Source organism: Streptomyces sp. NPDC004284 (genome assembly GCF_042874035.1).
Taxonomy (GTDB): domain Bacteria; phylum Actinomycetota; class Actinomycetes; order Streptomycetales; family Streptomycetaceae; genus Streptomyces.
The window spans coordinates 793207-850572 of the sequence record NZ_JBIAMJ010000002.1 but is presented as its reverse complement, the minus strand read 5'-3'; the positions used below and the strand labels follow the sequence as shown (position 1 = coordinate 850572).

The 57366-nt window shown below is 73.2% G+C and carries 42 protein-coding genes and 3 pseudogenes (1 of these 45 only partly in view); 16 read left to right on the top strand and 29 right to left on the bottom strand.

The window, feature by feature from the left end; all coding sequences use genetic code 11:
* A protein-coding gene (locus ACFYUS_RS08920) for an acyl-CoA dehydrogenase family protein (protein WP_388847432.1) crosses the window boundary here: on the top strand, window positions 1–241 show its 3' portion. The gene continues 833 nt to the left of window position 1, outside the view; only the last 241 of its 1074 coding nucleotides appear in the window; the start codon falls outside the window, past its left edge; it ends in the stop codon at window positions 239–241.
* Between the two features lie 60 nt (window positions 242–301).
* Window positions 302–943, top strand: a pseudogene (locus ACFYUS_RS08915) (Kelch repeat-containing protein); the annotation flags it as partial.
* Window positions 944–1070: 127 nt separating this feature from the next.
* On the opposite strand, the pseudogene ACFYUS_RS08910 reads toward ACFYUS_RS08915, so the two are convergent.
* The 4 genes and pseudogenes from ACFYUS_RS08910 to ACFYUS_RS08895 form a co-directional block, all read right to left on the bottom strand.
* Window positions 1071–1277 (bottom strand): annotated as a pseudogene (locus ACFYUS_RS08910) (FG-GAP repeat domain-containing protein); the annotation flags it as partial.
* On the bottom strand, window positions 1274–1525 hold the full coding sequence (locus ACFYUS_RS08905) for a hypothetical protein (RefSeq protein ID WP_388847430.1): 252 nt from the start codon (window positions 1523–1525) through the stop codon (window positions 1274–1276). The gene ACFYUS_RS08905 and the pseudogene ACFYUS_RS08910, both read right to left, overlap by 4 nt.
* 153 nt (window positions 1526–1678) lie before the next feature.
* A complete protein-coding gene (locus tag ACFYUS_RS08900; protein WP_388847428.1) occupies window positions 1679–2878 on the bottom strand; it encodes a glycosyltransferase in 1200 nt (399 codons plus the stop codon).
* Between the two features lie 181 nt (window positions 2879–3059).
* Window positions 3060–3998, bottom strand: coding sequence for a zinc-binding dehydrogenase (locus ACFYUS_RS08895; protein ID WP_388847425.1), 939 nt, complete (start codon window positions 3996–3998; stop codon window positions 3060–3062).
* Between the two features lie 76 nt (window positions 3999–4074).
* Here ACFYUS_RS08895 and ACFYUS_RS08890 point away from each other — a divergent pair, with 76 nt between their 5' ends.
* Window positions 4075–4725, top strand: a complete 651-nt coding sequence (locus ACFYUS_RS08890; protein WP_388847423.1) for a TetR/AcrR family transcriptional regulator — start codon at window positions 4075–4077, stop codon at window positions 4723–4725.
* A 14-nt stretch (window positions 4726–4739) separates the two neighbouring features.
* Here the strand turns inward: ACFYUS_RS08890 and ACFYUS_RS08885 are convergent, their stop codons facing one another.
* The 7 genes from ACFYUS_RS08885 to ACFYUS_RS08855 all read right to left on the bottom strand — a co-directional run bounded on the left by ACFYUS_RS08885 (window position 4740) and on the right by ACFYUS_RS08855 (window position 13717).
* Window positions 4740–5399 (bottom strand): HAD family hydrolase, encoded by a 660-nt coding sequence (locus ACFYUS_RS08885; protein ID WP_388847421.1) that lies wholly within the window; start codon window positions 5397–5399, stop codon window positions 4740–4742.
* Between the two features lie 38 nt (window positions 5400–5437).
* Window positions 5438–7192: a beta-galactosidase family protein gene (locus ACFYUS_RS08880; protein ID WP_388847419.1), complete on the bottom strand. Its 1755-nt coding sequence runs from the start codon at window positions 7190–7192 to the stop codon at window positions 5438–5440.
* Between the two features lie 80 nt (window positions 7193–7272).
* A complete protein-coding gene (locus tag ACFYUS_RS08875) occupies window positions 7273–9210 on the bottom strand; it encodes a glycoside hydrolase family 5 protein (protein WP_388847417.1) in 1938 nt (645 codons plus the stop codon).
* A 67-nt stretch (window positions 9211–9277) separates the two neighbouring features.
* Entirely contained in the window at window positions 9278–10123 is an 846-nt protein-coding gene (locus ACFYUS_RS08870) for a carbohydrate ABC transporter permease (RefSeq protein WP_388847415.1), read from the bottom strand.
* A gap of 7 nt (window positions 10124–10130) precedes the next feature.
* The gene (locus tag ACFYUS_RS08865; protein ID WP_388847413.1) at window positions 10131–11120 is read right to left on the bottom strand and encodes a carbohydrate ABC transporter permease; all 990 of its coding nucleotides are present in this window, start codon (window positions 11118–11120) and stop codon (window positions 10131–10133) included.
* Window positions 11117–12403 (bottom strand): ABC transporter substrate-binding protein, encoded by a 1287-nt coding sequence (locus ACFYUS_RS08860; protein WP_388847411.1) that lies wholly within the window; start codon window positions 12401–12403, stop codon window positions 11117–11119. Before ACFYUS_RS08860 ends, ACFYUS_RS08865 begins: the two co-directional genes overlap by 4 nt.
* A 123-nt stretch (window positions 12404–12526) precedes the next feature.
* A complete protein-coding gene (locus ACFYUS_RS08855; protein ID WP_388847409.1) occupies window positions 12527–13717 on the bottom strand; it encodes an ROK family protein in 1191 nt (396 codons plus the stop codon).
* A gap of 195 nt (window positions 13718–13912) precedes the next feature.
* Between ACFYUS_RS08855 and ACFYUS_RS08850 the strand changes: the two genes are divergently transcribed.
* The 3 genes from ACFYUS_RS08850 to ACFYUS_RS08840 all read left to right on the top strand — a co-directional run bounded on the left by ACFYUS_RS08850 (window position 13913) and on the right by ACFYUS_RS08840 (window position 18785).
* The gene (locus ACFYUS_RS08850; protein WP_388847407.1) at window positions 13913–16042 is read left to right on the top strand and encodes an alpha-galactosidase; all 2130 of its coding nucleotides are present in this window, start codon (window positions 13913–13915) and stop codon (window positions 16040–16042) included.
* 32 nt (window positions 16043–16074) lie between these two features.
* Window positions 16075–16917: an alkaline phosphatase family protein gene (locus tag ACFYUS_RS08845; RefSeq protein ID WP_388847405.1), complete on the top strand. Its 843-nt coding sequence runs from the start codon at window positions 16075–16077 to the stop codon at window positions 16915–16917.
* A 125-nt stretch (window positions 16918–17042) separates the two neighbouring features.
* Window positions 17043–18785, top strand: coding sequence for a bifunctional metallophosphatase/5'-nucleotidase (locus ACFYUS_RS08840; RefSeq protein ID WP_388847403.1), 1743 nt, complete (start codon window positions 17043–17045; stop codon window positions 18783–18785).
* A gap of 188 nt (window positions 18786–18973) precedes the next feature.
* Here ACFYUS_RS08840 and ACFYUS_RS08835 read toward each other — a convergent pair whose 3' ends face one another.
* Window positions 18974–19609 (bottom strand): hypothetical protein, encoded by a 636-nt coding sequence (locus tag ACFYUS_RS08835; protein ID WP_388847401.1) that lies wholly within the window; start codon window positions 19607–19609, stop codon window positions 18974–18976.
* Window positions 19610–20334: 725 nt separating this feature from the next.
* Between ACFYUS_RS08835 and ACFYUS_RS08830 the strand changes: the two genes are divergently transcribed.
* Window positions 20335–23637 carry a S8 family serine peptidase gene (locus tag ACFYUS_RS08830; protein WP_388847399.1) on the top strand — a complete coding sequence of 1101 codons (3303 nt, stop codon included), beginning with the start codon at window positions 20335–20337 and terminating at the stop codon, window positions 23635–23637.
* Window positions 23638–23691: 54 nt separating this feature from the next.
* Here ACFYUS_RS08830 and ACFYUS_RS08825 read toward each other — a convergent pair whose 3' ends face one another.
* The gene (locus ACFYUS_RS08825) at window positions 23692–24639 is read right to left on the bottom strand and encodes a nucleoside hydrolase (protein ID WP_388847396.1); all 948 of its coding nucleotides are present in this window, start codon (window positions 24637–24639) and stop codon (window positions 23692–23694) included.
* A gap of 126 nt (window positions 24640–24765) precedes the next feature.
* On the opposite strand from ACFYUS_RS08825, the gene ACFYUS_RS08820 reads away from it, so the two are divergent.
* Window positions 24766–26157, top strand: a complete 1392-nt coding sequence (locus ACFYUS_RS08820; protein WP_388847394.1) for a M1 family metallopeptidase — start codon at window positions 24766–24768, stop codon at window positions 26155–26157.
* Window position 26158: 1 nt separating this feature from the next.
* On the opposite strand, the gene ACFYUS_RS08815 is transcribed toward ACFYUS_RS08820, so the two are convergent.
* The 4 genes from ACFYUS_RS08815 to ACFYUS_RS08800 form a co-directional block, all read right to left on the bottom strand.
* Window positions 26159–27349: a cytochrome P450 gene (locus ACFYUS_RS08815; protein WP_388847392.1), complete on the bottom strand. Its 1191-nt coding sequence runs from the start codon at window positions 27347–27349 to the stop codon at window positions 26159–26161.
* A 132-nt stretch (window positions 27350–27481) separates the two neighbouring features.
* Window positions 27482–28987 carry an APC family permease gene (locus ACFYUS_RS08810; RefSeq protein WP_388847390.1) on the bottom strand — a complete coding sequence of 502 codons (1506 nt, stop codon included), beginning with the start codon at window positions 28985–28987 and terminating at the stop codon, window positions 27482–27484.
* A 112-nt stretch (window positions 28988–29099) separates the two neighbouring features.
* Window positions 29100–30467 carry an aspartate aminotransferase family protein gene (locus ACFYUS_RS08805; RefSeq protein WP_388847388.1) on the bottom strand — a complete coding sequence of 456 codons (1368 nt, stop codon included), beginning with the start codon at window positions 30465–30467 and terminating at the stop codon, window positions 29100–29102.
* Between the two features lie 79 nt (window positions 30468–30546).
* Window positions 30547–32019 (bottom strand): aldehyde dehydrogenase family protein, encoded by a 1473-nt coding sequence (locus ACFYUS_RS08800; protein ID WP_388847386.1) that lies wholly within the window; start codon window positions 32017–32019, stop codon window positions 30547–30549.
* A 232-nt stretch (window positions 32020–32251) separates the two neighbouring features.
* On the opposite strand from ACFYUS_RS08800, the gene ACFYUS_RS08795 reads away from it, so the two are divergent.
* Window positions 32252–32869: a TetR/AcrR family transcriptional regulator gene (locus ACFYUS_RS08795; RefSeq protein ID WP_388847384.1), complete on the top strand. Its 618-nt coding sequence runs from the start codon at window positions 32252–32254 to the stop codon at window positions 32867–32869.
* An 18-nt stretch (window positions 32870–32887) separates the two neighbouring features.
* Here the strand turns inward: ACFYUS_RS08795 and ACFYUS_RS08790 are convergent, their stop codons facing one another.
* The 6 genes from ACFYUS_RS08790 to ACFYUS_RS08765 form a co-directional block, all read right to left on the bottom strand.
* Window positions 32888–33802 (bottom strand): LysR substrate-binding domain-containing protein, encoded by a 915-nt coding sequence (locus tag ACFYUS_RS08790; RefSeq protein WP_388847382.1) that lies wholly within the window; start codon window positions 33800–33802, stop codon window positions 32888–32890.
* Window positions 33803–33879: 77 nt separating this feature from the next.
* Window positions 33880–35367, bottom strand: coding sequence for an aspartate ammonia-lyase (locus tag ACFYUS_RS08785; RefSeq protein WP_388847380.1), 1488 nt, complete (start codon window positions 35365–35367; stop codon window positions 33880–33882).
* The gene (locus ACFYUS_RS08780) at window positions 35364–36518 is read right to left on the bottom strand and encodes a M20 family metallopeptidase (RefSeq protein WP_388847378.1); all 1155 of its coding nucleotides are present in this window, start codon (window positions 36516–36518) and stop codon (window positions 35364–35366) included. Before ACFYUS_RS08780 ends, ACFYUS_RS08785 begins: the two co-directional genes overlap by 4 nt.
* The gene (locus tag ACFYUS_RS08775) at window positions 36515–37189 is read right to left on the bottom strand and encodes a DUF1028 domain-containing protein (RefSeq protein WP_388847376.1); all 675 of its coding nucleotides are present in this window, start codon (window positions 37187–37189) and stop codon (window positions 36515–36517) included. Before ACFYUS_RS08775 ends, ACFYUS_RS08780 begins: the two co-directional genes overlap by 4 nt.
* A complete protein-coding gene (locus ACFYUS_RS08770) occupies window positions 37186–37668 on the bottom strand; it encodes a RidA family protein (protein WP_388847374.1) in 483 nt (160 codons plus the stop codon). The genes ACFYUS_RS08775 and ACFYUS_RS08770 overlap by 4 nt, the downstream gene beginning before the upstream one ends.
* A 10-nt stretch (window positions 37669–37678) precedes the next feature.
* Window positions 37679–38941 (bottom strand): flavin-containing monooxygenase, encoded by a 1263-nt coding sequence (locus ACFYUS_RS08765; protein ID WP_388847372.1) that lies wholly within the window; start codon window positions 38939–38941, stop codon window positions 37679–37681.
* Window positions 38942–39403: 462 nt separating this feature from the next.
* Between ACFYUS_RS08765 and ACFYUS_RS08760 the strand changes: the two genes are divergently transcribed.
* From ACFYUS_RS08760 to xdhC, 3 genes are read left to right on the top strand one after another with little or no spacing between them, the layout of a single operon-like run.
* Window positions 39404–40861 (top strand): xanthine dehydrogenase small subunit, encoded by a 1458-nt coding sequence (locus tag ACFYUS_RS08760; RefSeq protein ID WP_388847370.1) that lies wholly within the window; start codon window positions 39404–39406, stop codon window positions 40859–40861.
* Entirely contained in the window at window positions 40858–43218 is a 2361-nt protein-coding gene (xdhB, locus tag ACFYUS_RS08755; RefSeq protein ID WP_388847368.1) for a xanthine dehydrogenase molybdopterin binding subunit, read from the top strand. The genes ACFYUS_RS08760 and xdhB overlap by 4 nt, the downstream gene beginning before the upstream one ends.
* A 1-nt stretch (window position 43219) precedes the next feature.
* Window positions 43220–44029, top strand: coding sequence for a xanthine dehydrogenase accessory protein XdhC (gene xdhC, locus ACFYUS_RS08750; protein ID WP_388847366.1), 810 nt, complete (start codon window positions 43220–43222; stop codon window positions 44027–44029).
* A gap of 42 nt (window positions 44030–44071) precedes the next feature.
* Here the strand turns inward: xdhC and ACFYUS_RS08745 are convergent, their stop codons facing one another.
* The gene (locus tag ACFYUS_RS08745) at window positions 44072–46891 is read right to left on the bottom strand and encodes a BTAD domain-containing putative transcriptional regulator (RefSeq protein WP_388847364.1); all 2820 of its coding nucleotides are present in this window, start codon (window positions 46889–46891) and stop codon (window positions 44072–44074) included.
* A 345-nt stretch (window positions 46892–47236) separates the two neighbouring features.
* Here ACFYUS_RS08745 and ACFYUS_RS08740 point away from each other — a divergent pair, with 345 nt between their 5' ends.
* Together ACFYUS_RS08740 and ACFYUS_RS08735 are read left to right on the top strand one after the other, a co-directional pair.
* Window positions 47237–48034, top strand: a complete 798-nt coding sequence (locus ACFYUS_RS08740; protein ID WP_388847362.1) for a hypothetical protein — start codon at window positions 47237–47239, stop codon at window positions 48032–48034.
* 296 nt (window positions 48035–48330) lie between these two features.
* Window positions 48331–49161, top strand: a complete 831-nt coding sequence (locus tag ACFYUS_RS08735) for a DUF1684 domain-containing protein (protein ID WP_388847360.1) — start codon at window positions 48331–48333, stop codon at window positions 49159–49161.
* 358 nt (window positions 49162–49519) lie between these two features.
* Here the strand turns inward: ACFYUS_RS08735 and ACFYUS_RS08730 are convergent, their stop codons facing one another.
* Together ACFYUS_RS08730 and ACFYUS_RS08725 are read right to left on the bottom strand one after the other, a co-directional pair.
* The gene (locus ACFYUS_RS08730) at window positions 49520–50182 is read right to left on the bottom strand and encodes a response regulator (RefSeq protein WP_388847358.1); all 663 of its coding nucleotides are present in this window, start codon (window positions 50180–50182) and stop codon (window positions 49520–49522) included.
* Window positions 50157–51329, bottom strand: a complete 1173-nt coding sequence (locus tag ACFYUS_RS08725; RefSeq protein ID WP_388847356.1) for a sensor histidine kinase — start codon at window positions 51327–51329, stop codon at window positions 50157–50159. Before ACFYUS_RS08725 ends, ACFYUS_RS08730 begins: the two co-directional genes overlap by 26 nt.
* Before the next feature lie 175 nt (window positions 51330–51504).
* On the opposite strand from ACFYUS_RS08725, the gene ACFYUS_RS08720 reads away from it, so the two are divergent.
* Complete coding sequence (locus ACFYUS_RS08720) at window positions 51505–53763, top strand: MMPL family transporter (RefSeq protein ID WP_388847354.1); 2259 nt, start codon at window positions 51505–51507, stop codon at window positions 53761–53763.
* A gap of 153 nt (window positions 53764–53916) precedes the next feature.
* On the opposite strand, the pseudogene ACFYUS_RS08715 reads toward ACFYUS_RS08720, so the two are convergent.
* The 3 genes and pseudogenes from ACFYUS_RS08715 to ACFYUS_RS08705 all read right to left on the bottom strand — a co-directional run.
* Window positions 53917–54102 (bottom strand): annotated as a pseudogene (locus tag ACFYUS_RS08715) (transposase); the annotation flags it as partial.
* Between the two features lie 82 nt (window positions 54103–54184).
* Window positions 54185–55510, bottom strand: a complete 1326-nt coding sequence (locus tag ACFYUS_RS08710; RefSeq protein WP_388847352.1) for a uracil-xanthine permease family protein — start codon at window positions 55508–55510, stop codon at window positions 54185–54187.
* Complete coding sequence (locus ACFYUS_RS08705) at window positions 55507–56631, bottom strand: aryl-sulfate sulfotransferase (RefSeq protein ID WP_388847350.1); 1125 nt, start codon at window positions 56629–56631, stop codon at window positions 55507–55509. The genes ACFYUS_RS08710 and ACFYUS_RS08705 overlap by 4 nt, the downstream gene beginning before the upstream one ends.
* A gap of 173 nt (window positions 56632–56804) precedes the next feature.
* Between ACFYUS_RS08705 and ACFYUS_RS08700 the strand changes: the two genes are divergently transcribed.
* Window positions 56805–57359 (top strand): helix-turn-helix domain-containing protein, encoded by a 555-nt coding sequence (locus ACFYUS_RS08700; RefSeq protein ID WP_388847348.1) that lies wholly within the window; start codon window positions 56805–56807, stop codon window positions 57357–57359.
* The last annotated feature ends 7 nt before the right edge of the window (window positions 57360–57366 follow it).

Here is a 57366-nt window from a genome sequence, read left to right as displayed (position 1 = left end):
CGCCGCCGCCGCGGGCGACCCGGAGCTGCCCCGCCACGCGGCCGCCGCCAAGTCCGCCTGCTCGGAGGCGTTCTCGGCGGTGGCGGGCGAGATGATCCAGCTGCACGGCGGCATCGGCATCACCTGGGAGCACGACGCCCACCGCTACTTCAAGCGGGCGCACGGCTCGGCCCGGCTCTTCGGCCCGCCGTCCTGGCACCGCGCCCGCCTGGCGGCGGACCTGGGGCTGCTCACGGTCTGACACGGAGGCACCGACGTGACCCGTCCGTCCGGAGTGATCGTTTCTTCCTGCTCCGGACGGATGACGCCGTGTGTCCGCGCCCAACTCCCCGGGGAGCAACGCCCCGACGAGATGAGGTGCGGCATCGCGTGGGAACGGATGCGCCCGCCGCGGGGCCGCGGCTTCGGGGACAGGACTTCGCGCACCGCGACGGCGGGAATCACCCCCGGCACCTGGCAGCCGGCGCGGGACATGCCGTACGCCGGGTTCCGGGCGCAGCCCGCCGACGCGGCGGCCGTGCTCGGCGACGACGAGGTGCTGATCGCGGGCGGCGAGGACGGGCGGCGGCTGCCCACCGGCGGCAGCATGGTCCTCACCGTGTCGACCGGTGTCTGGAGGTCCACGCCGCCGCTCGCGCAGGCCCGCCGGCTGCACACCGTGACCCGTAGGGAGAACGGCCGGATCCTGGTGACCGGCGGCATCGGCGCCGGACCCGGAGTGCCCCCGGTCGGTCTCGCCACGGCCGAGCTGTACGACCCCGGAAGCGGTGGCTGGATCCCCGTCGGCGGGCTCGCCCAGGGCAGGTTCTCGCATTCGGCGACGGCCCTCGAGGACGGCCGCGTCCTCGTCGCGGGCGGCTGCACGGCCCGCGACGACCACTCCCTGCGCACCCTGCGGTCCGCCGAGCTGTTCGACCCCGACAGCCGGCGGTGGACGAGGGTGCGCGCCCCGATGACGGACGCCCGGTTCGGTCACCCGGCGGTGCGGCTCGACGACGGCCGGGTCCGAAGCCGTCCTCGCCGAGCGAGGGGTGCCAGACCAGGGCGTCGTACTCAGCGACGAGGACGTCGGCGAGTCCATCGCCGTCGAGGTCGACGAAGCGGAGGTTCGGGTCCGCCCAGTCCCGGTCGGGCAGCGAACCGAAGGGGGTGCGCGGCTCCCCGGTCCCGTCGGCGGCGTGTTCCTGGAAGCCGGGGGCGGATCCGACGAAGCTCACCAGGTCGGGGCGTCCGTCTCCCGCGAGATCGAGGAACCGGGCTCCGGGGGCCGGGGTCAGTGAGGGGCGGGGGACGGACTCGGCTCCGAAGCCCGAACGCCCGGGGTGGCCGCGACCGGCACGGCCAGGGCTCCGGCGCCGGTCACCGGATCGGCCGCGAACTTCTCGCCGATGCCCTTGAGGGCTCCGCCGCCCTTCGGCAGGGTCACGGCGGGCGCCGCCCGCGGTGCGGGGACGGAGGCGGGGGTGCTCCCGGTGCCGGGCCCGCCGCCGGCCGCGCTCGTCGTGGAATCGCTGCTGACGGCCACCACAGCCCCCACGTGATCATCGGCCCGGGTGTACGGAAAGCTAGTGCACCGATGCTTTCTGAGGCATCCACGACATCCACGCCATTCGAAGCACACCCCGCACCTCGCACGCCGGAACGCGCCGCACGCGCCCCCGCGGCGGCCGGCGTCGTCTCAGCCGATGTGGGCGAGCAGCGGAGCGGCTCCGTCCTCCGCGGCGATCGCGCGTCCGAGTGCGGCCGCGCGGTGGCGGAGGGCCGGGTCGGACAGGCAGGCCGTGATCGCGTCGGCGAGGGCTTCGGCGGTCAGGTCCCGGAACGGCACAGCCCGCGGGGCGACGCCCAGTTCGCGCAGCCGGGCGGCCCAGAACGGCTGGTCGTACATGACGGGTACGGGCACGGCGGGCACCCCGGCCCGCAGCCCGGCCGCGGTGGTGCCCGCCCCGGCGTGGTGGACGACGGCGGCGGTGCGCGGGAACAGCCAGTCGTGCGGGACGTCGCCGATGGCCAGGACGTCGGCGCCGCCGACGCTCAGCCCGGCCCAGCCCGCCTGCACCACCGCGCGCACGCCCGCCCGCTCCACGGCCTCGGCCACCAGTTCGCCGAGCCGTTCGCCCTGGCCCGCCGCCATGCTGCCGAAGCCGATGAACACCGGGGGCGGACCGGCCTGGAGGAAGTCGACGAGTGCGGCCGGGGGCTGCCAGGCGTGCGGCCGCGCGGGCCACCAGTAGCCCGTGACCTCCACCCCGGGCGGCCAGTCCGCGGGGCGCGGCACGACCAGCGGGCTGAAGCCGTGGAAGGCGGGGCGGATGTCCGCCGCCGCCGAGGGCGTGTCGTCGGGCAGTCCGAGGCGGTCGCGCAGCCGGGTCAGGGCGCCCGCGAAGACCCCTTCGGCCCGCCGCAGCACGTCCCGGCCGGCGGCGAGGTTGTCCTCCGGGCTCCGGCCGTCGGTGTTCCGGGCGTGGGGCAGCGGGAACTCTCCGGTGGCGAACGACGGTACGAGATAGGTGCCGATGACGGGGATGCCGAAGGCCTCGCCGGCCGTGCGGCTCAGCGGCGCCGGGCCGTGGGCGGTGAGGAGCAGGTCGGCGCCGCCCTCCACGGCCTCCGCCACCCCGTCGGCGATCCCGTCCGCGTACGCCCTCGTCAGCGCCTGGGCCTCCTCCCGCGAGGCCGCCCGGGCCCAGTCCCGGACCAGCCCCTGGGGGTCTCCCGGCACCGGCCGGTGTTCCAGACCGCAGTCGCCGACGAGTGCGGCGAAGGACGGGTGTGCGGCCACGGCGACCTGATGGCCGGCGTCGAGCAGGCGCCGTCCCAGGCCGGTGAAGGGGGCGACGTCTCCCCGGGAGCCGGCGGTGATGATCACGATGCGCATGGCGCGATTCTCCGGCCTCCCGGCCTGGTCACGCCCGCGATTTCTCCGCCTGGCCGATCGTCAGGACGTCGGGCCGATGGTCAGAACGTCCGGCTGATGGTCAAGACGTCCGGCCGACGGTCAGGACGTCCGGCTGATGGTCAGGACGTCCGGCCGGCGGTCAGGATCGGCTCACCGGCGGTCAGGACGTCTCGCCGATGGCCAGGACCGCCTTGCCGTGCAGGTCTCCGGCGCGCAGGGCGGCGACCGCGTCGGCCGCGTCGTCCCAGCCGCCCCGCCAGGTGATGCCCGGGTCGAGGGTCCCGTCGGCGACGCGGTGGGCGAGCCAGCTCAGGTCGCGGTCGAGTCCGGCGCAGTTGAGCAGGAAGAAGGTCACGACGGACCGGTCGTGCCGTCCCTGGTCGCCGAAGAGCGCCCCGAACGGGAAGTCCTCGCCCGTGCCGGCGGAGTGCCCGAGGGCGACCAGGGTGCCGCCCTCGCCGAGCGTGTCGTACGCCTCCACGAGCAGCGGGCCGCCGACCAGGTCGATCACCCCGTCCACCGGCCGGGCGGTCTCCTTCGGCGTGCCGACCACCTCGTGCGCCCCGAGGCCGCGCAGGAGCGCGCCGTTGGCGGCCGGGGAGCTCGTGGACGCCACGACGTGGGCACCCGCGGCGCGGGCGAGCTGGACGGCGTACCGTCCGACGCCGCCGGTGGCCCCGGTGATCAGGACGTCGCGTCCGAGGAGCGGACCGAGGCGGTGCAGGGCGCGCAGGGCGCTCGCGCCGGCGACGGGGACGGTCGCGAGGGAGGCGGGGTCGGACCCGGCGGGGGCGGTGCCGATGAGGGCGGTGTCGACCGCGCGGAGTTCGGCCCAGGCGCCGTCGGGCATCAGGGTCACCACAGGGGTGCCGACGACGGGGCCCGAACCGTCCGCGGCGGCCCGTTCGACGATTCCGGCGGCGTCCCAGCCGAGGACCGAGCCCTTCGGGGCGGCGTCGAGGCCGAAGGCGATCTCGCCGTGGTTGAGCGAGGTCGCGGTCACCCGGATCAGGGCCTGGTGGGGGGCGGGCTCGGGGTCGGGGGCGGTGCCGAGCCTGAGGCCGCCGGGGGCGGAGGGGTCGACGAGGAGCGCGCGCATGGGAGACCTCCAAGATTCTGCCACTGAGTGGCATAAGCCTATAGGTAGCGTTCGCCGCTCCGATACAGTGGTCACGATGACGGCCGAAACCTCCTCCCCCTCCCCCTCGCTCCGCGAGCGCAAGAAGCTGCGCACCCGGCAGGTGCTGATCGACACCGCCCTCGACCTGTTCGGTGCCCACGGTTTCGACGGGGTGACGCTCGACGCGCTCTGCGACGCGGCCGAGGTGTCGAAGCGGACCTTCTTCCGGTACTTCGACAGCAAGGAGGACGTCGCCATGGCCCCCACCCAGGACCTGTGGGTGGCCTTCCTCGACGTCCTGGAGACCTGCCCGGCCGACGGCCGGGGGCTTCTTCCGCTGTTCGAGGACGCCCTCGCCGAGGCCGTCGGCCGGATGCCGGCCGACGGCTGGGCCGGGCGCGTCCTCACCAGCCGTCACCTCGCCGCCCGTACGCCCTCCATGGACGCGCACGGCCTCGCCTTCTGCGACCGCACCACGCGGTCCGCGCTCGCCGTGACCGAGCGGCGCTTCGCCCTCCCCGGCCCCGGCGGGCAGCTGCACGCCCGGCTGGCCCTCGACCTGCTCGTCGTGCTGTTCCACCGGGCCCTGGACGCCTGGGTGGCGCAGCCGGCCGGGCACACGCCCGAGGACCTCGTGCGCCGGCTCCGCGCCACCGCGGCCGAACTGCCCTCGGCGCTCGCCGCGACCGCCGAACCGCGGGCCTGAACCCGGCGGCGGCCTCACGGAGTGGCGGTCAGCCCCCGGAGGAGGGTGAGGTCCACGTCCAGGAGGCTGCGCGCGATCGTCCTGCGCGGTGCCGGGGCGATGGCGGCGTACGAGGGCACCGCCAGGACCGCGCAGCCGGCCGCCTCCGCGGACGCGACGCCCGTCGGGGTGTCCTCGACGGCGACGCAACGGGCCGGATCGACGCCGAGGGTGGCCAGGGCCGCCCGGTAGGGGTCGGGGAACGGCTTGGTGCGCGGGGTCTCCCCCTCGGCGACGGAGGTGGTGAAGCGGTGCCGCCCGAGGACGTCGAGGACGGTGTCCACGACCGTCCGCGGCGAGGCCGAGACGAGCGCCGTGGGCACCCCCGCGGCGCGGATCGCCGCGAGGAGCTCCACGGCCCCGGGCAGGGGCTCGACCTGTCCTCGTACCCGCTCGGTGAAGCCCCGTTCGAGGGACGCGCCGATCCGCGCGGTGTCGGTACGGCCGGGGGCGCGCCCGGAGAGGTGCTCCGCGCAGACCCCGATCGCCTGGCCGAGGACGAACGCGCGGTCGGCCTCCGTCAGGTCGAGGCCGAGGCCGAGGGCCTCCTCCTCGACCGTCCGCAGCCAGAGCCGCTCGGTGTCGACGAGGGTGCCGTCCATGTCGAAGAGGACCGCGTGGAGTTCGGTGGGCACGGAGGGCTCCCTGGGGGTCGGGGCGGAGGGCTGCCGGCTCACTCCTCGGTGGCCCCGAGGGCGGGCGTGTCGCGCAGGTGGACCCGGCGCGTGGCGGAGGCGTGGAGTTCGAGGACGGTGACCTCGTTGACTCCGGGCCTGAGGACCGGGGCGGGGACGTACAGGCTCGCCTGGGGGCCCCGGGACCAGTGGCGGCCCAGGGGGAAGCCGTTGATCCAGGCCAGGCCCTTCGTCCAGCCGTCGAGGTGGAGGAAGGTGTCGGCGGGCTCCTCCACGGTGAAGGTGCCGTGGTGGAAGGCCGGTCCGACCGGCGGACGCCCGGCGTCGAAGGGCCGGAGGTCGAGGGCGTCCAGGGCGTCGAGGGGCAGGGCTCGGCTGTGCCAGACGGCGGGCTCGGCCCCGTTGACCGTGGTCCGGCCGAGGAGCCCCTTGCGGTCGTGGAGCGCCTGCCCGTAGTTGACGCGGCCCTGGTTCTCCACCAGGACGGCGAGCCGGGCTCCCGCGCGGGGCACGGTGAACGCGAGGGCGTGCTCGTGGTTCTCCCGCTCCAGGACGCCGACCGGCTGCCCGTCGACGAAGACCTGGGCGCGGTCGTGGACGTCCTCGACGTGCAGCAGCGCCGGTCCGGGCGTGGCCAGCTCGGTCTCGTGGAGGACGAATCCGAACGGCTGGCCGAGCTCCTCCATGGTCAGCGGCCGGTCGGCGGCCACCGGGGTGCCGAGGGCGTCGGCCTGGTCGAGCAGCCCCGCCGTACGCGTGAGTTCGACCGCGCCGTACGCGGCCTTCGGCCCGGCGGCGGGCGGCGGGTCGGCGGGCACGGGCGCGTGGCGGGCGATGACCTCGCGGAAGGCGGCGTACTTGGGGGTGGGGTCGCCGGCTTCGTCGAGGAGGGCGTCGTAGTCGTAGGACGTGACGGTGGGGCGGTACGTCCCCTTGTCGTTGGCGCCGTTGGTGAAGCCGAAGTTGGTGCCGCCGTGGAACATGTAGATGTTGACGGAGGCGCCGGCGGAGAGGAGGAGGTCGAGCTCGGCGGCGGCGTCGGCCGGGTCGCGGCGGGCGTGGATGCCGCCCCAGCGGTCGAACCAGCCGATCCAGAACTCCATGCACATCAGGGGGCCCCGGGGCCGGTGCTCGCGCAGGGCGGCGAGCCCGGCGGCGGTGCGGCTGCCGAAGTTGGCGGTGGCCAGGACGCCGTCGAGGCTGCCCGGGGCGAGGTCGGAGGGCTGGTCGGAGGTGAAGAGCGGGACGTCGACGCCGTGGCGGCGCAGCAGGGCGGCGAGTTCGGCCAGGTACGCGGTGTCGTCGCCGTACGCGCCGTACTCGTTCTCGACCTGGACCGCGAGGACGGGCCCGCCGTTGCTGCCGAGGTAGGGCTTGATCGTCGGCATGAGGGCGCCGAGGTAGTCGTCGACGGCGCTCAGGAAGCGGGGGTCGCGGCTGCGCAGGACGATGTCCTCGTCGGTGAGCAGCCAGGAGGGCAGGCCGCCGCCCTCCCATTCGGCGCAGATGTACGGGCCGGGGCGGAGGAGGACGTGGAGTCCTTCGGCGGCCGCGGCGTCGAGGAACCGGGGCAGGTCGAGGCCGCCGTCGAGGTGGAACTCGCCCCGGCGCGGGGCGTGCAGGTTCCACGGGACGTAGGTCTCGACCGTGTTGAGGCCGAGGAGCCGTGCCTTGCGGAGGCGGTCGGCCCACTGGTCCGGGTGGATCCGGAAGTAGTGCAGGGCTCCGGAGATGATGCGGAACGGGCGGTCGTCGAGACGGAATCCGTCGTCGGCGATCTCCAGTCGGGGCATGGTGGTGGTGCTCCTCAGGTGCGGGAGGACGGGCCGGCCGCCCGGGTTCGGGTCGGCCGGCCGAAGGGGAAGGTGTGCGGTCAGGCGAGCGGACGGCACAGCAGGGCGTCGGGGACGCCGCCGTGGCTCCACTTCCAGGTGAAGGCGACGCCGGCGAGGTACTCGCCGTCGGTGCACTGGCCCTTGTAGTGGCCGGGCGCCCAGTCGCTGGCGGTCGAGCCGCCGGTCGCGGGCCGGTTGTCGCCGCGGTCGAACCAGAGGACGCGGCCGCTGGTGGGGAGGGCGGTGGCCGCGGGGGCGCACAGGAGCGCCGCCATGGCGTTGCTGCGCACGCTGTAGCCGACGGCGAAGGTGCGGTCGGGGCACTGGAGCTTGTTGTAGCCGCTGGCCCAGTCGCCGCCGGTCACGTACCGCTCGTCGGTGACGACGGTCCAGGTGCCGCTCGCCTTCGCGGGCTGTCCGGCGTCGGTGCACAGTCCCCGGCTGCTGCTCCGGGCGATTCCGGTCACGCGCTGGCTGTCGGGGCAGGTGGCCTTGCGGTTGCCCGGGGACCAGTCCGGCTTGGCGAGCATGGTGGCGGAGGTGTTGTAGTCGGCGTAGTCCAGGTTGAGCATGTTCCAGCGCGGGGCCGGGGCGATCCGGCCGGTCCGACCGGGGGCGTTGACGAGCTTGTTCCAGTCGGTGGCGCGCCAGTCGCCGGCGTCCATGACGCCGAGCCGGGTGCCGTTCGCGCTGTAGTTGACCATGGCCCAGTTGTCCTGCGGGGTGCCGCTCGCGTCGGTCCAGCCGACGAGGGGCCAGATGGCGAAGTCGGCGTCGTTCTTCACCAGGATGTCGGTGAAGTGGGTGAACCAGGCGCGTTCCGGGGCGTCGACGGCGCCGCGGCCGGCGGCGCCGAACTCGCTGATCCACACGGGGGCGGTGAAGTGCTGGCCGGACCGGGTGACGAAGAGGGCCTCGTCGTCGACGGCCTGGGCGAGCTGTTCGGGGGTGAGCTCCTCGTAGCGCGGGTCGTGCGTCTCACCGGTGCCGGTGGCGCCGGTGTGGTTCGGGCCCGTGTAGCCGTAGAAGTGGGCGGCGTAGACGAGCTTGTCGGAGCGGATCAGGGTGTTGGACAGGGTGGCGACGGGGGTGAGCATCGGGCGGCCGTGGGGGGTGATGTCGGTGGGGATGCCCTGCCAGTTGATGCCCTCCATGATGACGAGCATGTCCGGGTTGGCCTGGAGGATCTTGTTCCCGGCCTCCTCCATGGCCTTGTTGAGGTCGTGGTCGTCGCCCCAGCCCCAGTTGGGGTCGTCCCAGGTGTCGCGACGGACCTCGTTGCGCAGGTCGGCTCCGACGACCCGCTTGTCGGCCTGGTAGCGCTTCGCCAGGAACACCCAGTCGTCGATCCACTGCTGGGTGGACTGGCCGCTGTTCCAGCGCTCGTTGCCGTCCAGGCCGCAGCAGAAGCGGTAGCTGGTGGTGTGGTTGTTGAGGATGACGGCGAAGCCGTCGGCGGTCAGGGCGCCGACGACGGCGTCGAGGACCTGGAGCGGGGTCTTGCCCTTGAGCTGCGGGTTGGCGGTGACCGCCGAGTCCGGGACGACGCTCGTGTCGTGGATCAGCGCGTTGGCGAACGGCAGCCGGATGCTGTTGAGGCCCAGGGCGTGGAAGTCGGCCAGGATGTCGGCGATCGGCTTCCGGTCGAGGCCGAGCGGGATGTTGTTCGACATCTGGCGCGCCTGGTGGTTGGCGACGTCGTTGACGTCGCCGCTGCCCTGCCAGGTGCCCTGAGCGCCGGCCCAGTTGCCGGACTTGAGCTTGAACCGGTCGCCGTTCGCGTCGACGACGTACCGGTCCCGGGTCGACAGCGGGCCGGTCCAGGAGGCGGCGAGCTGTGCGCCGGTGAGGGCCGGCGGCGGGGCCGTCCCGGTGTCCGCCACGGCGGCGTCGGGGATGAGGGTGCCGAGGAGGAGTGCGGACGAGGTGGCGAGGACTGCGGTCGCGCGTCGGAGCAGGGTGAAACGGGAGGTCACGGGGGCTCCTTACGGGTGGGGGAGAGGTGCCTGCCTTGTGCGTGGTGCGGACGGTGCGGTGCGGGGGTCAGCCCTTGAGGCCGCTGGTGGCGATGCCTTCGACGATGTACCGCTGGGCGACGAGGAACATGACGACCAGGGGCGTGATGGTGACGACGGCACCGGCGAAGAGGCCGGGCAGATTGACGGTCTGCGAGGTGAGGAAGGTGGACAGCGCGATCTGCGCGGTCCAGGCGGAGGGGTCCTGTCCGATGACCAGCGGCCACAGGAAGGCGTTCCAGCTGTCGATGAAGGACAGCGCCCCGAGCGAGGCGAGCATGGCGCCGGAGCTCGGCAGGGCGATCCGGCGGTACAGACCGAGCCAGCCGAGGCCGTCGAGCCGGCCGGCCTCCTCGATCTCGCTGGGGAACTGGAGGTAGAAGTTGCGGAAGAGCAGGACCGCGAACGGGTTGAAGAGGCCGGGCACGATGATGCCCCACAGCGTGTTGACGCCGCCCATGGAGCCGACGACGACGAACGTCGGGACGAAGGTGACCGAGCCGGGGATCATCAGCGTGGCCACGATCAGGGCGAGCACCACGCCGCGTCCCGGGACGGGGATCCGGGCCAGGGCGTAGCCGGCGGCGGAGGCGAGGAGCGTGGAGACGGGCGCGGTGACGGCGGCGATGAGCAGCGAGTTGCCGAGGGCCCGGCCCATGGAGACGACGGGGTCGGCGAAGAGGTCGGTGAAGTTCTCGAAGTGCATCGTCGAGGGCCACCACGTCCACTCCGGCGCCGTCAGGCTCCGCGAGTCCATGAGCGAGTTGCGGAGCATCAGGTAGAACGGCGCGAGGAAGGCCGCGGTGAGGAGGCCGACGAGCAGGCCGCGCGCGAGGAGGCGCGCGGATCGGGTCAGTCCGGGCAGGGTGATCATGCGTGTCTCATTCTCCGCTCCTGCCGAATCCGGTGAACCGGCCCTGGAGCAGGGTGACTCCGACGATGAGGGCGGTGAGCACGAAGGCCCCGGCGGAGCCGATGCCGTAGTTCTGGCTGCCCATGGCGGTGTTGTAGAGGTGGACCAGCGGTGTCTGCACGGGGGCGGTGCCCGTGCCGGAGAGACCGCTGCTGAAGAGGTTGTAGAACTCGTCGAAGGCCTGGAAGGCGGCGATGAACAGCAGCATCAGTACGGCGACGGAGGTGTTGCGCAGCATGGGGAGGGTGATCCTGGTCAGGAGTCGCCGGCCGGTGGCGCCGTCGAGCGCGGCGGCCTCGTACACCTCCTTGGGGATGCCCTGGAGGCCGGCGAGGAAGAGCACCATGTAGAAGCCGACCTGGAGCCAGAGGCGCAGGGTGACGAGCACGATCCAGTAGAGCGGCGGCGAGGTGGTCTGCAGCCAGGCGACGGGCTCCGCTCCGAACCATCCTCCGATCGTGTTGGCGATGCCCGCCGGCAGGCCGTTGAACAGGGACATCTTCCACAGCAGTGACGCGGCGACGTACGAGACGGCCGCCGGGATGAGGAAGGTGGTGCGGAACAGGGCCCGGCCGCGCCGGATCCGGTGCACGATCAGCGCGAGACCGAGCGAGGCGGCGAAGGTGAGCGGCACGATGAAGACGGTGAACAGCAGGATCTGGACGAGGGAGGAGCGGAACGCCTGGTCGGACAGGAGGCGGCGGTAGTTCTCCAGGCCGACCCAGTGGCCGAGGGCGATGGTGCCGCGGGCGTCGCTGAGGCTGAGCAGGAAGCTCCAGCCGATCGCGATGTACTTGAAGAGGCCGAGGCCGACCAGCGTCGGCGCGGTCAGCAGGATGAACGCGACCCAGCCCGAGCGGCCGGGACGGGCCCGGCCGGTCCGGGCGGCGCCCCGCGGATCGACCGCGGGGCGCCCGGCACGCTCGGGCTTCAGCGTGGTGTTCGTGGCCGAGCTCATCGGCCCTGCTGCTTGTCGATCTCGCTCTGGGCCTTCTTCACCGCGTCGGCCATGAGGGCGGCGGGGTCGCCCTGGCCCTCGACGATCTTCATCGCGGCCGCGTTGAAGGCGTTGCTCACGGCGGTGTCCCAGGTGCCCGGGTTGTGCTTCCCGTGCTTGTCGGCGAGCACAACGGCCTCCTTGGCGGCGCCCTCGGAGAGCTTCTCGGCGGTCGCCGCGACGGACTTGCGGGGCGGGACGTGGAAGCCGTAGCTCTCGGCGAAGTCCTTCTGGAGGTCGGACTGCTGGACCCACAGCCACTGGACGAACTTCTTGGCCGCGGCCACGTTCTTGCCCTTGGCGTTGACGACGCTGGTCCATCCGCCGACACGGACGACGGGGGTGCCGCCGGCCTTGAAGGCGGGCCAGGGCAGGATGCCGAAGTCGTCGCCGAGCGCGTCCTTGATCCCGGGCATCGCCCACAGGCCGCACCACTGCATGGGCACGACGTTCTGGGTGAGGGCGGCGGGGTCCCACCAGTCGGTGGTGAACCCGAGCAGCAGCGACTTGTCGTCGTGCAGGCGCTTCAGGCCCTTGAGCGCTTCGAGCGCCTGCGGCGAGCCGAAGGCCACCTTGCCCTCGCGGGTGACGAGGTCGCCGCCGTTGGAGAAGACGGAGAGGACCGCGGAGTCGCCGAGACCGTCGTTGCCGACGAACAGGCCCTTGTTCTTCTTCGTGGACAGGGCCTTCGCCGCGGCGACGAGCTCGTCGAAGGTCTTGGGCGGGGCGATCCCGGCCTTCGCGAGGACGCTCTTGCGGTAGTACAGCATCATGACGTCGTCGATCATCTTGACGCCGTAGAGCTTGCCGTCGACGGTGACCGAATCGATGGCGTTCGCGTTGAAGTCGCTCTTCGCGTTGCCGTACACGTCGTCGAGGGCGGCGATCTGACCGCGGTGGACGAGGCCCTCGCTGAAGTCGCCGATCTCGAAGACGTCGGGGGCCGCGTCGGTCAGCAGGGTCGCGTTGACCTTGGCCGAGTAGTCGCCCGGGACCCACGTCACCTTCACGGCTATGTCGGGGTTGGCCTTGGTGAAGGCGGTGGCGTAGCGGAGGACGGCCTGCTGGGTCCCGGTCTCGCCGTAGGCGTGGTACCAGACGTTGAGGGTGGTCTTGGCTCCGGATCCGGCGGCGCCGCCGACGGGGTCGGTGCTGCACGCGGTCGACAGGACGCTTCCGGCGGCGACGAGCAGCGATCCCGTGAGGAATCCGCGTCGGCTAAGCTCTGGTCTGCGTGTGCTCATGTCGCGTCCTTCTTTGTTGGGGGTGTGGCAGGGCGGATGTGCTGCCTGGCCGACGCCTTCGTCAGTGCTTGCCGGCAGAGGAGGGCGTCGGCCAGGGAGTGGTGCGCGACGGCTGCGGATCGCTCAGCCGTCGCCGTTCGTGGTGGTGACCGCGTACTGCGGGAAGAGGGCCTGGATCGCCACGGCCGCGCCGCCGCGGGCCCATTCCTCCCAGGGGAGCGGCCGCAGCGACAGCGGGCAGCGGGAGGCCGCCCCGAAGACGTGCTCGGCGTACGCGTCCTGGATGTGGCCACCGAACAGGTCGTAGGCGTCGACGCCCTCGCCGCTGACGACGACACGCTCCGGGCCGACGAGGTTGACCAGTACGGAGATGCCGACCCCGATGGCCTGCCCGGCCCGGGCGAAGGCCTCGCGGGCCGCGGGGTGGCCGTCCCGGGCCAGATCGGCTACCTCGCAGAACGTGAGGTGCGGGTTCCCGGTGGCCCGGCGGACGGCCGCGAGGATCGCGTCGATCGAGGCGATCGCCTCGACGCAGCCGCGCCCACCGCAGCGGCAGCGCGGTCCGGCCGGATCGACACAGACGTGTCCGACCTCGCCCGCGACACCGTACGCGCCCCTGAGCAGCTGCCCGTTGACGACGAGGGCGGACCCTATGCCGGCGCCGATGGTGACCAGGGCGAAGTACTCGGTGCCGATGCCTTCGCCGAACCAGTGCTCCGCGACGGTCAGGGCCCTGACGTCGTTCTCGACGGTGACGGTCAGACCGGTGGAGGCGGTGAGCAGTTCGGCGAGCGGAACGTCGCGCCAGCCGAGGAGGCCGGAACGCCGGAGCCTGCCGCTGTCCCGGTCCACGTCCCCGTTCACCGCGACGCCCAAATGGCGCGTGCGGGCCCGGAACGCGGGTTCGGAGTCGAGCAGTTCGTCGACGAGTCCGGCCGTGACGGCGGCGGCGGCCTCGGGGGTGCAGTCGTCGAGCGGCCGGACGGCCGTGGCCCGGATCCCGGCCCGCAGATCGCATACGGCGCCGAAGACCTGGTCGGAGCTGATCTTCAGCCCGATGAAGTACTCCCGGTCGGGTGCGACCGCGAGGGGGTTGACCGGCCGACCGGCACCGGGTGCGGTGCGCTCCGGCGGGAGTTCGTACAGATAACCGTCGTCGATGAGGGGCCTGGCCGCCTTGGTGACGGCGGTCGAGGAGAGCCCGGTCCGCCGCGCCAGTTCCACTCTGCTGAGGGGGCCCTCCGCGAGGAGCAGGGCCAGGACCGCGGTCTCGGCGGGCGCACTGACCAGAGGCCGGGAGCGATGTCGAAACACGGGAGCAACATAGAGCAAATAAATAACTTCTTCCAGTATTGATTTAGGAGTTGGCACGGCCCTACGCTCTGGCCCGCCTCCGTGCCTTTCCAGGACCACGCGAACACCGCACCCGCTTACCGGTGTCGTGTCGCCATGCCTCCATGTCGCCCTGGATTCCACCCTGTTCCTCACCACACCTCAGGGGTTGCCTCCGTGCACGCCACGCTCCCGCCCGTCACCTTCGATCCCGGACTCGGCCTCGCGGTCCTGCGCACCCCGAACAGCCTCTACGCGCTGCGGCTCGCCTCCGACGGCAGCCCCCGGCACCTCTACTGGGGCCCGCCCCTCGACACCGCGACGCTCGCCGGGCTCCCGGACGCGGTCTCCCCCGCCGCGAGCAGCTTCGAGGCCGACGCGCCGGCCGACGAACTCGCGCCGCAGACCGGGGCGCGCTTCGGACCGGCCGGCCTCCAGGTCCGCTTCGCCGACGGGACCAGGGGCGCCCAGTGGCGGTTCACGGGCCACAGCGTCGACGGTGGCGAGCTGCGGTTGCGCCTCGACGACCGGCACCGGCCCCTGCGGGCCGAGCTCTGCTACCGCGTCCGCGGCGGCACCGACGTCATCGAGCGCTGGACGGAGCTCACCCACACCGGGATCCCGGACGGCACCCCGGAGCCGATCACCGTCGACCGGCTCGACTCGGCGTCCTGGACCGCTCCCCCGCTGCCCGACTACCGGCTCAGCCACCTGGTCGGCGGCTGGAACAGCGAGTTCCAGCTCCAGCGCGACCGGCTGCCCGTCGCCGAGACCGTACTGACCAGCCGCCGGGGCCTCACCAGCCACCACGCCAGTCCCTGGCTGGCCCTCGACGACGGCACCGCGACCGAGGACCGGGGCGAGGTGTGGAGCACGGCGCTCGCCTGGAGCGGGAGCTGGCGCGTCACCGTCCACCGCGACCCGACCGGCCGCACGACCTGGACCGGCGGCTTCGGCCACGAAGGCCTCAGCTGGACCCTCCAGCCGGGCGAGAGCCTCCGTACCCCGGTGTACGCCGGGCTGTTCACCCCGCACGGCTTCGGCGCCGCCGGCCGCGCCTGGCACCACTACGTACGCGCGCACGTGCTGCCGGAGCCCGAGCGGGACCGGCCGGTGCTCTACAACTCCTGGGAGGCCACCGGATTCGACGTCGACGAGGCCGGCCAGATCCGCCTCGCCCACCTGGCCGCCCGCGTCGGCGCCGAACTCTTCGTCCTGGACGACGGATGGTTCGGCACCCGCAGCGACGACCGGTCCGCGCTCGGCGACTGGACTCCGCGGCCCGAGGCCTTCCCCCGGGGGCTGCGCCCGCTCGCCGACGAGGTGCACCGCCTCGGCATGGACTTCGGGCTGTGGGTGGAGCCGGAGATGGTCAACCGCGACAGCGAGCTGTACCGCGCGCATCCCGACTGGGTCGTCCACTCCTCCCGGCTCGACGCGACCGAACTGCGCAACCAGCTGGTCCTGAACTTCGCCCGGCCCGAGGTCGAGGCCTGGGCCCAGCGGACCCTGGACCGCCTGGTGCGCGAGAACGACGTCGACTGGCTCAAGTGGGACGCCAACCGGGCCTTCACCGAGGCGGGCTGGGACGGCCACCCCGACCCCGACCGCCTGTGGATCGACCACACGCGGGCCGTCCACCGCATCATGGACCGGCTCCGCGCCGCCCACCCCGGCCTGCGCATCGAGGCCTGCGCGGGCGGCGGCGGGCGCGTCGACCTCGGCGTCCTCGCCCGTACGGATCAGGCCTGGACCTCGGACAACACCGACCCGGTCGACCGCATCGGCATCCAGAACGGCTTCAGCCAGCTCTTCCCCGCCCAGGCCATGGCCGCCTGGGTGACCGACAGCCCCAACACCGCCACCGGCCGGCACACGCCCCTGCGGTTCCGCTTCCACGTCGCCATGGCCGGCGCGCTGGGGCTCGGCGGGGACCTGACGTCCTGGTCCGAGGAGGAACTCGCGGAGACCGCCGAGCTCGTGGCCGCGTACAAGACGATCCGGCCGCTCGTGCAGCGCGGGCACCAGTACCGGGTCGCCCCGGCCGACGGGCCCGTCACCGCCGTCCACTACGCGGCACCGGACGACAGCGAGCACGTGCTCCTCACCTGGCGCCCCTCCACCCGCTTCGGGCACCGCCCCGACCCCGTACGGCTGCCCGCCCTCGACCCCGAGGCCCGCTACCTGGACGTGGACACGGACCGGATCCACAGCGGCGCCGTCCTCGTACGCCACGGCATCGACCCGCGCCTGCCCGCCGGCGACCACGCCAGCAGCCTGATCCGGCTCCGCCGCGTCGCCCCCTGAAAACCCCCGCCCACGACCCCCTGGAACCACTCATGGACAACGCCCGCGTACTGGTGATCGGCATCGACGGCGTACGCCTCGACCTGCTCCCCGAACTGCACACGCCCCATCTCGACGGGATCGCCCGCGCGGGCTTCCTGGCCCCCGTCGAGGTGGACTCCGCGACGCCCACGATGTCGGGACCGTGCTGGACCACCATCGTCACCGGCGTCGGTGTCGCCAAGCACGGCGTCTGGGCCAACCGCTTCGACGGCAACCGGCTCGACGTCTTCCCCGACTTCACGACCCGCCTCGCGCACGACTGCGGACGACGGACCTTCGCCGTCGGCGGCTGGGAGCCGCTCTTCCTCGCCCAGCAGGGCGGCCCGCTCTTCGTCGCCCCCACCCGGCTCCGCTACATCGCCCCCGCCGCGGACACCCCCGAGGCCTGGGAGGAGGTCGACGACCGGGTGACCGAGGACGCGGAACACCTCCTCGGCCTGGACGAGGACCTCCACGCCGGCTTCGTCTACCTCGGCGCCGTCGACGAGACCGCCCACTTCCTCGGCTGCGGCAAGGAGTACCGCGAGGCGATCGAGGCCGCGGACCGGCGCCTCGGCCGGCTCCTCACCGCCATGCGCGAGCGCCCCGGCCACGCGGCGGAGCAGTGGACGGTCATCGTCGTGACGGACCACGGTCACCGCGACGAAGGGGGCCACGGGGGACGGAGCGACCAGGAGCGCACCGCCTGGATCGCCGCGTGCGGCCCCGGTCTGCCGGCGGGCGAGGCGCCGTCGTCGCTCCACCACGCCGATGTCGCCGCGCACGTCTACACGGCCCTCGGGATCACGCCGGACCCGCACTGGACGCTGGACGGCACCGCGTTCACGAAATGACCGGACGACCGGACGGGCGCAACCGCCGTCCGGGCGACCCGCACGATCGTTTCTGTGGTGATGTTCCGTGCTCCGCCGGTGTGGCACGCCGCCGGAGCACGACTCCCACCCGTACAACCACCCTCATGATCAACCGATTCGTACGGCGCGGAGTCCCCGCCCTCGCGCTCTTCCCGCTGCTCCTGGCCGGGCCCGCCGCCGCCCGGCCCGACGTGGCGGGGACGGGCTCCGCGCCGGCCGCCCGCACCCCCGTCCAGCTGCTCGCCCTCAACGACCTCCACGGCAACCTCCTTCCCGTGGACGGCGCGGCCGGCCGGATCACCCACCGCGGTCCCGCGATCCAGGCCGGCGGCCTCGCCCAGATGGCGACGCTCCTCGACGCCGCCCGCGCGGGCCAGGCCAACAGCCTCACCGTCGCCGCCGGCGACATGATCGGCGGCAGCCCGCTCCTCTCGGCGCTCTTCCACGACGAGCCGACGGTCGACGCCCTCGAAGAACTCGGCCTCGGCGTCTCGTCCGTCGGCAACCACGAGTTCGACGAGGGCCCGGCCGAACTCCGGCGCATCGTCACCGGCGGCTGCCACCCGACCGACGGCTGCGCCCCCGGCGATCCGTACCAGGGCGCGGGCTTCCCCTATCTCGCGGCCAACGTGACCGAACGCGGCAGTACGACGCCGCTGTTGCAGCCGTACACCGTGAAGACCCTGCCGAACGGGCAGCGGATCGGTTTCATCGGCCTGGTCACCAAGGACGCCCCCAGCGCGATCAACGCCGCCATGATCCGGGACGTCGAGTTCCACGACGAACTGCCCGCCATCGAGCGGTACTCACGGGAGCTGACCCGACAGGGCGTGCGCGCCCAGGTCGTGCTCGTCCACGAGGGCGAGTCGGTCTCCGGGCAGGCCGACGGCAGCTGTGACGACGGCGGCCCCGGCGCGAAGCTCGAAGGCCGCATCAAGGAGATCGCCCAGCAGGCGGTGCCGGCCGTCGACCTGATCGTCAGCGGCCACTCCCACGCCTCGTACGAGTGCACGGTGAACGACCCGAGCGGCCGCCGTCGTCTCGTCACCCAGGCCGACTCCTTCGGCCGCTCCTTCACGGACCTGCGCTTCGAGCTCAACGCCGCCGGTGACGTGGTGCGGAGCACCGTGAAGGCGCAGTACCGCCCCGTGCCCGTCGAGACCGCCCAGCAGCCGGCCATGGCGAAGCTCGTCGACACCTGGAAGACCCGCTCCGACGAGGTGGCGAACCGGGTCGTCGGCCACATCTCCGCCGACATGCCGGGCCGCGGCTCGACCCTGCCCGAGACGCCGCTCGGCAGCTTCATCGCCGACGCGCAGGCCGTCGCCGGCAAGGGCCACGGCGCCGAACTCGCCCTGATGAACCCCGGCAGCATGCGCGCCGACCTCGTCTTCCACGACGGCGGCGCCGTCACCTTCGCCGACGCCTACCGGGTCCAGCCCTTCGAGAGCCCCCTCTACGTCCTGCCCGTGACCGGCGCCCAGCTCATCACGGCCCTCCAGCAGCAGTTCACCGGCGAGAACGCCGCCAGCCCCCGCTTCCTCCAGCTCTCCGACGCCCTCCGCTACTCCGTCGACATGAACCGCACCGGCGCCGACCGGCTCCTCACGGACACCGTCCGCGTCAACGGCCGGCCCGTCGCCCCCGACACCACCTACAAGGTGGCCCTCAACGAGTTCCTCGCCAACGGCGGCAACGGCTTCACCGTCTTCGGCGACATCACCGCCCGAGAAGGCGGCGAAGTCACCGACCTCGACGCCCTGGTCACCTACCTGGAGACCGCCACCTCCCCCACCGCCCCGGCCGCTCCCCCGGCCCCGGGCCGCATCACCTTCGTCACCGGCTGATCCCCCCGACCGGAGCGCCGGGGGGGGGGGGGGGCCGCCGCCCGCCCCCCCCCCCCCCCCCCCCCCCAAACCCGCCGCCGCGCCCCCCCCGCCGCCCCCCCGCCCCCCCCCCCCGCGCCGCCCCCCCCCCCCGGGCGCGCCCCGGCCCCCCCCCCCCCCCCCCCCCCCCCCCCCCCGCCACCGCGACTTCAGCAGAGGTGCACGGACACACCGCACAGGCCCAGCCCCTCACGGGCGGCTGTACGCCAGACACGCAGGGGACCGTCGAGAACGCTCTCCTCGCCCTCGCCGTAGTACAGCCGGTCCTGGTCCTCCGCGGCGGCCCGCTCGGCCGGGGTGAAGGCCAGCGCGCGCTCCACGCGCGGCAGGCTCTCGCGTACGTCGGCGGCGGAGAGCAGGAACGTGCCGCACCAGCCCGGCAGCAGAGCCGCGCGCGCCGGTCCGACGGCGTGGAACAGGGACGAGACCGCGTACTCCTTGCCGTGGACGGAGATGAACATGCTCTCGTCGCTCTGTCCCTCCCACACGGCGTCCAGCACGTGGAAGGAGGGATCCACCGTCCCGCCGCACACCTCGTCGACATGAGCCCCGGGCGCCGTGAGCTCGCGGAACGACTCGATCGCGTCGGGATCGGCTCTCCTGCCACCGCCGTGGGAGTACCAGGTCCGGTGGTCGGGGAGCGGGTCCCGCCGCCACACCTGCCAACGCCGGTCGGCCTCCGGGTGGGCGCGGTCCGCCCGCATCGCCGGCAGCAGGCGCGGGGAGAGGTCGGCGACGACCTCATCGGTGTGACCGCTGATCGCCCACGCGCTCGTGAATCCCATGCCGGGGACGCTACCGCCCGCCACCGACAAGGCCGTCGGGCTCGGCCGGGCCGTCCGGCCGTGACGACCACGCCCGCGCCGGTGTGCTCGTCCGCGGGGAGGCGGAGTTCGGCGACCGGATGGAGGCCGCGGGCGTTCCCGATCACACGGGGGGGGGAGGTCGACGCCGGAGACGTCGAGTCCGCGCCCGGCGAGGTGGGGGTCACCGTGCGGGTCCCGTGCCGATCAGGCGCCGAGGACCTCGGCCGCGTTCCCTCTCCGAACGGCGTCCGACTGCGCGGCGGACCCCGGACGGAGGGGCGTTCCCTCCGGGTGTGGATACGGCCAAGGGGAGGGGCGCGCTCCGAGCACGGGGGCTCCGGTCGTCGAAACCCGTGCGGGGCCTGCGCCGGGAGGCGATGTGGCGGGGGCGGAGGGCGTCGCCGTCGCGGAAGGATCGCGCCGCTGTCACGCTGTCGTCACACGGTCATCGTCGGCCCGTCGCACTGGGCCGTCGCGCGATGGCTTGAAAGTGTGGGAATCGACGCCCTGCTCCCCCACCGGCGTTGATCACGCCTTTCCCGCCTCACATACTGCGCTGACCGACGGCGGGCGCCTACGCACCCCTGGCCGGAACTGACCACACGACCTCATCCCAAGCTCCTGGGGGAGACTTGCGCGCACACGTGCAGAGAGCACGCGCCTTCACCATCACGGCGGCCACATCGGTGGCCCTCGTGGCAGGAATGACCAGTCCCGTGACGGCGATCACCGCGAACGCGGTGGCCGCGGCGGGCGACAGCACACGCATCGGCGGCACCCAGCGGATCCCGCTCGTCACGGGCGACCGCGTGGTGGTGAACGCCAAGGGCCGGATGGTGGGCTTCGAGTCCGCCGAGGGCCGTGAGCACATACCCGTACAGGTGCAGCGCACCGGGGACCACACCCTCGTGGTGCCCGCCGACGCGCGGCGCCTGATCGCCACGGGCCGCCTCGACCAGCGGCTCTTCGACCTCGACGTGCTCACCGACCCGCGGCTGCGCGAGAGCCACCGCGCCGGGCTCAAGCTGATCGTGCAGTACGAGGGGAGCGCCGGCGCCGCACGCGCCGAGGTGCGCGCGGCCGGTGACACCAAGCTGCGGCGCACCTTCCCGAGCCTCGACGCCGACGCCATCCGTACGCCCCAGGACGACGTGGCCCGGGTGTGGGAGGCGCTGACCGACCCGCGGGCGAACGGCCTGCGCGCCACCGCCGCCGGCATCGAGAAGGTGTGGCTGGACGGGGTGCGGAAGGCGACCCTGGACCGCAGCGTCCCGCAGATCGGCGCCGACAAGGCGTGGGAGTCCGGATACGACGGTACGGGCGTCAAGATCGCCGTCCTCGACACCGGTGTCGACAAGACCCACGACGACCTGAAGACCCAGGTCGTCGCCGAGAAGAACTTCTCCGCCTCCGCCGACGCCGTGGACCGCGTCGGGCACGGCACGCACGTCGCGTCGATCGCCGCCGGCACCGGCGCGAAGTCCGGCGGCCGGTACAAGGGCGTCGCCCCCGGCGCCAAGGTGATCAGCGGGAAGGTCCTCGACGACGAGGGCTACGGGGACGACTCCGCCGTCATCGCGGGCATGGAGTGGGCCGCCGCCGAGGGCGCGGACGTCGTCAACCTCAGCCTCGGCGGCCCCGACACCCCCGGCACCGACCCGCTGGAGGCGACGGTCGACCGGCTGTCCGCCGAGAAGGGGATCCTGTTCGCCGTCGCGGCGGGCAACGAGGGCGAGTCCGGTGCGTCGAGCCTGGGTTCGCCGGGCAGCGCGGACGCCGCGCTGACCGTCGGCGCCGTCGACAAGGACGACAAGCTGGCGTCCTTCTCCAGCACCGGCCCGCGCGTCGGTGACGGCGCCGTCAAGCCGGACGTGACCGCGCCCGGCGTCGCCATCACCGCGGCCGCCGCCCCCGGCAGCATCATCGACACCCGCCCCGGCACGCCGCACCCCGCGCCGGGCTACCTCACGATCGACGGCACCTCCATGGCGACCCCGCACGTCGCGGGTGCGGCCGCGATCCTGAAGCAGCGGCACCCCGACTGGAAGTCCGCCGAGCTCAAGGGCGCGCTGACCGGCTCGGCCGAGGGCGGCGCCTACACCGCCTTCCAACAGGGCTCGGGCCGAATCCGGGTCGACAAGGCACTCGCCCAGAGCGTCATCGCCGAGCCGGTGTCCCTGAACTACGGCACGGCGCTCTGGCCGCACGCCGACGACAAGCCGGCCACCCAGAAGCTCGCCTACCGCAACCTCGGGTCCACGGACGTCACTCTGGACCTGTCGGTGTCCACTCTGGACCCCTCGGGCAAGCCGGCCCCGGCCGGGTTCTTCGCGCTCGGCGCCTCGAAGGTGACCGTTCCGGCCGGCGGCAGGGCCGAGGTGGACCTCGTCGCCGACACCCGGATCGGCGACGCCGACGGCACCTACTCGGGCTACGTCACCGCCACCGGCGGGGGCCAGTCCGTCCGTACGGCCGCGGTGGCCGTCCGCGAGGCGGAGTCGTACGACGTCACGGTCCGGACCATCGGCCGCGACGGCACCGACGCCCGGAACTTCTCCAGCACTCTGACCGGTGTCGGCGGGCCCGCCGCAGGCTTCGGCGCCCGCATCGACGACCAGCCGGGCACCCACACGCTCCGGGTGCCCAAGGGCTCGTACACCTTCAACTCGGCCGTCTACCAGGACCCGTCGAACTACGCCGCGGGCACCGACTGGATCGCCCAGCCGAAGCTGGACATCACGGCCGACACCACGGTCGTCGCCGACGCCCGCACCACCAGGCCGGTGGACCTCACCGTGCCCGGCATCGACAAGGCGGACTACGCGGGGACGTACTACGAGGTCGCCACCGAAAGCGGTCACGTCGGCAACGGCTGGGTCCTGAGGGGCTTCACCGGCTTCCGCACCGCCCACATGGGTCCGGCCGTCACCGACGGCTCCCTCCTGCAGACCTGGGACGCGCACTTCCTGAAGGACGCCACCAGCCAGTACTCGGTGGCCTTCGGCGGCAAGGTGAACACGGTCGCGACCGGCTACACCCGGCACGTGAAGGCGGACGAGCTGGCCACGCTCAAGGTCGGTCTCGGTGCCTCCGCCCCCGGGAAGACCGCGTACGCCTCCCCGTACGCCCATCTGCCGGGCGCGCCGGAGGGCAACGGGTTCTTCGCGCTCCAGCCGGCCCCGGGCACCCGCACCTTCTACGTCTCCACCGCCGACGGCGCCACGTGGCTCACCCGGTTCGACCAGCTGGGCGAGAAGGACCAGTGGGGTTACCCGGCCCTCGAGGGCTCGTACGAGATGGCCCGGCCGAAGCGTTACGAGGCCGGCAGGACGTACCGCGAGAACTTCAACACGGGTGTCGTCGGACCGCTCCTGGGCAAGGACATGGGGGTCTTCCGTACCGCTCCGGACCCGGTGACGGGCGAGCAGCAGCTCGTCGGCGCCCTGCCGTTGTTCGCCGACGGCACGGGTCACGCGGGGCTCGTCCGGTACTCCTCGGCCACGTCGACGCTGTACCGCAATGGCGTGAAGGTCGCCGAGAACGACGACCCGCTGAGCGGCTCGAAGCCGTTCACGGTGGACGGAGCCGACGCCGAGTACCGGCTGACGACCTCCGTGGAACGCCCGGCGACGGCCGCCGCGGCCTCCACCCGGATCGAGACCGGCTTCACGTTCCGTTCGCAGCAGGTCGCGGCCACCACGGCGCTTCCGGTGTCCACGGTCCGCTTCGCGGCCCCCGTCGACCTCGCCTCGCGCATCCCGCAGGGCACGCAGGTCCTCGTCCCGGTGACCGTGCAGGGCGCGGCGGCCGGCGGGAACCTCAAGTCGCTGTCGGTGTCGGTGAGTTACGACGACGGGAAGACCTGGCAGGTCGCGAAGGTCGTCGGCGGCCTGATCTCCGTGAAGAGCCCGGCGAAGGACAGCGGTGTCTCGCTCTCCGCCGAGATCACGGACAAGCAGGACAACGTGTCGACGCTGACCGTCCACAACGCGTGGCTCGGCAAGTGACCGATTGAGCATGACGCGGCGTCACCACCTCGGGTGGTGGCGCCGCTTCGTCGTTCATGGGGCCTGTCCGAGGACGCGTACGGCCTCCACGATCAGGTCCCAGAAGGCGTCCGTGTCGACCTCCATGCCGACCTCGGTGTCGGCGGGCCGGCCCGTCACCCCGTGCAGGTCCACCACGGTCGCGCCGCGGGTGTGCGTGCCGGTCAGCTCCACCGTCACCGCCGCCCGCGCCAGGCTGACCAGTGACGGGTCGATCAGGTGGGCGACGGTGAGCGGGTCGTGCAGCGGGGGCGCGTCGAAGCCGTACACCTCGCGGTAGGTGGACGCGAAGTAGGTGAGGAGGTCGACGCAGAGCCCGCTCAGCGGGGTGCCGAGCGCGGAGATCCGGGCGATGACGTCGGCGGTGGCCCGTACCTGGTGGGTCGCGTTGAGGCCGAACATCGTCACCGGCAGACCGCTGCGGAAGACGATGTCCGCCGCCTCCGGATCGCACAGGATGTTGAACTCGGCCGCGGGCGTGGTGTTGCCGCGTTCCGTCGAACCGCCCATGAGCACGATCCGCTCGATCCGGTCGGCGAGTTCGGGGTGGGCGAGCAGGAGGACCGCGATGTTGGTGAGCGGCCCGGTCGGCACGAGCGTGACGGGCGCCGGGTGCGCGAGCAGGGTGTCCCTGATGAGGGTGAGCGCGTCGCGCGGGTCCTGGGGCACGTCCGGCTCGTCCTTGGCGAAGCCGGGCCCGTCGAGACCGGAGTCGCCGTGGATGTTCTCGGCGATCCGGGGCGGTCCGTGCAGCGGGCGGTCGCGGCCCGCCGCGATGGGCACGCCCCTGATCCCGGCGACCGAGCAGACCCGGCGGGCGTTGAGCGTGGTCTTCTCCAGCGTCTGGTTGCCCGCGACGGTGGTGATGGCGAGCAGGTCGATCGCGGGGTGCGCGGCGGCGAGGAGGATGTTGAAGGCGTCGTCGTGACCGGGATCGCAGTCGAGAATCACGGGGACCGGCATGTCTTCACCGTGCCACATCCGGCCCGGCACGCGAAGGACCCGGGCTCGGGACGTGGCCGGTTCGCGCCCCTGCCTCCTACCCCGGAACTCGCCCGTCCGGCCGTACGGACGTTCTAGCGTGCGGGCATGACCTCGCTCAGGCACTGGCGGGCCCCCTTGCTCGCCCTCGCGTCCGCCCTGCTGCTCCTTCCCCAGACGGCCGCGGCGCAGGGCCCGTCGGCCTCCCCCGCCCCCGTGGGGGCGGCGACACCGGACCGGCCCTCGTACACCGTGTCGCTGCGCGGCGACGCGGACGGCTCGCACTGGACCGGCCGCCAGACGGTGTCGTTCCGCAACGCCTCCCGCACTCCCCTGCGGTCCGTGGACATACGGCTGTGGGGCAACGGCACCGACGGCTGCGGAGCCCCGGGCAGGCCGTCCCCGGTCCGGGTGGGCAAGGTCGCCGGGGGCACCCCGGCGGCGCTCACCGTCGGCTGCACCGCGCTGCGGATCGACCTGCCCGAGCCGCTGCCGTACCGGGCGCGGGCCCGCGTCTCCTTCGACCTCGCGATCACCGTCCCGGACCGCGTCCACCGCTTCGGCCGGGACGGCGCATACCGCTACCTGGGCAACGCGCTGCCGCTGCTGTCCGTACGCGACGCGCGGGGCCGGCACCTCGACCCGGACGTCGGCTTCGGCGAGAGCTTCTACACCCTGGCCGGTGACTTCCGGGTCGTGCTCGACCACCCGAGCACGCTGGTCGTCCCCGCGACGGGCAGCACCACCCGGCACCCGGGCGCACCCGGCCGGACGGTCAGCACCAGCGTCGCGCACGGGGTGCGGGACTTCGCGTGGGCGGCGGGCCCCTTCCGGTCGAAGTCGGTGACGACGCCCGGCGGCGTGCGGCTCGGCGCGTACTGGACGGCCACCACGTCCCGTACGGGCGTCGACGCCGCCCTGAAGGACGCCGCGGGCTCGGTCGACGCGTTCGGGAAGCGGTTCGGGCGCTATCCGTACGGGGAGCTCGACCTCGTCATGAGCGACCGCCTCGACGACTTCGGCAGCATGGAGTTCCCGGGCCTCGTCCTGCTGTGGACCGAGCCGGAGGGGTCGGGCGCCGTGCACGAGATCGCCCACCAGTGGTTCTACGGCATCGTCGGCAACGACCAGTTCTCCTCGCCCTGGCTGGACGAGTCCTTCGCCCAGTACGCGACCCAGACGTACCTCCGGGAGCCCACGGCCGGCTGCTGGGAGGACCAGGGCGAGTGGCCCAGCGGCACGGCCGCCCTCACCCGGTCCATGGGCTACTACGCGGACGGTCACCGTCGCGAGTACGTCCAGGTCGTCTACCGGCGCGGCTCCTGCGCCCTGCACGATCTGGAGCGCGTCCTGGGCGGCCCGGCGATGGCGGCCGTGCTGCGCGGCTACGTACGGGACCACTGGCTGGGCGTCGCCACCACCGCGGACTTCAAGCGCGCGGCGCAGGCGGCGACGGCGAAGGACCTCGGCCCGTTCTGGACCGCGCACCGGATCGGCTGAGTCACACGTCCCAGGTGACCGGGAGGCTCTTCACCCCGTAGATGTCCGCGGTCTCCGGGCGCAGGGCGACCTCCTCCGCCGGGACGGCCAGGCGCAGGGTGGGGAAGCGCCTGAACAGCGCGGCGAACGCGACCCGCATCTCGACGCGGGCCAGTTGCGCCCCCAGGCACAGGTGGATGCCGTGGCCGAAGGCCAGGTGCCCGCCGGCGTCCCTGCGCAGGTCCAGCGCGTGGGGGTCGGCGAAGCGCTCGGGGTCGTGGTTGGCGGTGTGGTACGAGAGGACGACCGTGGTGCCGGCCTCGATGGTCACGCCGCCGAGCTCGACGTCCTCCAGGGCCGTCCGCATGAAGGACTTGGCGACGGTGAGGTACCGCAGGAGTTCCTCGACGGCCCCGTCGACGAGCGCGGGATCGGCGCGCAGCGCGGCCAGTTGGCCGGGGTTGCGCAGGAGGGCGAAGGCGCCGAGGGAGAGCATGTTGGCGGTGGTGTCGAAGCCGGCCGCGAGGAGGATCAGGCTGATCCCCTTCAGTTCCTCGTCGGTGAGGTCGCTGTCCGTGAGCTCGCTGAGGATGTCGTCGGTGGGGTTCGCGCGCTTGGCGGCGACGAGCCGGGCGAGGTACTCCTGGGTGGCGGTGTAGGCCGCCATCAGGTCCTCGTCGCCGGTCTCCCCGTTCATGAACTTGTCGATCTGCTCCTGGAAGGAGTCCCGGTCCTCGTACGGCACGCCGAGGATCTCGCAGATGACGATGGTGGGGATGGGCTTGGCGAACGCGGTCACCAGGTCCGCCGACGGCCCGGCCGCCTCCATGGCGTCCAGGCGGTCGGCGGTGATCTGTTCGACGCGCTCGGTGAGCAGGCGCATCCGCCGCGCGGTGAACTTGCCCACGAGCGGCTTCCGGTAGCGCCCGTGCTGCGGTTCGTCCATGAGGAGGAACTCTCCGGGAGGCGCGGGCGGCAGCGCGAAGTCGACCACGTTCATGAGGTCCTTGCGCGAGCTGAACCGCGGGTCGGCCAGGACCGACCTGACCAGGTCGTAGCCGGTGACGAGCCAGCCGGGTATCCCGCCGGGGTGGGTGTAGCGGCTGATCGGGCCGTGGGCGCGGGCTTCGGTCAGCTCCGCCGGCGGGTCGAAGGGGCGGTCGGCCGGACGCCCGGTCGGCAGCGCGGTGACGGTGTGGACGGAGTCGCTCATGGTCGTTCCTCGTCTCGTGGCATCGACTCTTTGACGCATAGAGAAAGCTACGTTGCGTTCAGAGTTTCGTCCATCACCGCGAAGCCATAACACCAGGTGAATGGCGCTAAATTGATGCAATGACGCTGCACCTTAACGCAACGTTGCGTTGCAATGAGCTTCTTCTTCAGGGCTCTCCCCGCGGGCGACCCGCAGGCCGACGGCCCCGACCAGGAGCAGGACGGTGACCGTGCCGAGGGTGAACGCCTCGAACGCCGCGCGGGACATGCCCCAGATGTCGTCGAAGGCGTACTCGATGCCGAGGAGCGCTTCGAGGGTTCCGGGGAAGAGGGCGCACCAGGAGCCGACGAGGATCCAGGCGTAGACCAGCGCCGCGCAGGTCATGAAGCCGCGGTGGCCGAAGGGGACGCGGTAGGGCCGTACGACCTCGGGCCGGCGCAGGCGGAGCAGGACGAGGGCGGGGACGATGACCAGGTAGGACAGCAGCAGGGTGGTGACCGCCACGGTGAGGACCACGGCGAACACGGCGCCCGCGTCGCCGCCCGCGACCCGCATGGCCACGAGCATGAACACCGTGGCCACCGCCCCGGAGAGCAGGTTGGTGCGCACGGGCGTGCCGAGCCGGGGGTGGAAGGCTCCGAGCTTGCGGGTGAAGGAGCCTCCGTCGGCCGCGGCCATCGCCTGCATCCGGTCGCTGACGATCATCCACGCGCTGCCCTGGGTGAGGAGGGCGAAGACGAACATGACGGCGGTGAGCGTCAGGAGCGGGCCGGCCGCTCCTCCGTAGATGCCGAACACGAGGCGGGCGCCCTCCATGAAGCCGCCGATGCCGGTGACCTGGTGGGCGGGGACGACGGCGAGGAGCGCGAGGACCGGCAGCAGGTAGCAGCAGGCCGCGACGGTCGCGGAGCGTCCGAGTGCGGCGGGCACGTCGCGTTGCGGGTCGTGCATCTCCTCGCCGGCGGCGTTGGGGGCCTCGAAGCCGACGTAGGCGAACAGCAGGATCGGCACGAGGGCGAGGAAGCCGGCCGCGGTCGGGGTGAAGTGGGCTTCGGTGAGGCCGTGGAAGCCGTGCTCCATCCCGTAGACCACGGCGGTGAGCGTGAACACCGCGAGCGTGAGGACCTTCACGGCGGCGCCGAGGGTGGTGATCCATTTGCCGCGGCGCAGGGAGACGACGGCGGTGAGGATGGCGGTCCAGACGAACAGCAGCTTGAACGCGTAGTCGGCGAAGGTGCCCGAGCCGAGGGGGAAGACGAAGCCGTCCCAGGTCTCGGCGGCGAGGAAGACCAGGGAGCCGCCCAGCCAGATCGGGTTGGTCACCCAGTACAGCAAGGTGGTGAGCGCGGCCGCCGAACGGCCGAGGGCGAGCTTGACCCAGACGTACGGGCCGCCCTCCTGCGGGAACGCGGCGCCGGTCTCGGCGAACAGCAGGGCGTACGGGACCAGGAAGAACAGTGCGAGGGCCGCCGTCCAGGTGGCGGCCTCGCCTCCGCCGGTGGCGATCTGTCCGACGGTGTCGAAGGAGATGACCGCGGCGATGGCCAGGGCGGTGATGTCCAGGCGCTTCAGGCTTCGCTTCAGGACGGCCGTGGTGTGGGGGGCGCGCGGTTCGGTGGTGGGGAGAGGGGAGGACACGGGCAGTTCCTAGCGGGGAGAGGGGTACTGCAGGCAGGCGCGCGCGAGCGCGGTGACGGCGTGGCGTCCGTGTCGGGGAGGCCCGGCGGGGCACCGGGCCTCCCGTGGGTCGTCAGGCGGAGCGGATCGCGCCGTCGGGTCCGGTGCGCTCCAGGACGCCGCGCAGCGCGGTGGCCACTTCCTTGGCCTCGGTCTCGGTCATGACGAGCGGCGGGGACAGGACCAGGCTGTGGGCGGAGTCGCGCACGATCACGCCGGCCTCGCGGCGGATGACGTCGTGGGGCATGCGGGCGGGGTCGAGGGGCAGGGGCGTGCGGGTGGCGCGGTCCTGGACGAGCTCGACGGCCAGCATCATGCCGACGGAGCGGATCTCGCCGACGATCGGCAGGTCGCCGAGCTGTGCCCGCAGTTCGCCGTGGAGGAAGGAGCCCAGGCTCGTGGCGCGGGCGAGCAGGCCCTCCCGCTCGATGATGTCGAGGTTGGCGGTGGCGACGGCGGTGGCGACGGGATGGCCGTTGTAGGTGTAGCCCATGGGGAAGCCGTGGTCGCGCAGGAGCACCTCGGCGAGCCGGTCGCTCACCAGGAGGGCTCCGAGCGGGACGTAGCCGGAGGTGATGCCCTTGGCGGTGACGATGATGTCCGGGACGACGTCGAAGTACTGGGCGGCGAACCACTCGCCGACCCGGCCGTACGCGGTGACGACCTCGTCGAAGATCAGCAGGATGCCGTGCCGGTCGAGGACCTCCCGCACCCGGGGCCAGTAGTCGGCCGGCGGGACGAGCATGCCGCCGACGCCCATGATGGGCTCGCCGATCATGGCGGCGATGTTCTTCGGGCCGATCTCGGCGATGCGCTCCTCCAGTTCGCGGATGAGGAAGTCGGTCACCTGCCCGGGGGTGAGCGGCTCGTCGCCGTAGAGCTCGCTGCGGTACGGCCACGGGGGCGTGAGGTGGGAGACGTGCGGCATCATCGGGGCGAAGCCCTCGTGGTAGACGGGGAAGCCGGTGGCCGAGCCGCCGCCGTAGCCGATGCCGTGGTAGGCCTTGCTGCGCGCCAGGATCCAGGTCCGGCTGCCCTCGCCCCGCCGGTGGTGGTAGTAGCGGGCCATCTTGATGGCGGCCTCGTTGCCCTCGGAGCCGCCGGAGGTGAAGTAGACGTGGTTGAGCGGCTCGGGGGCGATCTCGGCCAGGCGGGCGGCGAGCTTGATGGCCGGCTCGTTGGAGAACTCCCAGAAGCTGGTGAAGTACTCCAGCTTCTTCATCTGCTCGTGGGCGACGTCGGCGACCTCCTCGCGGCCGTGGCCGATCTGGGCGAGCCAGAGGCCGCCGGTGGCGTCGAGGTAGTCGCGGCCCTCGCTGTCGGTGAGACGGCAGCCGGAGCCGGAGGTCATGACGACGCGCTCGGTGGCGCTGCCCGGCAGGTAGGGGTGGATGATGTGCGCCCGGTCGAGGCGGATCAGGTCTGCGGTGTCGGTGGTCATGGCGGTGTGTCCCTCGCTGGGGTGGGGGTGGGGGTGTCGGTTCGAGTGCCGGGCGGCGGTCCTCCGGCCGCCGGCGGGGTCAGCCGTACGCGATCCAGGTCGTCTTCAGGCCGGTGTACTTGTCGAAGGAGTGCAGGGAGAGGTCGCGGCCGTGGCCGGACTGCTTGAACCCGCCGAAGGGGGTGTACGGGCTGAGCGCGTCGACCGTGTTGACGGACACGGTGCCGGCGCGCAGGGCGTCGGCCACGCGGTGGGCGCGGCCGAGGTCGCGGGTCCACACGGAGGCGGCGAGGCCGTAGGCGGAGTCGTCGGCGAGGCGGATCGCCTCGGCCTCGTCCCGGAAGGGGAGCACGGTCAGCACGGGGCCGAACAGCTCCTCCCGGACGAGCGGGGAGTCGGGGCCGAGGCCGGTGACGACGGTGGGGTCGAGGTAGGCGCCGTCCCGGTCGGGCCGCGTGCCGCCGCACACGAGGGTGCCGCCCGATGAGCGCACGGCTTCGAGGACGCGTACCGCCTGGGCCTCGTCGACGAGCGGTCCGAGCCGGGTCGCGGGGTCGAGCGGGTCGCCGGGCAGCCAGCCGCGGGCGTGCTCGGCGACACGGGCCGTGAACTCCTCGGCGACGGAGGCCTCGACGAGCAGCCGGGTGTTGGCGGAGCACACCTGTCCGGCGTTGTACGCGAAGCCCCAGGCGGCGCGCTCCGCGGCCGCGTCCAGGTCGGCGTCGGCGAAGACCACGTTGGGGCTCTTGCCGCCGGCCTCGGGCCAGACCTGCTTCATGTTGGACTCGGCGGCGTAGGCGAGGAAGCGCTTGGCCACGGCGGTGGACCCGGTGAAGACCAGGGTGTCCACGTCCGGGTGGAGGCCGAGCGCCCGACCGGTCGTCTCCCCCGGGCCGGGGACGACGTTCAGGACGCCGTCGGGCAGTCCGGCCTCCGCGGCGAGCTCCGCGAGGAGCAGGGCGGAGAGCGGGGACTGCTCGGCGGGCTTGAGGACGACGCTGTTGCCGGCGGCCAGGGCCGGCGCCAGCTTCCAGGCCGCGAGGTCGAGGGGGAAGTTCCAGGGCACCACCGCGCCCACGACGCCGAGCGGGGCGCGGCGCACGAGGGCGAGGTTGCCCGGCGGGGCCGGGGCGACCTCGTCGTACAGCTTGTCGACGGCCTCGGCGTACCAGGCGAAGACTCCGGCCGCGCCGGGGACGTCGGTGCCGTGGGACTCCGCGATGGGCTTGCCCATGTCGAGGGTGTCGCAGAGGGCGAGCTCCTCGCCGCGCTCCTCGATCAGACGGGCGAGGGCGAGCAGGACCCGCTTGCGCTCCGCGGGCGCGGTGCGCGACCAGCGGCCGTCCTCGAAGGCGGTGCGGGCGGCGGCCACGGCCCGGTCGACGTCGGCGGCGGAGCCGGCCGCCACCTGGGCGGTGGTCTTGCCGGTCGCGGGGTTGACGGTCGGGATCCACCGGTCGTCGGTGGGGTCGGTCCACGCTCCGTCGATGAAGAGGCGCGTGCGGGGCGTGAGTGCGGCGGCGCGCTGCTGCCAGTGGGCGTACGTCTGCATGCTGTGGCCTTCGATTGCGTCGTGGGACGTGGGGCGAGCCGATGCCCGTTTTCGGGGCGGGGAGGCCGCGGCCCGGGCGGTGTGCGGGGGCGGCGGGGAGGGAGAGGAGCCCGGCGGGGGTGGCCGCGCCGACTTCTTTGAGTTGGGATTCAAACAATTGGTGAAGCGGCCGTCAATGCTCTGGACGGGAACTTCTTGCACAACCTGACGCGGGCGTCAGAGAATGGGCGCCATGAGGAAAGCAGGCAGACCACGCGACCAGACGGCACGCAGGGAGGCCCTCGTCTCCGCCGCGGGGCGGGCCATCGCGGAGCGCGGCCTCGAAGCCCTGCGCATCAAGGACATCGCGGAGGCCGCGGGCGTCTCCCAGGGCTCGGTGCTGTACTACTACCCCGAGCTCGACGACCTCGTCCTGGAGGTGCACCGGGGTGCCGTGGAGGGCTATCTGGCCACCCGGCAGCAGGCCTACGACGACGCGGCCGCCGACGATCCGGCGGCGCGGCTGCGGGCCCTGCTGGACAGCGGCCTGCCGGGCATGACCGACGATCCGGTCCACGGGCTCCTGTACGAGCTGCACCGGCGCGCCGGCCGCAGCCCCGGGCACGCCGAGCTGATGGCCTCGCTGTTCGCCCGGGAGGTCGCGCTCTACACCACCGCCCTCGCGGTCGGCGCCGCGACCGGCGGGTTCACGCTCGCCGCGGCCGCGTCCGACCTGGCGCACGGACTGGTGGCCCTGGAGGACGGCTACGGACTGCACATCATCAGCCGCAACGCCGCGCTGCGCCCCGACAGGGCCCGCGAACTGCTCCTGGCCCACGCGCGGGCGGTGACGGGCCGCGCCGATCTGTAGCCCCCCGGGGGGCTCCGCTCAGGCCCCGGCGGGCCGGGCGGCGATCTCCCGGAGCAGGTCCATGACCGCCCGGGCGCGGGCGGTCACGGCCACGCCCCCCACCGTGGCGAGCTTGACCTCGAGCGGCGGGCCGCCGTCCGTCAGCCGGAGTTCCGCGATCTCGCCGCCGCCGTAGGTCTGGCTGGTCGCCGGCCGCTGGTTGAGCACGGAGTAACCGAGTCCGCGCGCCACCAGGGAGCGCACGGTCTCGTAGCTCCCGGTGCGGTAGCGGACGTCCGGCGCGGTGCCGGTGGCGGCCACCAGGGAGCGGAAGTAGTCGCGGCTGTGCGGGAGGTCGAGGAGGACGAGCGGTTCCGCGGACAGCTCGGCCAGTGCGACGCCGTCCCGGCCGGCCAGCGGGTGACCGGCCGCGACGATGACGTACGCCGGGGCACGGGCGACCGTCTCGGCGTCCAGGTCCGGTTCGGCCGACAGGCCGAGGTCGTAGGTGAGCGCGAAGTCGACGCGTCCCTCCGTCAGGGCCCGCACGAGCTGGTCCGACTCCCCCTCCATGACGTCGAGTTCGATGCCCGGATGGCGTCGGGTGCACTCGCTGAACAGCGCCGGCAGGTAGTACGGGGCCAGGGTCACGAAGCAGCCGACGGCCACCGGCCCGGACAGGGCCCCGCCCTCTCCCCGGGCCTCCCGCTCGACCTCGCGGGCGCGGGCGAGGAGCTCCCGCGCCTGCTGCCGGAGGCGCTCCCCGGCGGGCGTGAGGGTCAGCCCCCGGCCCCGCCTGCGGATGAACAGCTGGACCCGCAGGTCCTGCTCCAGGTTGTGGACGGCGGTGGACACGGCGGACTGCGCGATGTGCAGTTCCGCGGCCGCCTCCGTCATCGAGCCGCGTTCGGCGGCGACGAGGAAGTAGCGGAGCTGAACGAGTGTGAAACCCACTGGTGACGTCATGCGTGGCCCTCGTGCCTGGTGATCCGGTCGACTCCGACCCTATGCGGCACGGGCCGGCTCCGGCCCTATGCGGCACCGGTCGGCGACAGGCCCGTCAGGGCCGCGGGGCTGAGGAGCCCGTCGAGTTCCGCCTCGGTCAGCAGCCCCCGTTCGCGTACGAGGTCGAGCGCGGGCCTGCCGCCGTGGTGGGCCTCGAGGGCGATCGCGCAGGCGGTCTCGTAGCCGAGTGCGGGGCCGAGCGCGGTGACGAGGCCGGTGGAGGCGGCGACGGTCTCGGCGAGCCGCTCCCGGTTGGCGGTGATGCCCCGCACGCAGTGCTCGGTGAGGACGCCGATGCCCGCGGTGAGGTGGTCGAGGCCGGCGCCCAGGCTCCGGTGGATGACCGGCTCGAAGGCGTTGAGCTGGAGCTGTCCGCCCTCGGCCGCGAGGGTGACGGTCACGTCGTTGCCGATGACCTCGAAAGCGATCTGGTTGACCGCCTCCGGGATCACCGGGTTGACCTTGCCGGGCATGATGGACGAACCGGCCTGCCGTGCCGGGAGGTTGATCTCGCCAAGTCCGGCCTGCGGCCCCGAGGACAGCAGCCGCAGGTCGTTGCAGATCTTGGACAGCTTCACGGCGACGCGCTTGAGCACCCCGGACAGGTGGACGAAGACGCCGACGTCCTGGGTGGCCTCGACCAGGTCCGGCGCGGACCGGAGCGCCGGGATGCCGGTCAGCCGGCGCAGGTGCTCCACCGCGCGCTCCCGGTAGCCCGGGCGGGCGTTGAGTCCGGTGCCGATCGCGGTGCCGCCGAGGCCGAGCTCGTACAGCAGCGGTCTGACCTCGGCGAGCCGCTGCTCGTCCTCGGCGAGGGTGGCGGCGTACGCCCCGAACTCCTGGCCCAGCGTCATGGGCACCGCGTCCTGGAGCTGGGTGCGGCCCATCTTCAGGACGCCGGCGAACTCGGCGGCCTTGTCCTCGAAGGCGCCCCGCAGCCCGGCCAGGGCGGTGAGCAACTCGGCGACGTGCGCGTCCAGGGCCAGTCTCAGGGCGGTCGGATAGACGTCGTTGGTGCTCTGGCCGAGGTTGACGTGGTCGAGGGGGTGCAGGACCGCGTACGCGCCGCGGGGGCGGCCGAGGAGTTCCAGGGCGCGGTTGGCGATCACCTCGTTGGCGTTCATGTTCGTCGACGTGCCCGCGCCGCCCTGGATGAGGTCGACCACGAACTGGTCGTGGAGCGCTCCGTCGCGGATCTCGGCGCAGGCGTCCGCGATCGCCGAGGCGAGCGTGGCGTCCAGGGCGCCGACGTCGGCGTTGGCGCGGGCCGCGGCCCACTTGACCGCCGCCAGGGCGCGGATCATGTGGGGGCGGGCGGCGAGGGTCTCCCCGGTGAGGGGGAAGTTGACCACCGCCCGGGCGGTGTGCGCGCCGTAGTAGGCGTCCGCCGGGACGTCGACGTCGCCGAGCATGTCGTGTTCCGTCCGGTGCGCGCGGTCCGGCTCGTGTCCGTGCTCCGTCCGGTGTACGCGGTCCGGCGGGGCGGTGCGCCGGGGGGCCGGGGTGAGGGTCATCGGGGTCCTTCGGATCGTCGCGGTTCGAGGGCTCGGTCCACGCCGGTCCAGGCCAGCGCGATCGCCCCGTCGAGCAGGGCCCGCTCCGCCGCCCCGCCCACGCAGTGCGCGGCGAAGGCGCGCTGGTGGTTGGTGGCGGGCAGGGAGCCGATGCCGATGTACGGGTGGATGGCGGGCACCAGCTGCGAGACGTTGCCCATGTCGGTGGAGGCGCGGTTCATCCGGGCGGCCTGGCCGGGCGGCGCGAACTCCCGCCCCAGGGCGAGGGCGTTCGCACGGTAGTGGCCGAGGGCGCTCTCGTCGGTGCGGAACTCCGCGTACGGCTTGCTCTCGGGCTCGATCCGGAGCTCGCAGCCGGTCGCGAGGGCCCCGGCCTCGAAGGCCCGCGTCACGCGTGGTTCCAGCGCGGCGAGTTCGGCGAGCGTCTCGGCCCGTACGTACCAGCGTCCGGCCGCGCGCTCCGGGATGGCGTTCGGGGCGTCCCCGGCGTGGGTCACCACGCCGTGCACCCGTGCCGAGGCGGGGAGTTGCTGGCGGAGCAGTCCGATCGCGACCTGCGCCACGGTGAAGGCGTCGGCGGCGTTGACTCCCGCTTCCGGATAGGCCGCGGCGTGCGCGGACCTCCCGGTGTAGGAGATGTGGGAGTGGCTGACCGCGAACGGGCGGGCCTCGGCGACGTCGACGGGCGCGGGGTGCACCATCATCGCGAGGTCGGTCCCGGCGAAGGCGCCCCGGTCGAGCAGCTCGATCTTGCCGCCGCCGCCCTCCTCGGCCGGGGTGCCGTAGACCTCGACGGTGAGTCCGGCCTCGTCGGCGACGGCCGCGAGGCCGAGCGCCGCGCCGACGGAGCTCGCCGCGATGAGGTTGTGCCCGCACGCGTGGCCGAGGCCGGGCAGCGCGTCGTACTCGGCGCACAGCGCGATCCGTACGGGCCCGCCGCCGAACCGGGCGTGGAACGCGGTCTCCAGGCCCAGGTAGGAGGAGGTGACGTCGAATCCGGCCCGGTCGAGGAGTTCCGGCACGGCGGCCGCGGCCCGGTGCTCCTCCCAGGCGGTCTCCGGGTCGGCGTGCAGCCGCTCGGAGAGGCCGATGAGCCGTTCGGCCCGGCGGTCGACCGCCTGCCGTGCCGCCGCCTTCATCGCCGCCGTCACAGGTCCCCCGGCACGCCGTACGAGGGTGCGGTGGCGGGGTCGAGGCCGCGTCGCACGTAGTCGTCGCGCTGCGGCAGCCAGACGTCGAGGAGGTCGCCGAGCCGGTCCACGGGGTCCTCGGCCCAGTCCACCCGCAGATCGGTCACGCGCCAGCCGGCGTCCGCGACGACCGCCAGGCCCGCGGAGTGCACGGGCCCCTCCTCTCCGCCGGCGGCGACGGCGGCCTTCAGGGCGGCGAGGAGACGCTCTTCGAGTTCCCCGCCCGCGGCGGCGTAGGCGTCGAGGAGCACGCCGGGGATGTGCGGGCCGGACAGCATGTTGCCGGCGGCGACCGCGCCGTCCGCGGTGGCCGAGGCGTACGTGCCGAGCGTCCGTGCCCCGCTGTGCGCGAAGCCGGGGCCGGTGCGGCCGAGGACGGTCAGCTGCCGGTACGCGATCGTCCCGGCGTTCCGGGCGGCGCCGGTGACGTCGGCCAGGGCGCGCTCCGCGTCCGCGTGCTCCGCGAGGCCGGCCAGGAGGCTCGTGCCGAGCGTGGGGTCGGTGATGTTCTGCGAGGCCGCCGCGCCGACCCCGGGCCGCAGATGGGCGACCCGGGCGAACACGGCCGGGCTCGACGAGCTCGCCACGACGCCGAACCGCTCGCCGTCGCGTACGAGGAGGGAGAAGGTCACGCCCGTCCCTCCTCGGGGATCACGGCGACGGCGTCGATCTCGCACAGCCACTCCGGGCGGGCGAGGGCGGAGACCACCAGGCCGGTGGAGATGGGGTGGACGCCCTTGGTCCAGCGGCCCACGGTGCGGTAGACGGCCTCGCGGTAGCGCGGGTCGATCAGATAGATCGTCAGCTTGACCAGGTGCTCCATGCGGCTGCCCGCCTCTTCGAGCAGCATCTTGATGTTGGCCATGGCGCGCTCGGCCTGGGCCTCGGCGTCGCCGATGCCGACGGACTCGCTGGTGTCGAGGTCCTGGCCGATCTGGCCCCGGACGTACACCGTGTTCCCGGCGACGACGGCCTGGCAGAGGTCGTTGTCGAGGTGCTGCTCGGGATAGGTCTCGCGGGTGTTGAACGGGCGGATCCGGGTGTGTCCGCCGGCGACGATCGGGGCGTTCGGGGTCGTGCTCGGGGTCGTGTTCGGATTCGTGGAGGTCATGGTCCGCTCCTCAGTGCTTCCGGTCGGTGGGCTCGTACGCGAGATAGCCGCGCTGCCGCGCGATGTGGTCGGCGACGTACCGGGCGTCGTGCCAGACGCCCCAGATGAAGCTCGATCCGCGACGGGACAGCCAGGGCAGGCCCAGGAAGTAGACGCCGGGCTCGGCGGACACGCCCCGCCGCTGGTCCGGCCGGCCGTTCCCGTCGAACGCGTCGACGTCGAGCCAGCCGTAGTCGCTCGCGAAGCCCGTCGCCCACACGAGGGACGTGACGCCGGCCTCGTTCAGGTCGAGCTCCAGGCGGGGGCTGGTCACGCACTCCGGGTCCGGCCCGAGGACATGGGCCTCCGGCTCCTCCGGGAGGTCGAGCCCGTTGCGCTCGGCGTACGCGTCGGCGGCCCGCAGGAACTCCAGGTACTGGGCGTCGCCGAAGGCGATGTTCTCGGCGAGGTCCGGCGCGAAGCCCAGGACGCCGTCGTCGTAGGAGGCGGTCAGGCCGACGAGTTCGATGCCGGAGGCCGCCAGGTCCCGGAAGTCCACCGTGTGGCCGCCGCGCGCGCCGCTGACCGCGATGGTGACGTGTTCGGCGCCCTGGGGAGGCGTCTGCGCGTCCCAGATGCCGAGGACGCCGAGCCACCAGCAGAAGTCGCGTCCCCGGTAGGCGCGGGGCGGACGGTCGTGCGGACCGACGGAGAGGAACACCCGGCGCCCGGAGCGGCGCAGCTCGTCGGCGATCTGGACCCCCGAGGAACCGGCCCCGACGACGAGGACCGCGCCCTCGGGCAGCTGCCCCGGATTGCGGTACGCGCTGGAGTGGATCTGCGTGGGGACGGCGCCGTCCGGCACGACGGGCGGGATCACGGGCCGCTGGAAGGCTCCGGTCGCGGCCACGACGAAGCGCGCGTCGATCGTGCCCTGCGAGGTCTCGACACGGAAGCCGGGCCGGCCGGTGTGCTTCCGCACCGAGGTCACCTCGACGCCGGTGCGGACCGGGGCTCCGATCTTCTCGGCGTACGCGGCGAAGTAGTCGGCGACCTGCTCCTTCGACGCGAAGGCGTCGGGGGCGAGGTCGGCGAACTCCAGGCCGGGGAAGCGGTCGTGCCACGCGGGCCCGTTCGCGACGAGGGAGTCCCACCGCTCGGAGCGCCACCGCTCGGCGATCCGGTGCCGCTCCAGGACGGTGTGCGGGATGCCGTGGGCGCCCAGGTGCTCGCTCATCGCCACGCCCGCCTGGCCGGCTCCGACGACGACGACTTCGGTCTCTTCATGCGGCATGTGTGCCTCCGCTCTCGTGGACTGTGCAACCGCACGGCACATCCTTGGAGCGGCCCTGGAAACTGTCCAACAGATGTTTTCGTTGGGAGTCATCCGATTCTCAGATGTACGCAGCTCGGACACCCCTTGACCGGCGTGATCGCCGGGCGTTAATTTGCGGTCAGCATCGACCCGTGGGACCGAGAGGAGGCGATCGGCGGATGAACACCAGCTCCGACCTGAGTCGCCTCGCCCACTGCACGGCCTGGGTTCCGGGTCGCATCGCCCACGGCTGCTGACGACGCCGTTCTCCCGTGCCCTTTCGCGGCACGTTCCGGTTTTCCCCTCACCTCTTTCCGGCACGGCTCTGTCGCGTGCCGTTCCGCGCCCGCTTCTCCGCCGTGGCGCGTCCGAACACAGAAAGCTGCCGACATTGGCGAACATGAGGAACCGACCCATCGCGCACGGAATCGAGGGCCCGTCATGGTAGAGGCGCGCATCACCGTCAACGGGGAAGAGGCACCGCTCGCACCGGCCGCACCCCACACCACGGTGCTGGACTTCCTGCGCGAGCGCGGTCTCACCGGCACCAAGGAGGGCTGCGCCGAGGGCGAATGCGGCGCCTGTTCGATCCTGGTCGCCCGGCCCGGGGTGAACAAGCCCACCGACTGGGTGGCGGTCAACGCCTGCCTGGTGCCGGTCGCGGCACTCGACGGCCAGGAGATCGTCACCTCCGAAGGCCTCGCCGCCGCCGGCGCGCCCGGCACCGCGCCCGTCCTGCACCCCGTGCAGGAGGAGATGGCGGTCCGCGGCGGATCCCAATGCGGTTACTGCACACCGGGGTTCGTGTGCAGCATGGCCGCCGAGTACTACCGGCCCGACCGCTGCGCCCCCGCGGCCGCGGAGGACGACGCCGAGCACGGGCCGAACGGTTTCGACCTGCACGCGCTGAGCGGCAACCTGTGCCGCTGTACGGGCTACCGCCCCATCCGCGACGCCGCGTTCGCCGTCGGCGCGCCCTCCGAGGACGACCCCCTCGCGCGGCGCCGCGAGCAGGCCCCGCCCGCGCCGGTCGCCACCGCGTACGCCCAGGACGACCACGTGTTCCTCCGGAAGGACACCCTGGCCGAGACGCTGCGGCTGCTGCGCGAGCGACCCGGGGCGGTGGTGGTCGCCGGCTCCACCGACTGGGGCGTCGAGGTGAACATCCGCTCCCGGCGGGCGAGTTGCGCGGTCGCCGTCGACCGGCTCCCCGAACTGCGGGAGTTGTGCTTCGGATCCGATTCGATCGAGATCGGGGCGGCACTGTCCCTCACCGAGATCGAGCGCCGCCTCGACGGACAAGTCCCGCTCCTCGCCGAGCTGTTCCCCCAGTTCGCCTCCCGGCTCATCCGCAACGGCGCCACCCTCGGCGGCAATCTGGGCACCGGCTCCCCCATCGGGGACAGTCCGCCGGTGCTGCTCGCCCTCGACGCGTCGGTGGTGCTCGCCGACGCCGACGGTGAGCGCGAGGTCCCCCTCGCGGAGTACTTCACCGGCTACCGGCAGAGCGTGCGCCGCCCCGGCGAGCTGATCCGCGCGGTGCGCGTCCCGCTTCCGCTGTCGCCGGTCACGGCCTTCCACAAGATCGCCAAGCGGCGTTTCGACGACATCTCCAGCGTGGCGGTCGCCTTCGCGCTCGACGTCGAGGGCGGGATCGTGCGCAAGGCCCGCATCGGCCTGGGCGGCGTCGCCGCCACCCCGATCCGCGCCCTCGCCACCGAGGCGGCCCTGGAGGGCAGGCCGTGGACGGCGGAGACCGCGGAGGCCGTGGCGCCGGTGCTGCGGGACGAGGGCACGCCGATGGACGACCACCGGGCCAGCGCCGCGTACCGCTCCGCGATGCTCGGCCAGAGCCTGCTGAAGCTGTACGCGCGAACCACCGAGGCGGTGTCGTCATGAGCCAGTTGTCCGAACGTCCCGAGAAGTCCGTCGTCGGCCTCCCGCTGCCGCACGAGAGCGCCGCCCAGCACGTCACCGGCACCGCGCTCTACACCGACGACCTGGTCCACCGCACCAAGGACGTCCTGCACGCCCACCCCGTCCAGGTCATGAAGGCCCACGGCACCATCACCGCGCTGCGCACCGGGCCCGCGCTCGACGTGCCCGGTGTGGTGCGCGTGCTGACCGGTGCCGACGTGCCCGGCGTCAACGACGCCGGGATGAAGCACGACGAGCCGCTCTTCCCCGACGAGGTCATGTTCCACGGGCACGCGGTCGCCTGGGTGCTCGGGGAGACCCTCGAGGCGGCCCGGCTCGGGGCCGCCGCCGTCGAGGTGGACCTCGACGAGAAGCCCTCCCTGATCACGCTCGGGGAGGCGATCGCCGCGGGCAGCTTCCACGGCGCCCGGCCCGTGATGGAGACCGGCGACGTCGACGCCGGGTTCGCCGACTCCGCGCACGTGTTCACCGGCGAGCTCCGGTTCTCCGACCAGGAGCACTTCTACCTGGAGACGCACGCGGCCCTCGCCCACATCGACGAGGCCGGGCAGGTCTTCGTCCAGAGCAGCACCCAGCACCCTTCCGAGACCCAGGAGATCGTCGCCCACGTCCTCGGTCTGCGCAGTCACGAGGTGACCGTGCAGTGCCTGCGGATGGGCGGCGGCTTCGGCGGCAAGGAGATGCAGCCGCACGGCTTCGCGGCCGTCGCCGCGCTCGGCGCCCGGCTGACCGGACGGCCGGTCCGGGTCCGGCTCAACCGCACCCAGGACCTCACCATGTCCGGCAAGCGGCACGGCTTCCACGCCCAGTGGCGGATCGGCTTCGACACGGAGGGCCGCATCCAGGCCCTCGACGCCACCCTGACGGCGGACGGCGGCTGGAGCCTGGACCTGTCCGAGCCGGTCGTGGCCCGCGCGCTGTGCCACATCGACAACACGTACTGGCTCCCCAACGCCCGTGTCACCGGCCGCATCGCCAGGACCAACAAGGTCTCCAACACCGCCTTCCGCGGCTTCGGCGGCCCCCAGGGCATGCTGGTGATCGAGGACATCATGGGCCGCTGCGCGCCGCTGCTCGGCCTGGACCCGGCGGAGCTGCGGGAGCGCAACTTCTACCGGCGCGGCCAGTCCACGCCGTACGGACAGCCCGTCGTCCAGCCGGAGCGGATCTCCGCCGTCTGGGAGCAGGTCAAGGAGAACGCGGCCTTCGCCGACCGCCGGCGCGAGATCGCCGCCTTCAACGCCGCGCACCCGCACACCAAGCGGGCCCTCGCGCTCACCGGCCTCAAGTTCGGCATCTCCTTCAACCTCACCGCCTTCAACCAGGGCGGCGCGCTCGTGCTGATCTACAAGGACGGCTCCGTCCTGATCAACCACGGCGGCACCGAGATGGGCCAGGGCCTGCACACCAAGATGCTCCAGGTGGCGGCGACCACCCTGGGCATCCCGCTGCACAAGGTGCGCCTGGCCCCGACCCGTACCGACAAGGTGCCCAACACCTCCGCCACCGCCGCCAGCGCGGGCACGGACCTCAACGGCGCGGCGGTGAAGAACGCCTGCGAGCAGCTGCGCGGGCGGCTGCTCCAGGTGGCGGCGACCCTGCTCGGGGTGAACGCCTCGGACGTACGCATCGTCGAGGGCGTCGCGCGCGGGCTCGGCGGCGACGAGGAGCTGGCCTGGGACGACCTCGTGCGGACCGCGTACTTCCAGCGGGTGCAGCTGTCGGCGGCCGGTTTCTACCGGACCGAGGGGCTGCACTGGGACGCGAAGACCTTCCACGGCTCGCCGTTCAAGTACTTCGCCCACGGCGCCGCCGCGGCCGAGGTGGAGGTGGACGGCTTCACCGGCGCGTACCGGATCCGGCGGGTGGACATCGTGCACGACGTCGGCGACAGCCTCTCCCCCATGATCGACATCGGTCAGGTCGAGGGCGGGTTCGTGCAGGGCGCGGGCTGGCTGACCCTGGAGGACCTGCGCTGGGACGCCGGTGACGGGCCGAACCGGGGCCGGCTCCTCACACAGGCGGCGAGCACGTACAAGCTGCCGAGCTTCTCGGAGATGCCCGAGGAGTTCCACGTCACGCTCCTTCGGAACGCCGGCGAGGAGGGCGCGGTCTACGGCTCCAAGGCCGTGGGCGAGCCTCCGCTGATGCTCGCCTTCTCCGTACGGGAGGCGCTGCGGCAGGCCGCCGCCGCGTTCGGCCCGGAGGGGATCGGCCTCGAACTGGCCTCGCCCGCGACGCCGGAGGCGGTGTACTGGGCGATCGAGGCGGCCCGCGACAGGGCCAGGGCCGGCGCGGAAGTGCCGAGCGGTGCCTGACATGACGTGGTTCGCCGCGGTCGCGCGGCTGCGGGCACGCCGGGAGGCCGGCGTGCTCGTGACCGTCGCGGCCGTGCGCGGCCACGCCCCGCGCGACGCCGGCGCGAAGCTCGTGGTCGGACGCGGCGAGACCTGGGGCTCGATCGGCGGCGGGAACGTGGAGGCCGTCGCGATCGACCGGGCCCGGGAGATGATCGCCGCGTCCGAGACGGCGCCGGAGCTGATCGACTTCGCCCTGAACGACAAGGTGACCAACCGGCACGGCGTGCAGTGCTGCGGCGGCACGGTGTCGGTGCTGCTCGAACCGCTGCCGGTGGTACGGGCCGTGGCGATCTTCGGGGTCGGGCACGTCGGGCTCGAACTGGCCCGGATCCTGGCCCGCCAGGACCTCGACCTCCATCTGGTCGACAGCCGCTCCGACACCCTCGCCGAGGAGCGGCTCGGGGTGCTCGCGGACGCGGTGGCGCAGGTGCGCGTGCACCACACGCCGCTGCTGCCCGAGGAGGTCCTGGAGGAGCTGCCGCCCGGCACCCACGTCCTGATCATGACCCATGACCACGCCGAGGACGCCGCCCTGTGCGACGCCGCCCTGCGCACGCCCCGTCTCGGGTCCATCGGGCTGATCGGGTCGGCGGCCAAGTGGGCGAGGTTCCGCAGGCGCCTCGCCGTGGAGGGCGGTCACGACGAGGCCGACATCGACCGGATCAAGACCCCGATCGGTCTCGCCGACCTCTCCGGGAAGGAACCGGCGACGATCGCCGTGAGCGTCGCCGCCGATCTGCTGCGCGCCTTCGAGACCGGGGGGAGCTGACCTCCGCCCGCCGCGGGGCGTGCCGGCGCGGGCCGGACCGGCTCACCGCCGCAGCTTGAGCCGGACCGCCTCCGCGTCGTCGTGCCGCAGCGCGTCGAGGAGTTCCCAGGCCTGCCGCCAGGCCTCCCGGGCGCTCTCGGGCCGGCCGGCCGCCGACTCGACGTCGCCGAGGTGGTCGAGCGAGACGGCCTCGTGGTAGGGCGCGCCGACCTCCCGCAGGCCCTCCGCCGATATCCGGAAGCAGTGCGCCGCCCGCTCCAGGTCGCCCGTCTGGTGGTGCACCACGCCCAGGCTGTCCCAGGTGAGGGCCAGGCTGCGCCGGTCCCCGAGCTCCTCGAAGACCTGGCGGGCGGCGTCGCACATGGCCAGCGCCTCGGCGTGGTTGCCCAGCAGGGCCTGGAAGTAGCCCACGTTGTTGAGGGCCTTCGCCTCTCCGCTCCGGTGGCCGAGCTCCCGGAACAGCTCCAGTGCCCGCTGGTTGTGGTGCAGCGCCTCCCCGGGGCGTTCCTTCGCTTCGTACCGGCCCGCGAGGTCGAGGTGGACGTCGGCCTGGCCGAGCAGGTCCCCCTCGGCGGTGAACAGGTCGAGCGCCCGGCGCAGATGCGTCCCGGCCTCGGTGTCCCGGGCCGCGTTCCAGCGCAGGGACGCGGCCAGGCTCCGGTGCGCCCGGGCCCGGGCCGTCGTGTCGGCCATGCGCTCCGCCGCCTCCAGGGCGGCCGTCTGGACGATCGCGCCGTCCGCCCAGTGCCCGCCCCAGGCGAGGTACGTCTTCAGGACGTAGGCCAGCTGCCAGCACGCCAGGTCGAGCCCGCTCGCGCCGGCCCGGACGACGGTCTCCACGAGGGCCGCGTGTTCGCCGGTGAACCACTCCCGGGCCGCGCCGATGTCCGCGAGGTCCTCGGGGCGCACGCCCCGCCCCGGCTTCGGGGGCAGGTCGACGGGGGCCAGCTGGGGGTCCATCAGGAGCGCGCCCCGCTGCGCGGTGTGGAGGTAGTGCTCGGTGATCCTCTTCAGGGCGGTGCGGCGGCTCGCCCCGGAGTCGACCTGTTCGCCGAGCTCCACCGCGTACGTGCGCAGCAGGTCGTGGAAGGCGTACCGGCCGTCGGCGCCCTCGGTGACCAGGTTGGCCTCGGCCAGTTCGGTCAGGAGCGGGTGGACCCGGGCCGACGGGAGCGCGGAGAGGCTGCCGGCCACGGACACGGTGATGCCGGGCCCGGGGTGGACGGCGAGCAGCCGGAAGAGGCGCGCGGCGTCGGTGCTCAGCGTCTCGTACGACCAGGAGAGCACCGCGCGGACGTCGCTCCAGGCGTCGCTGCCGGTGAAGGCGTCGAGGCCGCGGGCGAGGCGCAGCCGTTCGACGAGCCGGGTCAGGCTGAGGGCGGGGGTGACGGCCGCCCGGGCGCCCACGACGGCCAGGGCCAGCGGGAGGCGGGCGGCCAGCTCGACGGCCTCGTCGACGGCGCGCGGGTCGGCCGTGACGCGGGCACGGCCGACGCGCGCGGTGAGGAGCTCGCGCGCGTCGTCGGGCGACAGCACGTCGAGCGCCACGGGCTGGGCGTCCTCGACGGCGACGAGGCCGAGGAGCTGGTCCCTGCTCGTCACGACGGTCAGGCTGGTCGCGGACCCGGTGAGGAGCGGTCGTACGTGGGCGGCGTCGCGGGCGTTGTCCAGCAGGATCAGGTAGCGGCGTCCGTCCGTCAGGGTGCGGAAGAGGGCCGTCCGGGCCTCCTGGGAGGCGGGGACGCGCGCGCGTGGCACGCCGAGGCCTTCGAGGAGGCTGCGCAGGGCGCTGTCGGGGGTGACGGCGGATCCCTCCGGGGCGAAGCCGCGCAGGTTCAGATGGAGCTGGCCGTCGGGGAAGTCGGCGCGGACCCGGTGCGCCCAGTGGACGGCGAGGGTCGTCTTGCCCACGCCGCCGGGGCCGGAGACGACGATGGGCCCCGTGCCGGCGTGCCGGCGGGCGTCCTCGAGGAGTGCGTCGAGCCGTGCCAGTTCCGCCCGCCGGCCGGAGAAGTAGCGGGAGACCGGGGGAAGCTGGGCCGGGACGTGGGCCCCGTCGGGGACCGGTGCGGGTTCGGGCGCGGGCGCGGGGGCCGGGGTCTTCGGCTCGGGCTCGCCGTGGCCCCGGAGGATGTCCGCGAGCGCCTCCTGCACGGCGCGGCCGGGCGAGACGCCGAGCTCCTCCGCCAGGATCCTGCGGAGCCGGTGGAAGACGGCCAGGGCCTCCGCCTGGCGGTCGGTGCGGTGCAGGGCCAGCATCAGATGGCGGTGGAGGCCCTCGCGCAGCGGGTGCTGTTCGGTGAGCGCGTACAGCTCCGCCGCGAGGCCGTCGTACCGGCCGAGGCGCAGGTCGGCCTCGCAGCGCCATTCCAGGGCGACGAGCCGGGCCTCGTCGAGGGCCTGGAGGCCCGGCCCGTACCGCAGGCTCTGGCCGAGTCCGGGAAGGTCCGCGAGCGGGCTCCCCCGCCAGAGCCCCAGGGCCGTCGCGCACGCCTCCCGTACGGTCTCCCAGTCCTCCTTGTGCCGGGCGGTGCGGGCGGTGGCGAGGAGCTCCTCGTGCCGGTCGCTGTCGAGCGCGCCGCGGTCCACGTCCAGGACGTATCCGGGCGGCACCGAGCGCAGCCGGGCGGCTCCCTCGGGGCCCAGCGTCCTGCGCAGACGCGTCACGTGGTTGTGCAGCGAACTGGAGGCCGTCGCGGGCAGGTCGGTGCCCCACAGGGCGGCCTTGAGCTCGTCGGAGGAGACCACCTGGCCGCGTTTCAGGAGCAGGATGCCGAGCAGGATCCGGACCTTCGTGCTGCCGATGACGAGAGGGCCGGCGGCGTCCTGCGCCGTGATCGGGCCCAGCAGGCCGAAACGCATCTGTCTGACTCCAGGGCTCGGTGGTAGCGAGTGCCCGCGCACCTCGTTGAACGGACCGGTCACAGGTTGTACGCCACACATCCTGACCGAAGCGAACCGGACACACGTTCACGTCTCAAACTTGTGTTCCCGGACGGGTGCCATAAGGGGCATGGAGGCCCCATTCCCCTGCCGGACCCGCGAGTCCGCCCGGCCACGGGCCTGCGCCGCGCGGCCCAACGCGTGTCCCCCGTGCGTGGGCGAGCGAACGTTTCCTCTGTTCCCGCCCCATGACACCTCGGGCGATGATCGGCTCCCCGCCGGAGTCACCGGAGACTTCCGGCCGTTCCCGGAGGTGTCCCTCTCGTGCTGCTCGTCATCGTCGTCGCCGTCGTCGCTCTGCTCGCAGGTCTCGCGGCGAACCGGTTCCTAAGGCCGAGGCTGCTCAAAGAGGACGACGACACGGGCATGGCGGTGAAGGACCTCGTCGGCCCGCTCCTCACGATGACCGTCCTGCTGCTCTCCTTCGTCCTGGTCACCGCCAACGGCTCGTACGGCAAGGCCGAGGTCGCCTCGCGCGGCGAAGCCCGGGCCCTGGACCAGCTCGTGGAGACCGCCGAGTACGCGCCGCAGGTGCAGCGGGCGCGGATCCAGGCCGACGCCGTCTGCTACGCCCGAGCCGTACGCGAGCAGGAATGGCCGGCCATGTCCGACGGCCACGGATCGCCGGCGCCCAGTGTGTGGTCGACGGACTTCCGCCTGACCTTCCGGACCCTGCAGGGCCAGCCGGTCTTCGGCATGCTGGTCTCCGCCGACAACAAGCGCTCCGACGAGCGCGAGGAGCGCCTCACCCAGGCGAGCGCGAGCATTCCCAGCGCCATCTTCTGGTTCCTGCTCGCCACCCTCTTCATCACCGTGACGGCCCTGGGCATCTGTCTGCCCCGGAAGAACAACCGCGGTCAGCTGGTCACCCTGACGGTGATCACCGCGCTCCTGACGACGATGCTGGTCATCATCCGGGACGTCGACCGGCCCTTCGGCGGCATCATCGACGTGGAGCCGACGGCGATCACCGAGGTGGAGAGGCAGGCCACCCGCGACTTCCTCGCCCACAGCCCGGCCATCGGCCTGCCCTGCGACGACCAGGGCACCAAGGTCGCCTGACCACCGGCGGCCGAATGCGGCGATCACTGGCGCCCCGCACCGGAGTTGTGTTCTCCTGAACCCATGAGCCTTCTCGTGACGCGCCGGCACGTGGACTACGTGCGCGTCACGACCATGGCGTGTTCCGGCTGACACCGAGGCCTCGACCCGGCGTCCGGACACCGACGCGCACGCCCCGGCTGATCCCGGGCGCCTCCTGACGGCCTCGTCCTGCCCCGCGCTCCGTTGCCCCCCGCCTTCGCGGCGGGCCACGCGACCGCGCGCATCACACCATCCACCGCAGCAGGAGGAGACGCATGAGCGTCCGCGACATATCCGTTCCCGATCCGGAGGTCTTCGCCGAGGAGTGGGAGGCGTGGCACCGGGACAAGGACGCCCGGCTCGCCTCGGAGCACGGCTTCCTCGCGATCACCGGTCTGCACTGGCTCTCCGCCGAGCCCGAGTCCTTCCCCGGCGTGCCAGGGACCTGGTCCACGGGGCCCGAGGGCGTCGCCGTGGAGCTCGGCGAGGGCGACGAACTCGTCGTCGGCGGCGAAGCGGTCCGGGGGCGGCACCTCTTCGGCGTCGTCCCGGAGCGCGGCGGCGTCGACGCCGTCTGGGGCGACACCGTGATCGAGGTCGCCAAGCGCGGCGGCAACGACATCGTCCGCCCGCGGCACCCCGGTCACCCGCTGCGGGTCGCGTTCACCGGCACGCCGGCGTACGAGCCCGATCCGCGCTGGGTGGTCACGGGCCGCTACGAGGTCTTCGACGAGCCGCGGCCGACGACGGTCGGCGCCTCCGTCGAGGGCCTCCAGCACGTGTACGACGCTCCGGGACGGGTCGTCTTCCGGCTGGACGGGCGGGAGTTGAGCCTGACCGCCTTCAACGGGCACGCGCCCGGCAGCCTCACGCTGCTGTTCACCGACGCGACCTCGGGCGTCACCACGTACGCGGCCAACCGGAACCTCACGGTCGGGGCCCCCGGGCCCGACGGCACGGTCGTGCTCGACTTCAACCGCGCGACCAATCTGCCCTGCGCCTACACCGACTTCGCGACCTGCCCGCTGCCGCCGGCCGAGAACCGGCTGCCCGTCGCGGTCGAGGCCGGGGAACGGATCCCCCACGAGCGCGGCCCGGTCGCGTAGGCCGTCGTCCGGTGTCGCCACGACGGGACGGCGTCGTGGCGGCCCGGCGGTGAGCCCGTCCGGGTTCCCCTGAGGGCCGGCCCTGAGATCGGGTCCCGAGGGCGGGCCCCGGGGCGCGCATCGAGTCGTGACCGTCGGGTGGTCCTGGTGAGGTCTTCGATCCAGACCGTCGAGGCGTGCGGGCGGAGACCGGCGAGACAGCTGTCGGGGGTCTTGTCGTATCGGGTGTCCCACCGTCCCGGTTCCGGCCTCCTGGTACGTCACGCTCCGGGGCGGGCGAGGCACGTGGAGCCGACGTGAGCCGACCGGTGCGCCGATGCCCGGGCGGGGACTCAGGGGACACGGCCCGGCACCCGGCTCAGGTTCCGGGGAGGATACGGCGCGTTTCGTAGGCCCACATCGCGATCTCGACCCGGTTGCGGGCGCCGAGTTTGGCCATCAGGCTGGCCAGATGCGTCTTCACCGTGCTGAGGCTGATGTGCAGCACATCGGCGATCTCGGTGTTGGTCAGCCCGCGAGCGACGGCGAGGAGCACCTGCTCCTCGCGGGCGGTGACGGGGGAGACCGGCTGGGCCACGGGCCGGCCGGCGGGCAGGTCCGCGAATGCCTGGAGCAGACGGACGGTGACGCTGGGCGCGATGAGCGCCTCACCGTCGGACGCCGACCGTACGGCCTGCGCCAGAAGGTCCGGCCCCGTGTCCTTGAGGAGGAATCCGCGGGCGCCGGCACGCAGCGCGCCGTAGACGTACTCGTCGAGGTCGAACGTCGTGATGACGACCACGGCCAGCGGGTCGGCGACGCCCGGGCCGGCGACCAGCCGGGTGGCCTCGAGCCCGTCGAGTACGGGCATGCGGATGTCGAACAGGCAGACGTCGGGGCGTAGTTCGCGGGCCAGACGTACCGCTTCCCGCCCGTCGGCGGCCTCGCCGACCACCTCGATGCCGGGCTGGGCGTTCAGAATGATCCGCAACCCGGTGCGGATGATCGTCTGGTCGTCAGCGACGAGGACGCGCATGGACACGGATCTCGTTCCTCGCTCTCGGCAGTTCGGCTTCGACATGCCAGCCCCGGTCGGCACCCGGGCCGGCTCGTAGTGTGCCGCCGAGCAGGGTAGCGCGCTCCCGCAGTCCGGTGAGTCCGTACCCGTCGCGCCCCCGGCCGGTGCGCCGACCGTCGTCGCGCACGCTCACCCGTACCGTGTGCCGTTCCGCGGAGACCCGGACGACGAGCTCGGTCGCGTCGACCGCATGGCGCAGCGCGTTGGTCACCGACTCCTGCACGATGCGGTAGACGGCCGCGTCCAAGGCCGGGGGCAGCGCGTCCAGTTCGCCGTCGAGCCCCAGGTCGACCCTGAGGCGACCACCCGGGGTGCGCACCAGGCGCTCCAGATCCGCGACTCCGGCAGGGGGCGCCAGCTCGGCGCCGACCCCGCGGTCGCGCAGCGCGGCAACCATGGCGCGCATTTCCTCCAGCGTGCGCGCCCCTTCCTCCTCGACCCCCTCCAGCGCCGCGACGGCGGCGGACGGGTCGGTGCCCGCGAGCACCCGGCCCGCCTGGGCGATGATCACCATGGCCGACACGTGGTGGGCCACCGTGTCGTGCAGTTCCCGGGCGAGCTGCTCGCGCTCGCGGGAGCGCACCTGCTCCACCTGCCGCTCGCGAGCGGTCCCCCGGAACCGTACGGCGGCCCCGATCACACCGGGCAGCAGCAGGAAGGCGATGCCCACGAGGTTCTCGAGGAACGGGGTCTCGTCCGTGACGGAACACAGCGCGCCGGCCGCGAGGATCACCGAGGCGCCCAGCACGACCTCGCGTCCCGATCCCCACCGGGGCAGCGCGTACACCAGCACGAGCACGACCGCGCCGGTGTACAGGCCGACGGGCTCGCGCGGTGCGGCGACGAGCGAGGCCACCGGAAGCAGGACCACCGAGCCGAACGCCAGCGTCACCATGGCCAGCGGGTGGGTCCGGCGCCACAGGAGCAGCAGGCACGGCCATACGGCGAGCACCACCGCCACCGGCCGCCACACGACGTTCTCGCGCAGGGTGGCCTCCAGCGCCACACCGGCCAGGCCCGCGGCGAGCAGCGCCCAGTCCCGCCGCACCCGGGCGGGCGCGTCGGGCGGCCGGGGTTCGGTCCACAGGGTTCGCAGGTCGTCTCGGAGCACGGTTCTCAGCGTACGGACTGCGGCGTGCCGCGCATCGGCCGAAAGGACGGGTCGTCACTCCGCCCCGGGGCCGACGGATCCGCGGCCCGCGGGCCGATGCCGCGGAGCGCCGTGGCGACGAGCCTCGGTGTCGGCGGCCGTACAAGGACGGCCGACGAGGTGGTTGGAGGACCCGATGCTCTCGAAAGCCCTGTTGCGCCTGGGCGCAAGCGCCGCCCGCCATCCCTGGCGGGTGATCGCGGCATGGCTGGTCGCCGCCACGCTCGCCGTCCTCGCCGCCGTCGCCTTCGGCGGGCGGACCGCGGACTCGATGACCGCTCCGGGCCTGGACTCCCAGCGGGCCGCGGAACTGATCGAGCGGGCGGGCACCGGACAGGAGGGGATGACCGCCCAAGTGGTCGTCACCCCCCTCGACGGCGGTGCGACGTTCTTCGACGACGGCGCGCGCACCGCTCTCACGCGGCTGCGGGCCGAGGTGAAGCGGCTGCCTCACGTGCTCGGCACGAGCGACCCGGCGGGGGCGCTCGACGCGGGCGGGGACACCGCCGTGCGCGGCGGCCTCGTCTCGGCCGACGGGCGGATCGCGGTCGTCCGGGTGCAGTACCCCGACCAGAGCCGACTGTCGGCCGAAGACCTCGACGCCCTCGTCGAACTCGGCGACCGGCTGCGCGCCGAACTGCCCCTGCGCATCGAGATGGGCGGGAACCTCTTCTACGCCTTCTCCGACCCCGACGGCGGCGCGAGCGAACTGATCGGCCTCCTCGCCGCGGCCGCGATCCTGTTCCTGGCGTTCGGTTCGCTCGTCGCCGCCGCGCTGCCGATCGGCATGGCGGTCTTCGGGCTGACCGTCGGGGTCGCCACGATGACGGTCCTGGCGGGGGTCACGGACGTCCCCGCCTTCGCACCGGTCCTGGGCAGCATGGTCGGGCTCGGAGTGGGCATCGACTACGCGCTGTTCGTGCTCGCCAGGCACCGGGAGTACCTCGCGCGCGGGCTCGATCCCCGCGAGGCGGCGGGGCGAGCGGTGGCCACGGCGGGGCGGCCGGTGGTCTTCGCCGGCGGCACCGTCGTCGTGTCGATCCTCGGCCTGGCGGTCGCGAACGTGCCGTTCATGACGGTGGGCGGGCTCGCCGTCTCGATCGTCGTCCTGATCATGGTGCTCGCGTCGGTGACGCTGCTGCCGGCCTTCCTCGGCGCGGCCGGCCCGCGCCTTGGCCGGGCCGGCCGGATCGGCCGGGCTCTTCGGGCCGGGCGGCTCGGCCGGCGGCAGGGCGCGGCGGCGGGCGCCGTCCCCGCCGCCGGGTGGCGTCGCTGGATCGGGCACGTCAGCCGGCACCCGGTGCCGTACGCGGTCGGCGCCGCGGCGCTGCTGCTGACGGCGACGCTGCCCGTGCTCGGCCTGCGCGTCGGCCTGCCCGACGACGGCTCACTGCCCCACAGCCGTACCGAGCGCCGGGCCTACGACCTCGTCGCCGAGGGGTTCGGCCCGGGCACCAACGGTCCCCTCGTCATCGCCGCGGACCCCACCGGTGATCCGGGAATGCTGGACCGACTCGTCGCGACGGTCGCGGCGGATCCGGGCATCGCATCCGTCGCGCCGACGCACATCGATCGGGCCACCGGCATCGCGACCCTCGTGGTGTTCCCGACCACCGGTCCTCAGGACAAGGCCACGGCCGACACCATCGCCCGGCTGCGCAGCAAGGTGCTGCCCACGGCGATCGGGCACGGCCCGGCCAGGGCCCACGTCGGCGGCGCCGCCGCGAGCCTGTCCGATGTGGGCCGACGCACCAGCCAACGCCTGCCGGTGTTCGTCGCCGCCGTGCTGGCGATGTCGTTCCTGCTGCTGATGCTGGTCTTCCGCTCGGTACTCGTACCGCTCAAGGCGGTGCTGCTGAATCTGCTGAGCATCGGCGCGGCCTACGGCATCATGGTCGCGGTCTTCCAGTGGGGCTGGGGAGGCGCACTCATCGGGCTGGAAGCGACGGTTCCGATCGTGTCGTTCATCCCGATGTTCCTCTTCGCCATCCTGTTCGGCCTGTCGATGGACTACGAGGTGTTCCTCCTCTCCCGCGTACGCGAGGAGTACCTGCGCACCGGCGACAACGGCACGGCGATCGTCGAGGGCGTCTCGCGCACCGCCCGGATCATCACCTCGGCCGCCCTCATCATGGTGGCGGTCTTCCTGTCCTTCGCCGTCGCCGAGGACCCCTCCGCCAAGATGTTCGGGCTCGGCCTGGCCACCGCGATCTTCATCGACGCCACGGTCGTGCGCATGGTGCTGGTACCGGCGACCATGACACTCCTCGGCCGGACCAACTGGTGGCTGCCGAAGTGGCTGGACCGGATGCTTCCCCGCGGCCCGGTCGGCACCGACGACACCGACGCGGAATCCACGGGTGGGGCCCCGCGTCCACGGCTGGTCGACCGTTGACTCGACTCCTGCCCTCCCTTGGCGTCCGGCACCTCGGCGCGCAGTTGGCGGCCTGGTCCTTCTCCTCCGGGATGACCGCCTCGGTACGGCGTTCGCGCAGGTGGGCGCGGATCCCCGGGACGGGCACGCCTTGTCCCCGGCGACCGCGTCCGGCCGGATGCGGTGGTGGACGGTCGACCAGGCGCCGGACTCCGTCGGCATCCCCCGCCACTGCCCGCCCGTCCTGAACCGCCAGATCACGCCCTCGAACTGCTGCCGCAGTCGCTCGGGGTACGGGCCGTACTCGCCGATCGGCAGGTACGGCTCGATGAACTCCCGATCCGGATCGGCCGGTTGCACTCGCGGCGCGTAAGACCGTCTGTCGGACCGGACCGTGCCACGGAGGCACGTCCCGCACATTGATCACGACTCGATACGCGCCCTAAGGGCCGGGGTCGGGCTCCCCGGGGCGGACGCGGCCGAGCAGTGCGGTGAGGAGGACCGCCGTCAGGGTGCCGGCGACGACGCCGCTGCCGAGGATCGTCCGGGCCCAGCCGGGGAACCCCGCGTACAGGTCCGGGCTGAGCAGCGGCAGCAGTCCCACGGTGAGGGCGAGCGCGGCCGTCAGCGAGCCCGGCCCCGTGCCGGACAGATCGGCCCGGCGGAGCATCTCGACGCCCATGACGGCGATCACGGCGTAGACGACGAGGGCGGAGCCGCCCACGACGGCCTCGGGGATGCCCGCCAGGGCCCGGGAGACGGGCGTGGCCAGTCCGAGCACGACGAGGAGCACCCCGGCGCCGGCGGTCACGAAGCGGCTGCGGACCCCGGTGAGCCGGCCGATGCCGATGTTCTCGGCGCTGGTGACCATGAGGGAGGTGCCGAAGAGGCCGCCGACCAGGGACACCAGGGCGTCGGCGCGGGCGACGCGGGGAACGTCCCGCTCGGGGGCGGGAGTCCGGCCGACGGTCTCGCTGTTGAGCACGGTCTGCCCGGTGATCTCGGCCAGCGTGGTGAGGCTGAACACGAGGAGCGGAAGCGCGGCCGCCAGGTCGAACCGCGGTGCGCCGAAGGGCAGGAGCACGGGCAGCGCGAAGCCGCCGCCCGCCGCGGGGCGGAAGGAGCCGAGGCCGGTCGCCACCGCGACGGCGGTTCCCGCCGCCATCCCGAGCAGGACGGAGGTCTGCCGCCAGACGCCGCGCAGGAACACGTACGCGGCGACGGTCGCCGCCACGGTGAGCGCGGCGAGGAGCACCGCGCGCGGCTCGCCCGTGCCGTCCGGCCCGGTCACGAGCCGGGCGGCGACCCGGATCATCGCGACCCCGATGAGCAGCACGGTCACGCCCATGACGAGGGGCGGGAAGAGCCGTACGACCCGGGCGTACAGGGGCAGGACCGCGAGCAGCAGCGCGGCCGCGAGGAGGACCGCGCCGGTGGCGGTCGCCGGTCCGTGTTCCTGGGCGATCTGGAGGAACAGCGCGGTCGCGGCGCCGCCGGGCAGCATGACGAACGGCAGGCGGCCGCCGATCCGCCACACGCCGAGGGACTGGAGCAGGGCGCCCGCGCCGCACAGGAGCAGGACGGTGCTGAGCAGTGAGGCCGTCACGCCGGGCGTCGTCCTCAGGGTGCCGGCGACGAGGAAGACGGTGGAGACGGGGGCGGCGATCATCGCGAGGACGTGCTGGGCCGCGAGGGGGGCCAGGCGCCGCAGCGGGACGGGCGCGTCGACGGCTTCCGCCGTGGGGGCGGAGGCGGGTGCGGTCGTCATGCCGTCTCCTCCAGCCACGGGATCTCCGCCGCGGTGTAGCGGTAGGCGCGGAAGACGGCGTTGGGCTCGGACGGGAAGAGGCCGCGGACCTCGCTCTCGCCGTAGCCGGCGAAGTACGGGACGACGTACTCCCAGCACAGGTAGCCGTCCTTCGTGACCTCGAACAGCCGCCCGGACGGAGAGTCGGTGACGAGCGTGTTGCCGTTCGGCAGGCGCTGCGCGGAGCCCATGAAGGGCGCGAAGAAGAACTCGTGGGCCGGGTCGTGGTACTCCCACACGACGTCGCCGGCGGTCCGGTCGATCTCGATGACGCGGGAGTACGGGACGTCGTGGCCGGGCCGGAAGACGCCGTTGTCGAAGACGAGCAGCCGTCCGTCGTCGAGTTCGGTGGGCGCGTGCTGCTGGCTGACGGTGCCGGGGCGGCTGTGCCAGAGGATCTCGCCGGTGGCGCGGCTGATGACGACGACGGCCGAGACGCTCCGCAGGCTGGCGAGGATGTTGCCGTCGCGCAGGGGCGTGACGCTGTTGATCAGCGGCCAGTGCTCGCGGGCGTAGGCCTCGTGCAGCGGGAAGGAGTCACGGTCGAGGTGCTCGGCGGCGCGCCAGGACCACAGGAGCTCGCCGTCCGGGCCGACCTCCTTGATGGTGTCGGCCCAGACCGCACCGCCTTCGGCCTCGGAGCCGGGCACTCCGCCCCGTACGGCCTCGGCCTCGGCGCCGGTGAGGGGTTCCAGGGCGGTGTAGAGGATGCGGCCGTCGTCGAGGTGGTGGGCGTCGTGGTGCTGGAGGGGGTCCCGGTGCTCGCGCAGCACGGTGCCGTCGGGTGCCGCGCGGAGCATGACGCCGCCCCGGTACTTGTGCCACATGGGGAAGAGGGCCTTCTCCCCCGGGAGCACGCCGTTGTAGGCGAGGGTGCCGTCGGTGAGCAGCCGGGCATGGCGGCCGGGGCGGTACGGGAGGTCCCAGCGGTGGACGGTGCGGCCGTGGAGGTCGATGAGGTGGACCTCGCCGGCGCCGGTGAGCGGGGCGTAGAGGGTGTAGCCCTCGGACGCGGCCGTCTCGTCGAGGGCGATGAGGCCGGTGGGACGTCGGCGGCGTGAGTTCTGGTCGATCGGGGGCACGTCGGAGCTCCTCCTTCAAACTTTCTTTGATGAGAACAACCGACTTTGACGGTAGGGGCGTTGTGTGACGGGCGTGTGTCGGGAGTACGAAACCGTCTCCGGGTCCGCGCGGTGCGCCGCGTAAGGTGCCGTCAGGCGTCCGCCGGGCGCCGGAGGGGAAGGACGGGACATCCATGGAGGCCGCGAACACACCGAGGGTGGGCGCCGCCGTGCGCCGCCGGCGCCGGGCACTCGATCTGACGCTCGCCGAGGTGGCGCGGAGCAGCGGGCTCTCGTCCCCGTTCCTCAGCCAGATCGAGAACGACCGGGCGCGCCCCAGCATGCGTTCGCTCCAGCGGATCGCGGACGCCCTCGGCACCACGGCGGTCCAGCTGCTCGCCGCCTCCGACACGACCCGTACGGTCGACGTGGTGCGCGCGGACGACGACAGCGGCCTCGACCGGGAGGCGCGCGTGCGGCCGGTGGTGCGCGGCCGTCACCAGCTGCACGCCCTCGAGTTCGTCGGCGCGCACGAGGCGGACCGCGAGTTCCGGCACCGCAACGACGAGCTGCTGTACGTGGCGGACGGCGCGGTGGAGGTGGAGGCCGACGGCCGCGTCCACCGGCTGGGGCGCGGGGACACGCTGCTGCTGTCCGGCGGCGTCCGCCACCGCTGGCGCACCACCGAACCGGGCTCACGGGTCCTGGCGGTCGCGATCGGCGACCACGTGGAGGTGCTGGAGACCTGAGAGCCCG

What these genes read in the sequence shown, in the direction of transcription:
- ACFYUS_RS08900 (WP_388847428.1), bottom strand. Translation starts at nt 2,878, where the DNA reads ATGCGCATCGTGATCATCACCGCCGGCTCCCGGGGAGACGTCGCCCCC.
- ACFYUS_RS08895 (WP_388847425.1), bottom strand. Translation starts at nt 3,998, where the DNA reads ATGCGCGCGCTCCTCGTCGACCCCTCCGCCCCCGGCGGCCTCAGGCTC.
- ACFYUS_RS08890 (WP_388847423.1), top strand. Translation starts at nt 4,075, where the DNA reads ATGACGGCCGAAACCTCCTCCCCCTCCCCCTCGCTCCGCGAGCGCAAG.
- ACFYUS_RS08880 (WP_388847419.1), bottom strand. Translation starts at nt 7,192, where the DNA reads ATGCCCCGACTGGAGATCGCCGACGACGGATTCCGTCTCGACGACCGC.
- ACFYUS_RS08870 (WP_388847415.1), bottom strand. Translation starts at nt 10,123, where the DNA reads ATGATCACCCTGCCCGGACTGACCCGATCCGCGCGCCTCCTCGCGCGC.
- ACFYUS_RS08865 (WP_388847413.1), bottom strand. Translation starts at nt 11,120, where the DNA reads ATGAGCTCGGCCACGAACACCACGCTGAAGCCCGAGCGTGCCGGGCGC.
- ACFYUS_RS08860 (WP_388847411.1), bottom strand. Translation starts at nt 12,403, where the DNA reads ATGAGCACACGCAGACCAGAGCTTAGCCGACGCGGATTCCTCACGGGA.
- ACFYUS_RS08845 (WP_388847405.1), top strand. Translation starts at nt 16,075, where the DNA reads ATGGACAACGCCCGCGTACTGGTGATCGGCATCGACGGCGTACGCCTC.
- ACFYUS_RS08840 (WP_388847403.1), top strand. Translation starts at nt 17,043, where the DNA reads ATGATCAACCGATTCGTACGGCGCGGAGTCCCCGCCCTCGCGCTCTTC.
- ACFYUS_RS08835 (WP_388847401.1), bottom strand. Translation starts at nt 19,609, where the DNA reads ATGGGATTCACGAGCGCGTGGGCGATCAGCGGTCACACCGATGAGGTC.
- ACFYUS_RS08830 (WP_388847399.1), top strand. Translation starts at nt 20,335, where the DNA reads ATGACCAGTCCCGTGACGGCGATCACCGCGAACGCGGTGGCCGCGGCG.
- ACFYUS_RS08825 (WP_388847396.1), bottom strand. Translation starts at nt 24,639, where the DNA reads ATGCCGGTCCCCGTGATTCTCGACTGCGATCCCGGTCACGACGACGCC.
- ACFYUS_RS08820 (WP_388847394.1), top strand. Translation starts at nt 24,766, where the DNA reads ATGACCTCGCTCAGGCACTGGCGGGCCCCCTTGCTCGCCCTCGCGTCC.
- ACFYUS_RS08815 (WP_388847392.1), bottom strand. Translation starts at nt 27,349, where the DNA reads ATGAGCGACTCCGTCCACACCGTCACCGCGCTGCCGACCGGGCGTCCG.
- ACFYUS_RS08805 (WP_388847388.1), bottom strand. Translation starts at nt 30,467, where the DNA reads ATGACCACCGACACCGCAGACCTGATCCGCCTCGACCGGGCGCACATC.
- ACFYUS_RS08800 (WP_388847386.1), bottom strand. Translation starts at nt 32,019, where the DNA reads ATGCAGACGTACGCCCACTGGCAGCAGCGCGCCGCCGCACTCACGCCC.
- ACFYUS_RS08795 (WP_388847384.1), top strand. Translation starts at nt 32,252, where the DNA reads ATGAGGAAAGCAGGCAGACCACGCGACCAGACGGCACGCAGGGAGGCC.
- ACFYUS_RS08785 (WP_388847380.1), bottom strand. Translation starts at nt 35,367, where the DNA reads ATGACCCTCACCCCGGCCCCCCGGCGCACCGCCCCGCCGGACCGCGTA.
- ACFYUS_RS08770 (WP_388847374.1), bottom strand. Translation starts at nt 37,668, where the DNA reads ATGACCTCCACGAATCCGAACACGACCCCGAGCACGACCCCGAACGCC.
- ACFYUS_RS08765 (WP_388847372.1), bottom strand. Translation starts at nt 38,941, where the DNA reads ATGCCGCATGAAGAGACCGAAGTCGTCGTCGTCGGAGCCGGCCAGGCG.
- ACFYUS_RS08760 (WP_388847370.1), top strand. Translation starts at nt 39,404, where the DNA reads ATGGTAGAGGCGCGCATCACCGTCAACGGGGAAGAGGCACCGCTCGCA.
- xdhB (WP_388847368.1), top strand. Translation starts at nt 40,858, where the DNA reads ATGAGCCAGTTGTCCGAACGTCCCGAGAAGTCCGTCGTCGGCCTCCCG.
- xdhC (WP_388847366.1), top strand. Translation starts at nt 43,220, where the DNA reads ATGACGTGGTTCGCCGCGGTCGCGCGGCTGCGGGCACGCCGGGAGGCC.
- ACFYUS_RS08745 (WP_388847364.1), bottom strand. Translation starts at nt 46,891, where the DNA reads ATGCGTTTCGGCCTGCTGGGCCCGATCACGGCGCAGGACGCCGCCGGC.
- ACFYUS_RS08735 (WP_388847360.1), top strand. Translation starts at nt 48,331, where the DNA reads ATGAGCGTCCGCGACATATCCGTTCCCGATCCGGAGGTCTTCGCCGAG.
- ACFYUS_RS08720 (WP_388847354.1), top strand. Translation starts at nt 51,505, where the DNA reads ATGCTCTCGAAAGCCCTGTTGCGCCTGGGCGCAAGCGCCGCCCGCCAT.
- ACFYUS_RS08710 (WP_388847352.1), bottom strand. Translation starts at nt 55,510, where the DNA reads ATGACGACCGCACCCGCCTCCGCCCCCACGGCGGAAGCCGTCGACGCG.
- ACFYUS_RS08700 (WP_388847348.1), top strand. Translation starts at nt 56,805, where the DNA reads ATGGAGGCCGCGAACACACCGAGGGTGGGCGCCGCCGTGCGCCGCCGG.